Below are 55,057 nucleotides of genomic sequence, written 5' to 3'. Positions count from 1 at the left end.
TCGTCGACCGGGTCGCGGTGCACTTCGCGGAGGGCGAGGCCGCCGACAAGCTGAGGACCACCGAGAACCTGGCGAGCACCCCCGACGTGTCCATCAAGGGTTTCCCCTTCCTCACCCAGGTGGCGAGCGGCGAGCTGGACGACGTCGAGGTCGGCATCAAGAGCTACGAGGCGGCCACCGGCAAGGGCGGGCAGAAGATCCGTATCGACGACCTCAAGGCCGACATGAAGGGTGTCGCCTTCTCCGGCGACTACAGTTCCGCGACCGCCTCCGCCGCGACCGGCACGGCGACCATCGCCTACGACGAGCTGCTGAAGGCCGCCAAGTCCGAGCCCACCCAGCTCGGCTTCGGAGTCACGGCCCAGGTGGTCGGCCTGTCGGACGGGGGCAACGGCAAGATCAAGGTGGCCATCAAGGTCTCCGCGCTGCCCAGGCCGGTCCATGTGCTGAGTTCGGTCGCCGTACGGGACAACAAGGTGCGGGTCACGGCCGACGGTCTGCCCAGGCTCGGCGCCCTGGACCTCGCGGAGAACCGGATCCGGTCGATCACCGACTTCCAGCAGGCCGTCGACCAGCTGCCCGGCGGCATCCAGCTGGACTCGGTGCAGGCGGCGAAGGACGGCGTCGAGGTCACGGTGAAGGGTTCGAACGTCAAGCTGGCCGGGTAGGACGGCGGGCGTCGGGTGCCCGGCGCCGGGCGAGGGCGCAGGACGTCGGCGTGGGGCGAGGGCGCGGGGTGACGGGCGTCGGCGTCGGGCGAAGGCACAGGGCGCGGGGTGACGGGCGTCGGTGTCGCGGGTGTCCGACTGGCGAGACGCCCATGTCCGCTCCGCAGATGTGAGGGCGTGCGCGGGCGACCCGTCGCCGTGCCGGGAGGTCCGCGACGGCACATGGATCTCGTATCGCGGACGATCGCATCTCAGTATGCGACACGCCGGTGACATGTCCGCCCGTACCTCCCTACGATCGGGCACATGAAGCGACAGGCGGATCTCACGAAGCGGCGGGCAGTAGACCTGTGCCGCGTTGCCGCCATGCTCTGTCGCCCCTTCTGAGCGGGAGCTCCGACTCCCGTATCGCCCGGCCCCGCACCTCACCCGGGGCCGTCCGCGCGCCGCGTACGCCACCGCTGACCCGCGTATCCGCGCGCACCTCGCATTCGCACGCCCCGCCGCAACTGCCCCGGAGGAGATTGAGCATGAGCCGCAGCGACGTCCTGGTCGACGCCGACTGGGTCCAGGAGCACCTGGACGACCCGAGCATCGCCATCGTCGAGGTGGACGAGGACACGTCCGCGTACGACAAGAACCACATCAAGAACGCCATCCGGATCGACTGGACCGACGACCTCCAGGACCCGGTCCGCCGTGACTTCGTCGACCAGGCCGGCTTCGAGAAGCTGCTGTCGGAGAAGGGCATCTCCAACGACCACACCGTGGTCCTCTACGGCGGCAACAACAACTGGTTCGCCTCGTACGCCTACTGGTACTTCAAGCTCTACGGCCACGAGAACGTCAAGCTCCTCGACGGCGGCCGCAAGAAGTGGGAGCTGGACGCCCGCGAACTGGTCGACGGCACGGACGTGCCGGAGCGCGCGAAGACCGAGTACCAGGCCAAGCCGCAGGACAAGTCCATCCGCGCCTTCCGTGACGACGTGGTGGCGGCCATCGGCGTGCAGAACCTGGTCGACGTCCGCTCGCCCGACGAGTTCTCCGGCAAGCTGCTCGCCCCGGCCCACCTGCCGCAGGAGCAGTCCCAGCGCCCGGGGCACGTCCCCTCGGCCAGGAACATCCCGTGGTCGAAGAACGCCAACGACGACGGCACCTTCAAGTCGGACGAGGAGCTCAAGGAGCTCTACGCGGCGGAGGACGTCGACCTGGCCAGGGACACCATCGCCTACTGCCGCATCGGTGAGCGCTCCGCGCTGACCTGGTTCGTGCTGCACGAGCTGCTCGAGGTGCCCAACGTCAGGAACTACGACGGCTCCTGGACCGAGTACGGCTCCCTGGTGGGCGTGCCGATCGAGCTCGGCGCCGGCAAGTAGGAAACCCGACCGACCTTATCTGACCTCTGGAGAAGAACATGTGTGGAGCGAAGGCCGGCGGCCCCGACGCCTCGACGATCAAGCCCGGTGAGACGACGATCCAGGGCCAGGTGACCCGCGACGGAGAGCCGGTGACGGGCTACGTCCGGCTGCTGGACTCGACCGGCGAGTTCACCGCGGAGGTCCCCACCTCCGCCACGGGCCAGTTCCGCTTCTACGCGGCCGAGGGCACCTGGACCCTGCGCGCCCTCGTACCCGGCGCCACCGCCGACCGAACGGTCGTGGCCCAGAAGGGCGGCCTCGCCGAGGTCGCGATCGCGGTCTGAGGCTGCGAAGGGCCGCACCCCGCGGGTTGGACGCCTGGGGTGCGGCCCTTCGGCATGCCGCGCGACGGCGAGTGCGGCCCTACCCTGTATTCATGTACGCACGACGCCGTCACGTGTACTTCGCCATGATGGGCATCTGTATCGGGCTGTTCGTCCTGGCGTGGGGTGTCGTGCGCCTGTGGTCGGTGCCGGCGGCCGTCGGCATGTGCATCGTCGCCATGGTGATCCCGCCGGTGGCCGCGATGGTCGCCAACCGGCGCGGCCCCGACGACCGCTGGTGGGACGACCCCTCCGGCGACCCCCAGTCCGACGAGTGGTGGGACGAGCTGGACGGCAAGAAACGCCACTGACGCCGCCGGCGCGGCAGGGCTCAGCGGCCGGGCTCAGTAGACGAGCGCCTGCGTCTGCTCGCCCAGCGCCTCCTGCACGAACACCTGTGCTCCCGCGATCCGCACGCCCTCGATCACGTCCTTCTCCGTGATCTCCCGGCGGGCCGCGCACTGGGTGCACAGGGTGATCCGGCCGGCCGAGAGGATCGAGTCGATCAGATCGGGCAGCGGGGCCGCGTGCGGAAGCCGGAACTCGGCCGCGCGCCCCGGCAGCGCGAACCACGACGACTCCCCGGTCAGCCACAGCGACACGTCCACCCCGCTGGCCACGGCCACCGCCGCGACCGTGAACGCCTGCGAGCAGCGCTCCGGGGCGTCCGCCCCGGCCGTCACCTTGATCACGAGCTTCTTCGCCATGCCGGAAGCGTAGTCGCCGCCGTCGGCGCCACCTCACGGAGAGGGCCGGGTCCCGGCCGACTAAGCTTGGGTCCGGCCCTGTGTACGTACCGCATCCTGCTCAACCGAGGAGCACCCCGTGGAGATCTTCTTCGAAACCCTTCTGGTCCTGGTCTGCGTCGGCGTCCTCGCCTTCGCCTACCTGACCGTGAAGAAGCTGTACCAGGGCCAGCGCTGACGACGTCCAGGAGCCGCTGCTCATGATCGAGATCCCGTCCGACCTGCACAAGGACCTGGTCCCCCTCGCCTTCCTGCTCGGTGAGTGGGCCGGCGCCGGTGTGCACGACTTCCCCGGCGCGGAGAAGTGCAACTTCGGCCAGGAGGTCACCTTCGCCCACGACGGCCGGGACTTCCTGGAGTACCACTCCCGCACCTGGGTGCTGGACAACGACGGCAACAAGGTGCGGCCGCTGGAGACCGAGTCGGGCTTCTGGCGGATCGACGCCGGGCGCAGGGTCGAGGTCACCATGACCCGCGACGACGGCGTCGTCGAGATCTGGTACGGCGAGCTGGCCGACAAGAAGCCGCAGATCGACCTGGCCACGGACGCAGTGGCCCGCACCGCGGCCTCCGGCCCCTACAGCGGTGGCAAGCGGCTGTACGGGTACGTCAAGAGCGACCTGATGTGGGTCGGCGAGAAGCAGACCCCCGAGGTCGGGCTGCGCCCGTACATGTCCGCCCATCTGAAGAGGGTCGTCACCCCCGAGGAGGTCGAGCGCTGGGCCAAGGCCCTCCCCGACGACCTGCCGGACGACGGGATCGCCTTCTTCAAGTAGGCCGCTTCGGTGGGCCGCACGGCGACTGGTCCTAGACTTTCAGTGTGGTGAGCACCGACTGGAAGACTGACCTGCGGCAGCGCGGCTACCGGCTGACCCCGCAGCGGCAACTCGTGCTCGAAGCCGTGGACAGCCTGGAGCACGCCACGCCCGACGACATCCTCGGCGAGGTGAGGAAGACGGCGTCGGGGGTCAACATCTCCACGGTGTACCGGACCCTGGAGCTCCTGGAGGAGCTCGGGCTGGTCAGCCACGCCCATCTGGGACACGGCGCGCCGACGTACCACCTGGCGGACCGGCACCATCACATCCACCTGGTCTGCCGGGACTGCACGAACGTCATCGAGGCCGACCTGTCGGTGGCCGCCGAGTTCACGGCCAAGCTTCGCGAGGAGTTCGGCTTCGACACGGACATGAAGCACTTCGCGATCTTCGGGCGGTGCAAGGACTGCTCGCCGAAGGGCTCGACCGCCAAGAGTTCAAATACCGAGTCGTAGGCTTGTGTTCATGAAAAGCCCTCTGCTGTCCCTGCCCGGCGCCGTTCCCGCCGAGGGCGCGGACGAAGGCGTCGCCGCCCACTACGGCGACCTGTTCCGCGAGCAGCGCGCGCTCGCCGACGGCAACGGATTCGTCGACCTCTCGCACCGCGGTGTCGTCGCCGTCTCCGGCGCCGACCGGCTGAGCTGGCTGCATCTGCTGCTCACCCAGCACGTCAGCGAGCTGCCCGCCGGCCAGGCCACCGAGGCGCTGATCCTGTCCGCGCACGGCCACATCGAGCACGCGCTCTACCTGGTCGACGACGGTGAGACGGTCTGGGCCCACGTGGAGCCCGGCACCCAGGAGGCGCTGATCGCGTACCTGGAGTCGATGAAGTTCTTCTACCGGGTCGAGGTCGCCGACCGGACGGCGGACTTCGCCGTCGTGCACCTGCCCGCCGGCTCGATCACCGAGGTGCCCGAGGGAGTCGTCGTACGGGAGACGGCGTACGGCCGTGACCTGTTCCTGCCGCGCGCGGACCTGGAGTCGTACGCGGAGAAGGCCGGCCCGCCGGCCGGGATCCTCGCCCACGAGGCGCTGCGCGTCGAGCAGCACCGGCCGCGGCTGGGCTTCGAGACCGACCACCGCACCATCCCGCACGAGCTGGGCTGGATCGGCACCGCGGTCCATCTCCAGAAGGGCTGCTACCGCGGCCAGGAGACCGTGGCCCGGGTGCAGAACCTGGGCAAGCCCCCGCGCCGCCTGGTCTTCCTGCACCTCGACGGCAGCGAGGTGCACCTGCCGGTGCCCGGCACCGAGATCCGCCTCGCCGACGAGGGCCCGGACGGCCGCAAGGTCGGCTTCGTCACCACGTCCGCACGCCACTACGAGCTCGGCCCGGTCGCCCTCGCCCTGGTCAAGCGGAACGTCCCGGTGGACGCACGGCTGATGGCCGGCACGACGGCCGCGGCGCAGGAAACCGTCGTGGAACCCTAGGCCGCCGGCGCATTCGTTGCCCCGGGGTCGTCGGCGCAGGCCGTTGCCGCGGGTCGCTGTCCGCAGGTCGTCGCAGACCTGCGGCGGATCACATCTCCAGCAGGACGGTGAACGGTCCGTCGTTCGTCAGCGACACCCGCATCCGCGCGCCGAAGCGGCCCGTGGCCACCGGCGCGCCCAGGGAACGCAGCTGGGCGACCACCTCGTCGACGAGCGGCTCGGCGACCTCGCCGGGGGCGGCCGCGTTCCAGGTGGGGCGGCGGCCCTTGCGGGCATCGCCGTAGAGCGTGAACTGGCTGATGACCAGCAACGGGGCGCCGGTGTCGCTGCACGAGCGCTCGTCGTGCAGCATCCGGATCGACCAGAGCTTGCGGGCGAGCTGCGCCGCCTTCTCCTTGGTGTCCTCGTGGGTCACGCCGATGAGGACGCACAGCCCCTCGCCCTCGATCTCGCCCACGGTCTCGCCGTCCACGACGACGCTCGCGCCGTCCACCCTCTGCACCACTGCACGCATGCCGCCCATCATGCCGGGCGACCGCCGGCACACCGCGGCCGGGCGGCGAAGTCCATATCGTGCTTCTTTCTGCTTCGTAACCCCCCATCTGGGGCCGATCGGGGGCACTCGTTCACATACCGGCCACTCGGGGTGGCACGATGCTTCCGTACGCGCCGGTCGAGGGGACGGTAGAGACGCATGAGCACATCGAGTACCGAGCAGCAGCCCGGGGCGGTCTCGCCGATCCGTGCGGGAATTCCGGGTGTTCCGGAGACCCATCGGCCGCCCGTGCAGCGCACCGACAGCCCGGCGCTGACCGTGGACCCTTCCCCCGGCTCTTCGGGCAGGGGGTACCCCCAGCCGCCGGACCTGACCGTGCCGAGCCTGCCCGAGCTGCGCACCCTGCGCCGGCAGGCGCAGCGCGACGAGGCCGACCTGAGTTACGTACGGCGGCTGCTGCAGGGGCGGATCGACATCCTGCGCGCGGAGCTGGCCCGGCGCGGACCCTCCTCCGTCGTGGACAGCGGCCAGGCGCCGGCGGCGGACGGGCAGGCGTCCGTCGTCGAGCGGCTCGCGGAGATCCTCAAGGACGCGCCCGCCCGGCAGCGCTCCTCTGCCCGCCATGTGACGCTCGGCACACCGCACAGTGAGGAGTACCGGCGGCTGGCCGCGGAGATGCTCGCCGAGGTCGAGCTGTCGGACCTGGGCGCCCGCACAGACCTGGAGCTGGGCGTGGCGATGGGGCGGCTCGTGCGGTACGAGCGGCAGGTGTCCGGTCGGCGGCAGCATCTGCAGCGCACGGCCGACGACTGCAGCGCGGAGATCGCCCGCAGGTACCGCGAAGGCGAGGCGCAGGTGGACGACCTGCTCGTCTGACCCGGTGGCTCGTGCCGGCCCGCCACGACGCGGGCGGCGAGCCGATGGCGGCGGCCGGGACGGCAGCGGTGCGCCCCTGACGGACTGCCGCGGCGCGCCCCTGACGGCGATCAGCCCCACGATGCCCGGCCCTCGCTTCGGGGGCGGGAAAATGCCCGCGACACCCCGGACCCCGTCCCCCTACCGTCGACCCATGACTGCCGCCCGCCCCGACATCGACGTACGCCCCGTCACGGACGCCGAGATCCGCGACTGGGTCCGTGCCCTGAAGACCGGCTTCCTGCGCAGTCCCGGCGTCACCGAAGCCGAGATCGCCGACCGCGCCTCCCACATCGTCCCCTCCCGCACCCTCGGCGCCTTCGACTCCGGCCGGTGCGTGGCGACGTTCCGCTCCTTCGACCAGGAGCTCACGGCCGTCGGTGGCGGAGCCGTCCCGGCCGACGCCATCTCGAACGTCACCGTCACCGCCACCCACCGCCGCCGCGGCCTGCTCACCCGCATGATGACCCAGGACCTCGCGGCCGCGAAGGACCGCGGTGACGTCGTCGCCACCCTGATCGCCGCCGAATCGCGGTGACCCCGGCCGCCGAGCGCGCCCTGTGGCTGCACCTGTGCTCGATCGACTGGGTGGCGAGGGTCAGGAGCGGCTGGCGCGCCCCCGACGACCTGCTCCCCCTGTTCCTGCCGGATCCACGCGCGGCCACGGTCACCACACAGGCGGACTGGCTGTGGGTGCGCGTCCTCGACGTCGTACGGGCCCTTGAGACGCGGACGTACCAGGGTTCCGGGACGCTGGTGCTGGAAGTGGCCGACCGGGCCGGTCTGGCCGGTGGCCGCTGGCGGCTGGAGGCCGGGCCCGACGGGGCGGGCTGCACGCCGACGACGGCGCGGACCGATCTGGCCCTGGACGTGGCGGAGTTGGCGTCCCTGTGGCTCGGTGACGAGTCGGCGGTGCGGCTCGCGGCGCTCGGCCGGGTCCGGGAAGAACGAGCGGGCGCCGCCCGAGTGGCCGACGCCCTGCTGCGTACGTCCAGGCGACCTTGGTGCCCGGACATCTTCTGAGCGCTCCTTCCTGCCGGCGACAGTGACAGGGATGACGCATCCGTAGCTTGGCTGTTCAGTTGTGACTGTGCGTTGACGGTGTTCAGTTGTGGCTGTACCGGACGGACGATCTCGAGTTGTGGCTGTGCCTGCGGCTGTGACTGTGCCTGTGACTGTGACTGTGCGACGGCTGTTCAGTTGTGACTGCGCGGACTGTTCAGTTGTGGCTGTGCCGCGGTGCCGGGCGTCGGCTGCCGCTTGTGTTGGTGCCTTCCGACCGTGCTCCCGGCTCCCCTCCGGAAGGGAGCGCGGTCCGACGTTCCCCAACTGTCACCGTGGTGGCCAACACTTGGAAAGTTTGACCATGTCGTTCAAGTTGGCTACCAACTTCACTTCTCTTATCTCCGCTTGGGAGCGACTCATAACCACCTTCCTTGGAACTGCCTGAAGATGGCGGGAAGTTGTAGTGTTTGGCCGTGGACCCGGAACACGCCTCCGCCAATGGGCGGAAGAGGTCACAACGGCCACAGAGGTCACACCGCGAGGTGGCCGACGAACTGCGGCACCGGATCAGGACCGGCGTGCTGCGGCCGGGCCAGCGCATGCCCACACAGGCCAAGCTGGCCGACGAGTTCGGGGTGGAGCGCGGAGCCGTACGGCAGGCCCTGCGCATCCTGCAGTCGGAGCACCTGCTCACCAATGTGACCAAAGGCAGTCCGGCGACCGTCGCCCCCGGCCCGCACCGGGCCCTGACCGGCCCCGCCGCCCCGCCGCTGCCCACCACGGTCGCCCTCGCGCCCCGTATCGCCGCCGCCTTCGGCGCCCCGCACGTCGAGATCGACGCCCTGTGCCTGACCTCGATCTCGCTCACTCTCGCCATTGGTGAACCGTTGCGGCAGATCCACGCCGGGCGAATGAAACCGGCCAAGGTCGATGTCCGCGTGCTGCTGCCCAGCCGGGACATCGCCCTCGCCTTCCCGGCGCCGGTGGACGCCTCCGCGTCCGCGCCGCTGCGCCGGCGCTGGCTGGCCCAGCGCAACGCCCAGGGACAGGTGCTCAAGCACAATCTGCTGGCCCTGCGCGCCACCCACGGCATCGACGTGCACGTGAGCTTCCGCGCGCTGCCCTTCACCCCGCCGGTCAAGCTCTACCTGCTGGGTGGCACGGAGGCGCTCTTCGCGTACTACACGCTGCGGCGGCGCGAGGAGGAGATCGACCACGAGCATCTCCAGCTGTACGACGCCGAGGGCACCCAGTCGATGCTGTTCGCCTTCGAGCAGGGCGCCGGGCCGCGGGACACGTTGTTCGTCGAGCAGTCGCACCTGTGGTTCAACGCGCTGTGGGAGACGATCAGTTCGGAGCTGACGCTCAAGAGCTGATGCTCACGAGCCGAGCTCAGGAACTGACGTCTCCCACAAAATGGGTACGGCCTCGGGTCACAGGGCGGGTCCGGCGAGGAGCATCGCCAGCACGACGGCCCCCACGGAGCTGATGGCCGGGCTCTTGGCCTTGATGCCGATGGTGAGCAGGAGCAGGCCGATGAGTCCCATCGCGCCGTACTTCCACTGGACGAGCTGTTCGAAGCCGACGACGAGGACTGCGGAGAGAAGAGCGAGAGCAGGCACGGCGATTCCCCCTTCGGGCTTGCCTGGGCGGGCGGGAGTGGGGGGTGCATGGATACAGGAGGCAAAACTTCCGCCAACTCAACCAAGTTGGCAACCAACTCTGCTGTAGTTGTCCCCACTTGGCTGCTATCCATAAACAAGTTTCAAACAACTCCCTTTAGATGGACCAAAGTTGTAGCGTTTTGGTCGTGACCCAGGAGAACGTGGCCGTGAACGGCAGCAGAAGGAGCTCGCCCCAGGAGATCGCCGAGACCCTGCGGGAGCGGATCCGCGCCGGTGAGCTCAAGCCGGGCGACCGCCTGCCCACCCAGGCCGAACTCGCCGAGGAGTTCGGGGTGGAGCGCGGCACCGTGCGCCAGGCCCTCAGGGCACTCCAGGACGACGGCCTGCTCAGCAATGTGAGCAAGGGCAGTCCCCCGAGGATCGCCGCCCCGGCCACGGCCCGCGCCGAGCCCCAGCCGACCATGGTGGGCCTCACACCCCGGCTCGTAGAGGCGTTCTCGGCCCGGCAGGTCCGGATCGACGCCGCCTGCCTGACCGCCGAGACCCTGATGCTGGCCGTCGGGGAGCCCGTCCGCCTGATCCACGAGGGCCGGCTGCGCCCCGAGTCGATCGACGTCCGCATCCTGCTGCCGTCCAGGGACATCAATCTGGCCTTCCCCGTCTCGGTGGACCGGGACATCGAGGACGACCCGGTCCACCAGCGCTGGCTCGCCCAGCGCAACGCCCAGGGTCACGTCCTGCGGCACAACCTCAACGCCCTGCGCGCCACCCACGGCATCGACGTCCGCGTGACCTTCCGCGCGCTGCCCTTCACCCCGCCGGTCAAGCTGTACCTGCTCAACGGCGCGGAGGCGCTGATGGCGTACTACATGATCACCCGTCGTGAGGAGACCGCGGACGACGGGACGCTGGACATGTACGACGTCCTGGGCACCGAGTCCCTGCTGTTCTCCTTCGAGCGGGCGGCCGGACGGCGGGACGCGGCGTTCGTGGAGGAATCCCAGAAGTGGTTCGATGCCCTCTGGGAAACCATCACGACGGATCTGACACTCTCCTAGTGACTTCTGATACGACGCAGACCGAAGCGGTGACAGCCGGGACCGGAAAAGAGACCGGAGAAGAGACGGAGAAGCTGCGGAATCTGATCACCCGCGCCCATGTCGTGCTCTGGGACTTCGACGGGCCGATCTGCCGGCTGTTCGCCGGGCACTCCTCGGAGCGGGTGGCGACCGAACTGGTGCAGTGGCTGGAGGGCCGGGGCCTGCACGGCCTGCTCACGGAGACCGAACGCGAGTCGCTGGACCCGCACATGGTCCTGCGCGCCGTGGACCGCCGGCACCCCGGCAGCGACCTGGTCGCGGAACTGGAGGCCCGCCTCACCCACGAGGAACTGCGCGCCGCCTCCTCCGCCTGGCCCACCCCGTACGCCGACCCGCTGATCCGCACCTGGACGGCGCTGGGCTCCCGGCTGGCCATCGCCACGAACAACTCGCCCCTGGTGGTGCGCAAGTACCTGCAGGGCCGCGGCCTGGTCCCCTGCTTCGCCCCGCACATCTACGGCCGCACCGAGGACCTCCAGCACCTCAAACCCGACCCGCACTGCCTGAACCGGGCCCTGAGCGCCATGGGGGCGGCCCCGGCCGACTCCCTGATGATCGGCGACACCCCCTCCGACCACGAGGCCTCCCTCCGCGCCGGCGTCCCCTTCCTCGGCTACGCCCGCAACGCCCGCAAGGAGAAACGGCTGCGAGAGGCCGGTGCGACGCTGATCGTGGAGTCACTGGAGCCGGTGCTTCGAATGCTGCGGCCCGGACACTGACCTGCCACCCGTCGCCTGCGACGAGGGGAGGCGGCGCCCGCGGCCGCCGTGCCGCCCAAACCGAGTCCCTCTCAGGACGCCCGGCCCCTCGTGCCGTTCCCCGCTCGGCCTCGCTTGCACTCCTGTGGGAGGTGCGCCCGTGAACGGCCGCCCGGACCACCGCCCCGGCCACCGGCTGCGCGCCTTCCGCAGGCGCGGAGCCGGGCAGCGTCTTCGCCGGCAACGCCCGGACGTGGTCCGGCCGGAGTTGGACTCGGTCCGGCAACAGTTGGCCGAGTGGGCCGGGACCTTGCGCTAGCATTCCCGCACCGCGCCCGAGCGATCGCCTCCCGCCGTACGTATGGGTGTGGGACGGCGAGCACGCCGGCCCTGCGCGACCGACGCGGACGAGCGACAAGCCACCCCTTGTGCCGACTCAACCGCTTCTCGAGTCGTGCGGGAAGGACTCCAGGCTTAACGTTTGCCCTACCCGTCACCCCGCGCGACCGAAACCGGAGCGGCCAGTGGACGCACCCCCCGTCTCCCGGGCATTCCCCGGGAGACACGCCGCCGGCCGTCCCGGCCCGGCCCTGGCGGCGTTCGTCCGGACCGCCGCGTCCGGACAGGCCGGAAGCGGACACCACCACCACAACTACGTCCTGCCCCTGCCGGCGGATGTGGCGCCCCTGGTGGGCCGGGCGGCCGGCACCCCGGTGACCGTGCGGAAACGACGCGTGGACGCGCTGCCCGTGGTGATCAGGACCTGGCGCGAGGAGCCGCAGGTCCTGGATGCCGTCAAAGGCGTCCTGCCGGGTGTCCCCGAGTGCCTGGTGAGCGGGGACGGCTTCGCCCTCCACACCTATGTGGAAGGAGCGCCGCTCTCCAGTGTCTGCGGGAACGGCAAACCCGTGGACACCCTGCTGGTGAAGGCGCTGGCGGAGCTGCTCGCCCGGCTGACCCAGGTACGGCGCACCGCGCTGCCCGCCCTGCCGGCGGTCTGGCCCCGCAACCACACCGACAGCCAGGGCTTCCTGCGCACCCTGGCCCATCTCGCCGACGAGCAGATCCGGCGGCCCAACTGGCCTGCTTTCGGTGGGCTGTTCGCGGCGCTCGGGGTGCCGGAGGACGCGCTGGTCCGGTTGCGGGAGCGGGTGCCGGCCATGAGCCGGCGGCCCTTCAGCCTGCTCCACGCCGACCTGCACCGCGACAACCTGATCGTGTCCCGCGGCGGGGACCCGCCCCTGACGTGCGTCGACTGGGAGCTCGCCGGCTTCGGCGATCCCCTGCACGACCTCGCCGTCCACCTGGTGCGCATGCAGTACCCGTCCCACCAGCGGTCCGAGGTCGTCGACGCCTGGGCGGAGGCGATGGCCCGTACCAGGCCGGCCGCCGTCAACGGTCTGGCGCGCGATCTGCGGCACTACGTCGCCTTCGAGCGCGCGCAGTCGGTGTTCCCGGACGTGATGAGGGCCGCTCGCTCGCTGGAGGGCACCTTCGACCAGAAGGCGCTCACCGGGGCCACGGCGGCCGTGCAACGCGCCCTGCAGGCGGCGGCCGAGCCGCTCGGGCTGCGCCATGTCCCGGACGCGGGCGAGATCGAGCGGGTGCTCTTCCGGTGGCGGGCCTCCCGGCGGGTGGCGGGCGTCGGGGGGCGGGCCCCGGTGGTCCGGGCCTTCGACTGGGAGCCGGACCCCCGGCTGCCGGAGCATCCCCGCTTCCCGCACTCCGCGGTGAGCGAGGCCCTGCGCGAGGAGGGTGCGGCGGACGCCGGCCGGGTGTTCAAGGGCACGGGCCATCTCAACTCGGTGGTCCGGGTGCCGGGCACCGACTACGACGTCGTGGTGCGGCGCAAGGTGGCCAGCGCCTTCCGGCGCGAGCGCAGCTTCCTCAGCGAGCACGCCGTGCTCCGGGCCATCGAGCGGTCACAGGCCGCCGTGGCGGCGCCCAGAGTGCTCGTACTGGGGGAGAGCCATGGGGACCCCTTCGCGATCCACACCTACGAAGGGCCGCTCGACGCCGACCGGCCGCCGAGCCACCCGGTCCACGGTCTGCTGCCGCACGAGGCGGACCGGCTGGTGGACCAGCTGTGCGCCCTCACGCGGGTGGACTACCGCCAGATCGACCCGACGGCAGGGGAGGGCGGCTTCCACGCCTGGCTGACCAGCCAGCTCGTGATCCTCGTGGCGGCGCTGCCGAAGGAGTCGCAGCAGATGGCCCGCCTGCTCGGGCTGCCCGAGGCGCCCCGCCTCCGGGAGATCCTCTCCCGGCACCAGGTGACCCACCGCGAGCCGTCGCTGCTGCACGGCGACCTGAACCCGTGGAACCTGGTCCGCCGTGACGACCACCCCCTGGCGCTGACCATCATCGACTGGGAGATGGCGGTGGTGGGAGATCCCCTCTACGACCTGGTCCGGCACATGCACCTCACCCCCACCCGGCCCGAGATCCGGGACCGGATGTTCCGCCGCTGGGAGGAGCGCCTCCCCCAGCCGTACACCAGGAACTGGCGCCAGGACTGGCGCGTCTACCGCTGGCTGGAGATCGTCCGCTCCGCCTATGTGGACCTCGACCGCCTGGTGACCGGCGCCGGCCTGGACGCCCCGAACGTCCGCCGGGCGGTCGACTCCTACGCGATGACGCTGGCGGCGGCCACCAGTTCCCTCGGCCTGCCCGCCCGTTCGGCGGCCCTCGGCGAGGAGCCGCACCGGCGCCGGCGGACGATCCTCGGCTCGGCGGCGGGGGCCTGAGGGCCACCGGTGGATCGTAGGCTCGCCCCATGAGCGAGATCGGCCTGCGCGAACGCAAGCGGCGGCGGATGTACCAGGAGGTGTCGGACGTCGCCGTCCGGCTGTTCCTGGAGAAGGGGTTCGACGCGGTCTCGGTGGCCGAGGTCGCCGCGGCGGCCGAGATCTCCAAGCCGACCCTCTTCCGGTACTTCCCGGCCAAGGAGGACCTCGTCCTGCACCGGATCGCCGACCACGAGGACGAGGCCGCCCGCGTGGCCGCCGCCGAGCCCGCGGCACCGCTCGACGCGCTGCGGCGCCACTTCCTGGCCGGCCTCGAGCGGTGCGACCCGGTCACCGGCCTCAATGACGACCCGGAGGTGCTCGCCTTCCACACCCTTCTCTACGGCACCCCGTCCCTGGTCGCGCGTCTGCACACCCACCTGGAACGCTCCGAGGCCGCGCTGGCCGGCGCCCTCGGCGGCGGCCTGGACGCACGGCTGGCGGCCGGCCAGATCGTCGCCGTGCAGCGCGTCCTCGCCCAGGACAACTGGCGGCGGATCGCGGCCGGGGAGCCGCTGGAGAAGGTACGGGCGGGCGCGGTGGCGGCTGCCGAGCGGGCGTTCGAACGGCTGGCCGGCTGCCTGGCCGCCCCACCGATCGTTACTGAGTAAAAATCGTAACTCAGTTACGTCTTTCCGGTACGCTCGACGGAATGACGTCACCCCAGCCTGCCCTTCGCCACGCGCTCGACGCCGAACGCGCCCACCACGACACCTGCCGCGCCGCCCTCGCCGCCATGGTCGACGGGGCCCGGGAACAGGTCGTGACGGGTGAGGACGTCTCCGCGTCCGGGGCCGACGCAGAGGTCCTCGGCCGCGGGCTGCGCAGCCGGGCCGAGGCGTTGCGCGAACTGCCCGAAGGCCCGCTCTTCTTCGGCCGCCTGGACTTCGGCCCCGCCGCCGGGGACCATCGCGGGCAGCGCTATCACCTCGGGCGCCTGCGGATCACCGAGCACCCCGCCGCCCCGCCGCTCGTCGTCGACTGGCGCGCACCGGTCTCCCGCGCCTTCTACCAGGCCAGCGCCCGCGACCCGCAGGGCGTCGCCGTCCGCCGCCGGTTCGGCTGGGCGCCGGGCAGCCGCGGCGACCGGGCCGACCTGACCGGTCTGGAGGACGAGCACCTCGACCGGGGCGAGTCCCGGGCGAGCGACATCGTCGCCCGCGAGCTCGAACGCCCCCGCGTCGGGCCCATGCGGGACATCGCGGCCACCATCCAGCCCGAGCAGGACGACCTCGTACGGGCCGGCCTCCGCGCTTCGGTGTGTGTGCAGGGCGCCCCGGGCACCGGCAAGACCGCCGTGGGTCTGCACCGGGCCGCCTACCTGCTCTACACCCACCCGCAGCGCCTGCGGCGCGGCGGGCTGCTCATCCTCGGCCCCAACCGCTCCTTCCTCACCTACATCTCCGAGGTGCTGCCCGCCCTCGGCGAGAGCGGCGTACGGCAGTCGACCGTGGCCGACGAGATCGCCCGCGCCGCGGTGACCGGCGCGGACGACGAGGCGGCCGCCCGCCTCAAACACGACGTCCGGATGGCCGAGGTGCTGCGCCGGGCGCTGTACGCGCGGGTGTCGGCCGAGGAGATCGACTCCCTCGCCGTGCCGGACGGGTCCTGCCGCTGGCGCGCCGGCGCCGGCGAACTGGCGCGGATCGTCGCGGACGTACGCGCCGAGGAGCCGCCGTACGCGATCGGCCGCGAGCGCGTGCGCACCCGCGTGGTCCGCCTTCTGCGGCAGCAGGCCGAGAGGCGGTCCGGGCCGCGCCCCGCCTCCTGGGTGCGCGGGATCGAACGGTCGCGGGCGGTGAGCAGGTACGTCGACGCCGCCTGGCCCGGGGTGCGGCCCGAGGAGGTGGTCGCGGAACTCCTCACGGACCCGGATGCGCTGGCGCGGGCCGCGGACGGGCTGCTGGACGCCGGCGAGCAGAAGGCGGTGCTGTGGAAGAGGCCGCCGCGCTCGTACCGGTCCGCGCGCTGGTCGGCCGCCGACCTGGTCCTCCTCGACGAGGTGGCCGGACTGGTCGAACACCCGGAGGGCTACGGCCACATCGTCGTCGACGAGGCGCAGGACCTGTCACCCATGGAGTGCAGGGCGATCGCACGGCGGGCGTCGTTCGCCTCCGTGACGGTGCTCGGGGACCTGGCGCAGGGGACCACGGCGTGGGCCGCGCGGTCGTGGCCCGAGCTGCTCGGACATCTGGGCCGGCCGGACGCGGCCGTGGTGCCGCTGACGACCGGGTTCCGGGTGCCGCGCGAGGTCGTCGCGCTGACCAACCGGCTGCTGGTGGGGCTGGACGTGGCCGTACCGCCGGCCCGTTCGCTGCGCGGGGGCGGCGAGCTGCGGATGCGTGAGGCCGCGGGCGATCTGCTGGGAGCGGTCGTCGCGGCGGTGGGCGACGCGCTGACCCGGGAGGGTTCCGTCGGGGTCGTCGCGGCGGACGCCCAGGCGGGGCGGGTGCGGCAGGCGCTGGCCGCGGCCGGGATCGAGGCGGTGGGGCCGGAGGAGACGGGCGCGCGGGTGACGGTGCTGCCGGCCGGGCTCGCCAAGGGGCTGGAGTACGACCACGTCGTCGCCGTCGAACCGGCGGCGATCGCGGAGGCGGAGGAGCGCGGGCTCAACCGCCTGTACGTGGCGCTGACCCGGGCGGTGTCCCGGCTGGACGTGGTGCACGAACGGCCGCTCCCGTTCTGACGCCACCCCCGTTCCCCGTTCCGGCGCGGGGCGGCACCCGGGGTCGGGTGAGGGCCGGACGGCGACGGGTACCGCGATCCGCTCGTGCTCCTCGCGCAGCGGCACGTCCGGCAGTTGACACGCCGTCGTGCGCCGGGGATGCCGCCGCCGTCCGCGATGCCGCAGCACGCCGCCCACCCGTGCCGCCCACCGCGCCGCGGCATCCTCCGGAGTGGTGTGGCGCACTCTTGCAAGCAGGTTGCTTGCAATTGTTAGCGGGTTGGGTGCAAGGTGGGGACATGGCATCGCTCAACGTCGGCAATCTCGGTGAGTATCTGCGCGAGCAGCGGCGCAACGCGCAGCTGTCGCTGCGGCAGCTCGCCGATGCCGCCGGGGTGTCCAATCCGTATCTGAGTCAGATCGAGCGCGGGCTGCGCAAGCCGAGCGCGGAGGTGCTGCAGCAGGTCGCCAAGGCGCTGCGCATCTCCGCCGAGACGCTGTACGTGCGGGCCGGGATCCTCGACGCCGAGCGGGACCGGGACGACGTGGAGACACGCGCCGTCATCCTCGCCGACCCTTCGCTCAACGAGCGGCAGAAGCAGGTGCTGCTCCAGATCTACGAGTCCTTCCGCAAGGAGAACGGGTTCGGGATCACCAGGAAGGACGGTCGGGAGGAGGTCCGCGACGGCGATGGCGCCGGGGCGGACACATCGGACACATCGCACATACCGAACATGCTGGATATATCCAACGCCTCGCCCGCCCAGGACGGCGACAGCGGGGCCGGCGGTGAGAGCGGGGGCACCGTACGCCCCGCCGCCGTTCCCGAGGCGGACGGCGGCCGGCCCGCCTCCACCGGGCGACGCAGTACCCGCACGTCCCGCGGCAGCGACGCCGATCCGCACAAGACGGCCGGCTGACGCCACGGCCCCTGCGAAGAAGGGCCCGGCCGGCGGCCGATCCACCGCGGCACACCAAAACCCTCAAGCGAAATCGATCCGGGAGGACCATCACCATGGCCATCACCGACGACCTGCGCAAGACCCTCAGCGACCCGACGCCGCTCTACTTCGCCGCGGGCACCGCGGACCTGGCCCTGCAGCAGGCCAAGAAGGTGCCCGCCCTGGTGGAGCAGCTGCGTGCCGAGGCCCCCGCCCGCATCGACGCGGTGCGCAACACCGACCCCAAGGCCGTCCAGGAGCGGGCCGCCGCCCGTGCCAAGGAGGCCGGCGCCCGCGTCAAGGAGACGCAGGAGAGCTTCCAGACCAAGGTCACCGAGTTCTTCAACTCCCTCGACTCCGACCTGAAGAAGCTCGGCACCAACCTCGACTCCGACCTGAAGAAGTTCGGCGAGACCGCCCAGGATCTCGCCCTGCGCGGTGTCGGCGTCGCCGCCGAGTACGCCGTGAAGGCCCGTGAGACCTACGAGAAGGTCGCCGAACACGGTGAGCAGGCCGTGCGGACCTGGCGCGGCCAGGCCGCCGAGGGCATCGAGGACATCGCCGAGGAGGTCGAGGAGCTCGCCGTCGCCGTCGAGCCCAAGCCCGAGCCGGTCGAGGTGAGGGAGGACGGGCCCGCCGGGGCCAAGGCCCAGCCCGCGTCCGTTCCCACTCCGGCCGAGGCCGCGGCGAAGAAGCCCGTGGCGAAGAAGTCCCCGGCCGCCCGCAAGACCGCGCCCGCCACGAAGAAGACCACCCCGCCGGCCAAGTAGGCGGCGGCGCGTCTCGCCCGTACGGGCGACAGCCGTACGGGCCGGGCACCCCTGGGGTGCCCGGCCCGTTCTACGGGTACGGTGGCCGCGTAGGAGTCGGTGAGAACGGGCGGTGGACAGCATGCTGATGTTGGGCTTCGCGGGCTTTCTGGGGATCCTGAAGATCCTCCTCATGGCCCTGGCCGCGTTCGGGCTGTTCGACGCCGCCTTCCGGCGCGAGGACGCCTTCCGCGCGGCCGACAAGCAGAACAAGGTGTTCTGGCTGATCATCCTGGCCCTGGCGCTCGTCGTGAGCTACCTGTTCTCGATCTTCTCGTTCCTGCCGGTCATCGGTGTGATCGCGAGCATCGTCTACATCGTGGACGTACGGCCGGCGCTGAAGCAGGTGTCGGGTGGCAGCGGCGGGGGCCGCCGCGGCAGCAGCAGCGACGGACCGTACGGGCCGTACAACGGCGGACGGTGAACCGCCGGCCCCCGAGCGGCCGGCGGACCGGGGAACCCACGGCTCCCGGGCGGACCGGGGCGCCTACGGCTGCCGGTCCAGCAGGACCACCGCCACGTCGTCCGTGAGTTCGCCGCCGTTGAGCTCGCGCACCTCGCTCACGGCCGCCCGCAGCAGATCCTCGCCGCGCAGGCCCTGGGCCAGCTGGCGGCGGACCATCTGCAGCATGCCGTCCTGCCCGAGCCGTTCGCCGTCCTGGCCGACCCGGCCCTCGATCAGGCCGTCGGTGTAGAGCATCAGGCTCCACTCGGCGCCCAGCTCGACCTGCATCCGGGGCCAGCGGGCGCCCGGCAGCAGCCCGAGGGCGGGGCCGTTGTTGTCGGAGGGCAGCAGCTTGGCGGGCCGGCCGGGGTGGGCGATCAGCGGCGACGGGTGACCGGCCAGGCACAGGCCCGCGCGGCGCCCGTCGGGCGCGATGTCGACCGTGCACAGCGTCGCGAAGATCTCGTCGTCGGCACGCTCGTGCTCCAGTACCTGCTGCAGCGTGTTGAGCAGCTCGTCCCCGCACAGCCCGGCCAGCGTCAGCGCCCGCCAGGCGATGCGCAGCTCCACACCGAGCGCCGCCTCGTCGGGGCCGTGCCCGCAGACGTCGCCGATCATGGCGTGCACTGCGCCGTCGGGCGTGCGGACGGCGTCGTAGAAGTCGCCGCCGAGCAGCGCGCGCGAACGGCCGGGGCGGTAGCGGGCGGCGAAGCGCAGCGAGGACCCCTCCAGCAGGGGGGTCGGCAGCAGGCCGCGCTCGAGACGGCGGTTCTCCTGCGCGCGCAGCTTGCCCTCGGCGAGCCTGCGCTCGGCCGTGTCCGAGCGCTTGCGCTCCACCGCGTACCGGATCGCGCGGCTCAGCAGCCGCCCGTCCAGCTCGTCGCGGAACAGATAGTCCTGGGCGCCGACCCGCACCGCCTCCGCGCCGCGCTCGGCGTCGCCGGACGCGGTGAGCGCGAGGACGGCGTGCCGGGGCGCGAGCCGGAGCACGTGCTTGAGCACGGCCAGCTCGTCGGCGTCACCGCCGCCGGACCGGCCGGGCGCCGGCAGCGCGAGGTCCAGCAGGATGCAGTGGACGTCGTCGGTGAGCAGCCGCTCGGCCTCGGTGAGGTTGCGGGCCGTGCGGACACGGATCGGCTTGCCGGACGAGTCGGCCAGCTCGGGCACGATCGGCGAACCACCGGGATCGTCCTCGATCAGCAGCAGAGTGAGATGGGTGTTGTTGCTGTTGCCGGTGTTGCGGTTGTCCTTCTCGGCCGGGGCTTCCTGCTGCGGGGCCTGTGCTGTGGAGGGGCCGCCGTCGTGGGGCACGGTCTGCGCCTGACCGCTCTCCGCGGCCGGGATCGCTCTCTGCCGCGGTACGGGCACGGGCATGTCCTGGTTCCTTCCCTCCCCCCGAGGGCATGGTGGGTACGAGGGACCTCGCCCCACCGACGGGGACCATAGCGGTAGTCGGCGCCGCAGCGGAATGGTGTGAGGCGCCTCGCTCGCTCATCGGCCGGTGTCATATGCCGCGATCCATAGCGGAGTTGGACAGGACGCCTCCGGGACCGTCATGACGTAGGTCACGCCCGCCATGCGTTTACGGGTGAGTTGGGGTGCGATGGGTCACGTGGTCCAGGTCACCGCCGCCCGGATGATCCCGTGGGAGGTCAGCCCGCGTCCGGCCGTACGACCCCCAGGATCGGCATCGAACCCGCACCCGCGAGCGTCACCGTGCGCCCCGGCCGCGGGGCGTGGATGATCGCACCGTCGCCGACGTACATGGCCACATGACTGGCGTCGTCGAAGTAGATGATCAGGTCGCCGGGGCGCATGTCCTTGATGTCCACGTGCTCGAGCTGCTTCCACTGCTCCTGCGAGGTGCGCGGGATGGGTCGGCCCGCCGCCGCCCAGGCCTGCGAGGTCAGCCCGGAACAGTCGTACGTCTTCGGGCCCTCGGCGCCCCACTCGTACGGCTTGCCGATCTGGGCCGTGGCGAACTCCACCGCCTTCCTGTCCGCCGCGGAGGCCTTTGCCCGGATGTCCTTGAGGACTCCGGTGCCCAGCCAGGCCGTCTGCGCCTGGTCGGCGGCCTGCTGCTCCAGCTGTGCCAGGCGCTCCTGCTGCCGCTTCTCCAGCGTGGACTGGAGCTTCTCGGCCTCCTTGATCCGCTGCTGGATCTTCGTCTTGGCCGCGGCCTTGGCCTTGCGGTCGGCCTCCAGTTGCTGCCACCGGTCGGCGGCGTCGTCGGCGAGACTGTTCAAGTCCCCCTCGGTGCGGGCGGTTTCCGTGATCAGGTCCCTGGTCGCCCGCTCGCCCTGCAGCATCCGGCCCGCCCCGTCGAGGAACGTCTGCGGGTCGTCGCTGAGCATCAGCTGTGCCTCGGGCGGCAGTCCGCCGGAGCGGTACTGGGCGCGGGCCGCGGCGCCCGCCTGGTCCTTCAGCTCGTCGAGTCTGCGCTGCTCCTTGACGATCTTCTTGGCCAGGTCGACGATCTGGGCGGACTGCTTGTCCGCCGTCTCCTGGGCCGCGTTGTAGGCGTCCGTGGCGACGGCGGCGTCGTGGTAGAGCTTGTCCAGCCTGGTGCGGACGGCCTCGAGGTCCTTGTCCGGCGGGAGTGTCGCGGAGGGGGAGGGCGAGGAGGAGCCGGACGGCGAGGCCGCGGAGCCGGACGGCGCCGGTGTGGGGGCGGGCCGCGCGTTCGCGAACGCCGTCCCCGGTGCGCCCAGCACGGTGACCGCGCAGACCACGGTCACAGCCGCCGTGAGCACACTGCTCCTGCCCCGTCGCATACCCCAGCCCCCAACCTGATTTACCGTCAGTAACTTACGGACGTCTGGGGGATCGTGCCATGCTCCCGACCAAAACAACAGAGGCCGGCTTCTCTCCCGCCCCTGCACCGACGATCTCCCCGCCTGTGTGACGAACCACCTACGGAGATCGTTCCCCGCAGGTCGGAAGGGGTGCGACGACCTGTGTGCGCCGGCCCCGGGCGGTCTGCCGTCAGTCGCGCGGGGCCAACGCCTGCCAGTTCACCGTGACTTCACCCTGCCGCCACCGCAACGGCCCGTCCGTCAACGGCCAGTCGGCCGCGAGGTCGCGCACCGCGCGGATCCAGCGCTGCCGGGCCCCGTAGGAGGCGTAGGGCGCGGCGGCCGCCCAGGCGCGGTCGAAGTCGCACAGGAAGGCGTGCACGGGCTCGCCGGGAACGTTGCGGTGGATGAGCGCCTTCGGCAGGCGCTCGGCGAGGTCGGACGGGCGCTGAAGGGAGCCGAGCCGGGTGGCGAAGGTGACCGTGCGGGGGCCCTCCGGGCCGAGCGCCACCCACACGTGCCGCCGGCCGATCTCGTCGCAGGTGCCCTCCACGAGCAGCCCCCCGCGCGAGTGCCCGTCCGCCGGCGCGAGCCGTGCGCACAGCCGCTCCCAGACCGCGGCGACCTCGTCCTCGTCGTACTGCCGCAGCACGTTCGCCGCGCGGATGAGGTGCGGGCGCCGCGGGACGGGGACCTCGAAGCCGCCGTGCCGGAAGACGAGTCCGTCGCGCTCGTACGGCTTCGCGGCCGCGACCCGGGCCGGTTCGATCTCGACACCCACCACGCGCGCGCGTGGAGCGGCGGTACGCAGGCGGTGCAGCAGTTCGACCGCAGTCCAGGGAGCGGCGCCGTAGCCGAGGTCGACGGCGACCGGATCGGCGGCACGGCGCAGTTCGGCCCCGTGCGTGGCCGCGATCCAGCGGTCCATGCGGCGGAGCCGGTTGGGGTTGGTCGTCCCGCGCGTCACCGTTCCCACGGGGCGGGTCGCTGCGCGGGATGTCATGGATACGAGGGTATGGGGGCACTCGGTGCCGTACGCACCCGAGTAACGCAGAACACGCACCGCGACCCGTAGCCGCGCACGCCGCGCACGCCCGCCATCGAACGGTTGAGCGATGGCCGGTAATGATTGGGCAAAGGTCCCGCCGACGGAAATGGGGCCGCCCCTTCCGGCGTTGCCCCTTGAAGGGCACTCGGTGCCCCAGGTCCGGCATGCCGCAGCAAGGAGGAACGCCACGTGAGCCAGTACGCCGGCAGGCTCGGGCGTCGCTCCCCGGCGGCACCCCCGCGGCTGCGGCTGCACCGCCGGCCCCGCCGTGTCGCCATGCTCTCCGTGCACACCTCACCGCTCCACCAGCCCGGCACGGGCGACGCCGGCGGCATGAACGTCTACATCGTGGAGCTCGCACAGCGGCTCGCCGCCCAGGGCGTGGAGGTCGAGATCTTCACCCGGGCCACCGCGGGGGGCCTCCCGCCCACCGTCGAGCTCGCCCCCGGCGTCCTCGTCCGGCATGTCGACGCCGGGCCCTACGAGGGCCTGGCCAAGGAGGACCTCCCGGCCCAGCTGTGCGCCTTCACCCATGGCGTGATGCAGGCCTGGGCCGGTCACCGCCCCGGCTACTACGACCTCGTCCACTCGCACTACTGGCTCTCCGGCCACGTCGGCTGGCTCGCCGCCCAGCGCTGGGGCGTTCCCCTGGTGCACGCCATGCACACCATGGCCAAGGTCAAGAACGCCAACCTGGCCGACGGCGACACCCCCGAGCCCGCCGCCCGCGTCATCGGCGAGACCCAGATCGTCTCCGCCGCGGACCGGCTGATCGCCAACACCGACGAGGAGGCGGACGAACTCGTACGGCACTACTGCGCCGACCCCGCCAAGGTCGCCGTCGTGCACCCCGGCGTCAACCTCACCCGCTTCCGCCCCTTCCCCGGGGACCCCCTCTCCACGGACTCCGACGAGCTCCGCCCGGGTCGGGCCGCGGCCGCCCGCGCGGCCGCCCGTGCCCGCCTCGGCCTGCCCCCGGACGCGCTGATCCCTCTCTTCGCGGGCCGCATCCAGCCCCTGAAGGCCCCCGACGTACTGCTGAGGGCCGTGGGAGTCCTCCTCGACGAGCGGCCCGAACTGCGCTCGCGGATCGTCGTGCCGGTCGTCGGCGGCCCGAGCGGCAGTGGCCTCGCCAAGCCCGAGGGTCTGCAGAAGCTGGCGGCCCGGCTCGGCATCGCCGACGTCGTACGGTTCCGCCCACCGGTCGGGCAGGAACAGCTCGCCGACTGGTTCCGGGCCGCGTCCGTGCTGGTCATGCCCTCCTACAGCGAGTCCTTCGGCCTGGTGGCGATAGAGGCGCAGGCGGCCGGCACCCCGGTGCTGGCGGCCTCGGTCGGCGGCCTCCCGGTGGCCGTAAGGGACGGGGAGACCGGATTCCTGGTCCGGGGCCACGACCCGGCCGCCTACGCGCGCATGCTGCGCGCCTTCGCCGACGACCCGCACCTCGCCGACCGGATGGGCGCCGCCGCCGCCCGGCACGCACAGTCCTTCGGCTGGGACACCTCGGCGGCGGCCACGGCCGAGGTGTACACGGCCGCGCTGCAGGCGCACCGGCGTCGCGTACGCTCCCACCATGGGTAAGGCCATGGGTGAGGCGGAGCAGCAGCGCGCGGCGCAGGTCATCGAGGACGTCCTGAAGGACGCCGAACTGGACTGGGAGAGCCCGCAGTCCGGCACCTACGTCGTGAAGCTCCCCGGCACCCGCAAACTCTCCACCACCCTGCAGCTGATCGTCGGCCGCCACTCGCTCTCCCTGAACGCCTTCGTCATCCGCCACCCCGACGAGAACGAGGCCGGCGTGCACCGCTGGCTGCTGGAGCGCAACCTCAAGCTGTACGGCGTGAGTTACGCCGTCGACCGACTCGGCGACGTCTACGTCACCGGCCGGCTGTCGCTGGCCGCCGTGACCGCCGACGAGGTGGACCGGCTGCTCGGGCAGGTCCTCGAGGCCGCCGACGGCAGCTTCAACACCCTGCTGGAGCTCGGTTTCGCATCCGCGATCCGCCGGGAGTACGCGTGGCGCGTGTCGCGCGGCGAATCGACGCGGAATCTTGAGGCGTTCACACATCTGACTCAGCGTCCGTCCGACTGAGTCCGGGTCCACGCCAACACCACGTGCCGCACACCCTCTTCCCCCTCCCGGGGCTACGTGGCATGCTCGCAGTCTACGCGGATCTGAACATAGTTCATATACATGAAACGCGAAGGTGGTTGTGCATGCGCAACGCGGACATCAGCAGACGGCTTCTGCTCGGGAGCGCCATCGCCGTCGCGGCCACCACCGTGACCGGCGGCCCGGCGGCGGCCACCGGCCCCTGTCCGGACCGGGGACAGGTCCCGCCCCTCTGGCGGGAGTTCACCCGCACCCCCTTCACCCACCCGCAGATCCCCTACGTCGGCCGGGCCGGCCGGCGCGGCGGGGCGTCCCGCTTCCCCCGCCGCCCCGTCGTCGCCGACGTGACCCACTACGGCGCCGTGGCGGACGGCACCACCGACTGCGCCCCCGCGATCAACCGTGCCATCGCCGCGGCCGGCCGGGCCGGCGGTGGCACGGTCCTTCTCCCGCCCGGCACCTTCCGCATCGACGGCCTGATCCGCATCGGCCACTCGAACGTCGTCCTGCGCGGCGCCGGCAGCGACCGCACCACCCTGTACGCGACGAGGAACCTCACCGAGCTGATCGGCGTCTACGGCTCCCGCTACGGCGGTGACAAGTCGTCCTGGTCCTGGGCCGGCGGCCTCGTCTGGCTGGCCCCGGAGGTCCGCTGGAACTCCCTCGTCGCGGCCGTCCGGGCGAAGGCCTGGCCCTTCGAGGGCTGGACCGGCAACAACCGCGACGAGTGGACGACCCTGACGACGGTGGAACCGGCCCGGCAGGGCTCCTGGACGGTGGAGGTGGCGGACGCGTCCCGGCTGCGCCCCGGACGCCTGGTCCTCCTCCGTCTCGCCGACGACGCCGGCCACACGCTGCTGGAGCACATGGCGGGCGGCGGCCCGGGACCCGGGGCGTACTACTGGGACGACAAGACCAAACTGACGTCGTACGTCCCCTACGAATGGCCGGTCCGGATCGCACGCGTCCGCGGCCGCGAGGTCACCCTGGAACGTCCGCTCCCGCTCGACGTACGCCCCGAGTGGGACCCCCGGCTGACCACGCACGTCGAGGAGTTGACCGGCTCGGGGGTGGAGGGACTGACCCTGGAGGCGATGGAGACCCCGCAGTCGCCGCACCTGCTCGACAAGGGTTACAACGGGGTCGTCCTGCAGTGCGCCTACGACTGCTGGGTGGACGACGTGACCGTCCGCCACGTCGACAACGGCTTCGGCCTGGTCGCCGCCTCCTCCTGCACCCTGCGCCGCACCCGCGTGGCGGGCCGCGGCTCGCACCACCCGTACTTCTGCCGCGAGGGCTCGCACGACAACCTGATCGAGGACTTCACCATCGAGCAGCGCACGGTCCCGGCCCCGCCGGACACCCAGCTGCACGGCATCAACGTCGAGGGCCTGTCCTCCTGCAACGTCTGGTCGCGGGGCGAGATGCAGATGGGCACCTTCGACAGCCACCGCGGCCTGCCCTTCGCCAACGTCCGCACCGACATCACGGTGAACAACAACGGCCGCCACGGCGGCGACGCCGTCGCGGGTCCGTTGTTCGGCGCCCGCTTCACGCACTGGAACATCCGCGTCACCAACGGACGGGCGGGCCTGATGAGGATCGACGGCCTGGCCCCGTACTCCGCCACGGTCGGCATCGACGAGGTCACCGAGTTCGACCAGATCGACGTCCCCGACTTCACCGGCGACCTCCACTCCCGCCTGGAGCTGTACGGCGCGCCCGATGCCGTACGCCCGCGCAACCTCTACGAGGCTCAGCGCGCGCTGAGCCGGTAGCGCCCCGGAGTCACCCCGACCAGCCTCTTGAAGTGCCGGGTGAGGTGCGCCTGGTCGTAGAACCCGGTCACCGGGGCGACCTCGCCCGGCGGCCTCCCCTCCAGCAGAAGCCGGCGGGCGCGGCCCACGCGGCGGGACATCAGGTACTGGTGCGGGGCGATGCCGTAGGCGGTGCTGAACGCCCGTACCAGATGGGCGGGATGGGCGTGCAGCAGCCGCGCCGCCTCCTCCAGCGAGAGCCCTCGCGTGACACGCTCGTCGAGGAGTTCGCGCAGGCGGCGGGCGAGCCCGGGATCGCGGAGGGAGGGCCGCCCGGCGCCGGCCCGGTGGCGCAGATGGTCGCGCAGCCGCTCCCCGACCAGCGTCAGTCCGCTCTCGGCCTCCAGCTCGTCGCCGGGCCGTCCGAGCGCGCCGTGCAACCGGTCCACGCGCCGGCGCAGGACGGGGTCACGCAGCTCGGGCCCGTCCACGGCCGCCCCGATGAGGTCCTCGCCGAGGTGGGTGGCGTCGAGGTAGAGGACACGCTTGCGGAAGCCGTCCGGGGTCGCGGGGGAGCCGTTGTGCGGGACGTGCGGCGGCAGCAGGGTCACGCTGTCGTGCGGGGTGCCGTGCTCGTGCCGGTCCAGGTCGTACCGTACGGCGCCGTCGTCCACGATCAGCAGCGTCCACGCGTCGTGCACGTGCATCGGGTAGGCGTACTCGGTGAAGTGGGCGTGGAAGACCTCCACGACACCCGGGATGCGGGGGTGCCAGGCGGAGACGTTCTCCGGGGAGGCCATGCAAACAACGTACAAGACGGTGCCGTGCGTCGTTCGGGAGTCTCATGGCATGACTGAGCAGCCCGTCCAGCCCGTCCGCTTCGACACGAAGATCGCCGTCCTGCTGCGCGAGGACCTGGAGCCCTGGCAGTGCCTGAACGTCACCGCCTTCCTGGTCAGCGGCCTCGGCACGACGGTCCCGGAGGTGATCGGCGAGCCCTACGAGGACGCCGACGGGGTGCCGTACCTGCCGATGTTCCGCCAGCCGGTGCTGGTCTTCGAGGGCAGCAAGGAGACGCTGACCGCGGCGCACGGACGGATCCTGTCCCGGGCCCTCCCGCGCGCCCTGTTCACGTCCGACCTCTTCACCACGGGCAACGACCGAGACAACCGCGCAGCGGTACGGGCCGTACCGACCGGTGAACTGGACCTGGTGGGACTGGCGGTGCACGGCCCGAGGAACGCGGTGGACAAGGTGCTGAAGGGGGCGCGGATGCACCCCTAGGAGCCGGGACCGGCCGGGCCGCTCCGCCGGTTACGGGGTGCCGGGTGCCGGGTGCCGGGTCAGGCGGCGCTGACCTCGGGCTCGGCGTCGGTGCCGGTGTCGGCTCGGGTGCCGGCCGGAGCTTCTACGGCGCGCGCGTCCTTCGGCGGCAGGCGCCGCATCAGGACCCCGTAGCCGACGGCGGCCGCGGTGCCGACGGCCGCGCACATCCCCCACAGCCACTCGGCGCCGAAGCGGTCGATCACGGCACCGGACATCAGCGGCGCGACCAGCGCGGCGACCGACCACGACAGGGTGTACACACCCTGGTAGCGCCCTCGCCCGTGCACCGGGGACAGCTGGACGACCAGCCCGGTCTGCGTCGGCGCGTTGACCATCTCGCCCAGGGTCCAGACGATCACGGTGAGCGCGAAGACGCCGACCGACCCGGCGAAGGCGGTGAGCCCGAACCCGTACCCCGCGAGGAGGGACGAGACGACGAGCAGCCGCCGGGGATCGCGGTGCTCGATGAAGCGGGTGACCGGGATCTGCAGGGCGACGATGAGGATGCCGTTGACCGCGAGGGCCATGCCGTAGTCGGCGGGCGTGAACCCGGCCCGGCCCATGGCGACCGGCAGCCCGACCGAACCCTGCTGGAAGACCAGGGCGACGAGGAAGGACAGCCCGACGACGCCCATGAACCGCCGGTCGCCGAGAACGGTCCTCAGCCCGACGCCGTCACCCCCGGCCTCGTGGCCGGTGTGCTGGTCCTGCGGCCGGGACTCGGGCAGCTTCAGGAAGACGACCACCGCGCAGACCATGGTCATCCCGGCCTCGATCAGGAAGCCGGCGAGATAGCTGGACTCGGCGATGAAGCCGGCGGCCATGGAGGAGACGGCGAAGCCGAGATTGATGGCCCAGTAGTTCAGTGAAAAGGCACGGACCCGGTCCTCGGGCCGCACGATGTCGGCCATCATCGCCTGCACGGCGGGCCGGGAGGCGTTGCCGGCCATCCCGGCGAGGAAGGCGACGGCGGCGATGGCCACGGGGTCGTGCACGAACCCGAGCAGCGCTACGAAGACGGCGGTGGACGCCTGGGCCACGAGCAGGGTCGGCCGCCGCCCGAGCCGGTCGGCCATCACACCGCCGCCGAGGGACGAGAAGACCCCGCCGAGCCCGTGCAGCGACGCGACGAGACCGGCGTAGGAAGCGGAGTAGCCGCGGTCGAGCGTGAGGTACAGCGCCATGAACGTGGCGACGAAGGCGCCGAGCCGGTTCACGAGGGTGCTGGTCCACAGCCACCAGAACTCGCGGGGCAGCCCGGAGACGGTCTCGCGAGCGGCACGTCTGAGACTGGCGACGGACATGTGGGACGACCCCCCGGGGCAAGCGAATGCAAGCCGATGTAAGCGGCTGCTGCGGCGAGCACAACTTACGGGCCGGGGGTCGTGGGGGACCACTCAATTAACAGAAGCCGTCAACTGTCGGCCCCGCCCCGAGCAGGCCCCTCGCCGGCCCGCCCGCCTGCGTGTCCGCCTGCCGGGCGCTCCGGGCAGGCGCCCGAATGAGTGGATTACGCTCTGAGGCATGGCCGACGCACCGTACAAGCTGATCCTCCTCCGTCATGGCGAGAGCGAGTGGAACGCGAAGAACCTGTTCACCGGCTGGGTGGACGTCAATCTCAACGACAAGGGCGAGAAGGAGGCGGTCCGCGGCGGTGAGCTGCTGACGGAAGCCGGCCTGCTTCCCGACGTGGTCCACACGTCCGTCCAGAAGCGCGCGATCCGTACGGCCCAGCTCGCGCTGGAGGCCGCCGACCGCCACTGGATCCCCGTCCACCGCTCCTGGCGCCTGAACGAGCGCCACTACGGCGCCCTCCAGGGCAAGGACAAGGCACAGACCCTCGCCGAGTTCGGCGAGGAGCAGTTCATGCTGTGGCGCCGTTCCTACGACACCCCGCCGCCCCCGCTGGACCGCGAGGCCGAGTACTCCCAGTTCTCCGACCCGCGCTACGCGGCCCTCCCCCCGGAGCTGCGTCCGCAGACGGAGTGCCTGAAGGACGTCGTCGTCCGCATGCTCCCGTACTGGTTCGACGCCATCGTCCCCGACCTCCTCACCGGCCGCACGGTCCTGATCGCCGCCCACGGCAACAGCCTGCGCGCCCTGGTCAAGCACCTCGACCAGATCTCGGACGCCGACATCGCCGGCCTGAACATCCCCACCGGCATCCCGCTCTCCTACGAGCTCGACGCCGACTTCCGCCCCCTCACCCCCGGCGGCACCTACCTCGACCCGGAGGCGGCGGCAGCCGCGATCGAGGCGGTCAAGAACCAGGGCAAGAAGAAGTAACCGCCCACGAATAGGCCCCCTACCTGCGGGTTCTCCGCTGGGAGGGGGCTTTTCGCTGCCTCTGGGCCGTCTCTGGGCCGTCAGGTGCTGGACGGGACCGACCGGGCCGTGTCAAAGACGGCGGCCACGGCCTTGCGGGTGCGCTCCTGGCTGGACGGCATGAGGTGCGCGTAGACGCGGAGAGTCAGACCGGGGTCCGAGTGACCGAGGTACTCGGCGAGAGCCTTGATGTTCTCTCCCGCGTCGAGGAGCACCGAGGCGTAGAAGTGACGGAGGGCGTGCATGCCGTTCTCGCGGGACTCGACGTACGACCCGCCCGGCTTCCGCTCGGGGATCACGCCAGCCGAGGCGAGGGCACGCTTCCACACCTCCTCGTTGAGCGACGTACGCCAGACGTGCCCGCCGCGTGGTCCGGTGAAGATCAGCCGCTTGGTCACCGGAGGCCCGTCCGCCACCTTCCACGGCAAGGTGATCTCGACCGGCGGGAACCGCTTCATGTGGGCCCGGAGGGCGTCAGCGACTGGACCGGGGAGCGGTACGTCCCGGAGCTTGCCACCCTTCGGCGGGGCGAAGACCGGCTTGCTGCGGCTCAGCTTGAGCTGCTGGACCACGTGGAGGGTGTCCGACTCGAAGTCGATCGCGTCGACGGCCACGCCCAGGATCTCGCCTTGCCGAAGGCCGCAGCCGCCACCCAGGTCGACCATGGCTTGGTAGCGCTCGGGCATGCCGGCCCGGACGGCGAAGACCCGTTCCGGCGTCCAGGGCACGACGCGCTTGTTGTCCACAGTCGGTGGACGGACTGAGCGGGCGGCGCACGGGTTCCGGGGAAGGTGTCCGTCGTCGACAGCCGCGCTCAGGGCGGCGCGCACGTTGGAGTAGATCGTCCGGGCATACGAGCCGCGGACGCCGTTCTCCTGGAGCTGCCGCACCCAGTCGCGGATGTGAGCGGGCTGGAAGGAGCCGAGAGGGCGCGACCCCAGGTAGGGATAGGCGTGCAACCGGAGCTGCGACTCCATCGAGGCCTGGGTGTTCGGGTCCGGCGCGTGGGTCACCCACTTCTCGGCGTACTGCTGGAAGGTGATCCGGGCCGCGCGGGGGTCGATGTACTGGCCCCGCGTCATGTCCGCTTCGGTCTGCGCCAGCCACTGTTCGGCGAGCCGCTTCTGACGGTCGGGGAAGCTCTTGGACTTCTCGGTGCCGTCCGGGCCCACGTAGCGGGCGCGATAGCGCATGCCCGTGCCGTAGCGCTCGGCCTTGACCTTGCGAGGCTTGCCGTCCGGACCCTTCTCTTCCTTGTACCAGCGGTCTTGGATGTGTCCGGCCATCAGGCAGCGGCCCCCTTGATCTGGGACTCCACCCAGGCGCGTACGTCGTCCGGATCGAATCGCAGGTGCCGGCCGACCCGGAAGCCGCGAGGACCGGTGCGCTTACGACGCCACTGGTAGACCGTCTCGACACTGGGCAGCTCGAACATCTCCACCAGGTCGTCAGGAGTCAGGAACCGCGAGGGCAGGGCGCGCGGTTGGGCTTGAGCCACTGTGCTGCGTCGGTCAGCCACGGGTGGGTTCTCCTTCCGTTCCGGGGGCGGGTTCGAGGGATGCGGCGAGCCAGGCTTCGGCGCCGGAGAGGCCGGTTCCGGCGAAGACCCAGTGAGCGAGCACGAGGGTCGAATCCGACGCGGTCTCGGTCGCGGCAGCAGCTTGGGCCCGGCGCCAGTCCGCGCGGGCGTCGCGGAGGGCGCCGAGGGTGGTGGAGTAGCGGCGGGACTTGGTGGAGAAGTGGCCACGGAATCCGAGCATGTGGGCCCAGGCGCGCAGGCGGAGGTGTTCCAGGTCCTTGCGTGCGCCAAGGGTCCAGGCTGTTCGCACCAGTCGGCGGGCATGCTCGCTGATGTCGAGCTGGGCCAGTTCGGCGAGGAACTTCAGCGGGCGGTCGAGAGCTCCCGTGGCGGTCTCGGCACCCTTGGTCGCGTACTTGGCGATGTACGCAGCTACAGCGCGCTCGGTCAGCTCCTGGTCGCCGTTGAAGTCGGCGGACCGGATGGTGCGCACGTCGAGCTGGCGGCCGAAGGCGAATGTGTGGGAGCGACCGTCGATAACCGGGCTGTCAACGCGGACCTTGCCAGCGGCGGCGCCGATGGCATCGGTGAGCAGCTCGGCGGTGGCCCAGGCGGGCGGCGGGGTGTCGCCGCCGGTCGGGCCGTCGATGCGGATGACGGCATGGAAGTGGACGGCCCCGCGCTTTTGGTACTCGGCGACCTTGGCGAAGGAGACGCGGGCGTGTTCGCGGAAACGCCGCTGGGACAGGCCCGCTCGCTTGGCGACCTCGCGGCGCAGATAGGTGGAAAAGCGCCGCCACAGGACACCCGCGTGAGCGTTCCAGAGAACGGCAGCTTCGTAGTCGTAGGTGTCCGGGTCGAGCGGAGTGCCAAGGGTGTCGTCATCCTGATCGTGGTGGGCGCCGCAGCGGCAGGTACGGCCGCTGGAGGGGTGGTTGTGGACCGGGCCGAAGCTCGGTGCGGTGAACGTGGCGAAGACGCGCGGATGGGCTGCGACCTGTTCGGGGAGGCCTTTACCGCCACGCAGGCCCGAAGTGATCAGGTGGAAGGTGTCGCGGCGGTAGACCTCCGCGCAGGCCGGGCAACGTGTGGTGCGGCGGTTGTTGCAGCGGACGAGGAGCTGGCCGGCCGGAAGCTCTGACGAGTCGAGGTGCTGGAGGACGCGGCCGATCTCGCCGGTGGTGGTGTCGAGGTCGTATTCGGTGCGGTGGCCGTCGAGGCGGATGGGATGGGTGCAGCCGCCGAGCCCGGAGAGCTGACGGAGGATACCGGGCAGGGTGCCGCCCGAGGCCAGGTTCACGAGTTCCGGAAGCGGCGGCGGGGTGGTACGGGTGAAGATGGCGGTTCTCCTTCTGGCTGGCTCGGTCAGGAGTGATGGGGCCCGGGGCGGCGGATGCTTGGTCTGTCGTGCCGCCCCGGGTGCCGGGCGGAGGGCTCAGCGGCGGTGGTGGTCGCGGAGCATGGAGCGCAGGACCATGGCGGCGACGGCCACGGATATGGCCGTGACGGCGACGGCGGCCAGGAGCGCGGTGAGGACGACCCCACCGACGAGCAGGGCTATGACCGCCTTGTGATCGATGGACAGCGCCGGAAGCGAGCGGCGAGCGGGCGCCGGGTCGGCCGGGGTGTGGGTGTGCGCGGGCGGCGGTGTCGGGCTGTCCGGGTACTTGGGCAGGAACACGGGACGATCTCCTTATCTACTCGTCTAGGCATGTTGGCCGTTTACAACGTCGACTCCGGAGCGCGTGCCGGACTCGATGGCGGGGGCCAGGAAGGTGTGAGAGAGCCAGAAGCCGAAGAGGGCGATCAGGACGACGATCCAGGTGCGGACGCCGAGGAACTTGACCGCTCCCCAGGCGAAGAGGCCGAGGACGACGACGAGCGGCAGGCTGACGGTCACGGGGTTCGGGGTCCTTTCAGCGGACGGGGCAGCGGTGGGTGCGGGCGGCCAGTTCGGCGGCGGCGCGGCTGTCGTAGTCGGCGGAGAAGCCGCAGCGCGGGGCGGTGCAGGCGGCGGTGTGCTTCTCGCGGCCCCGGTTGTCGTAGGCGGTGCCGACCTGGACGGGGCCGATACGGGTGACGTCGCGGAAGCGGCGGTTTGCGGCCATGGGTTCAGTCCTCCTCTCGGTGGGTCGGGCCGGGAAAGCCGCCCAGGATGCGGGCGGCTTCGACGGGGTCCGGGGTGAGTTCGGCGGCGGCTTCGGCGAGGAGCCGGGCGAGTGCCGGTCGGCCGCTTGCGGCCATGTCGCGGGCCGCGTCGAGGTAGTCGGCGGCGGTGTTGAAGCTGAAAAGGGGCACGAGTCAGCTCCCTGTGGGGGTGAGTTGGGCGGCGATGGCTTCGGCCATGGGGGCCGGGACGCCGAGGCGGGCGCGGAGGGTCGGGGTGTCGATGGGTGTTCCGGTGCGGGTGTGGTGGTCGGCGGCGACCTTGCGGGCGTGCGCCACAAGGGCGGCCGGGACGGCCACGGCGGGTTGTGTGGGGCGTTCCGGTGGTGCCTCGATGGCCGGTTGGGCGGGTGGCTCGGGTGCGGATTCGGGATCTTCCGCCTTGTCCTCGATGACCGCAGCGTCGCTATCTGCCTGCTTGGGTGTGGTGTGGGCGAGGAGGGTGCCGCCGAGGAAGGCGACTGCGGGCCAGCCCGCGACGAGGATGCGCAGCCAGGCCGGCACCTGGTGCACGTTGAGCAGTCCGGCGGTGGCGACGTTGGCGCCTAGGGATGCGGTGAGCGCGATGACGAACCAGCACCACCCGGCGGCTTTCGCGTCGCTGGACCGGAGTCGACGCCAGGCGGCGACGAGCAGCAGGTCGACGCTGATCGGGTAGGCCCACGCTTTCCACCCGTCCTGTCCGGCGGCCGAGGCGATGTCGTGCAGGTGGGCGAAGGACAGCGCGGCGGCGATTACCGCTTGGACGAGCACCGCGTCGACGCGGGCCAGGTGGGCGCGCATGCTGCGGCTCCTTTTCGGATTCGGGCATGGGAGGGGTAGGGACGCGGCGAGAGACGGTCACGCCAACCGGATTGAGGGGGTGAGGGTCAGTCGGTCACCGGTCGCGGCTTGACGAGCGAGCCCGGAGCTGCAACCGGCTGTACGGGGACATCGGGCCGGAAGGGCTTGAGTGCGGGCAGGTCGGGCACCAGGTCCGCCGACTCCCGGCAGATCTCGGCGGCATCGCCGAGGGACAGATACGGCGTGCGGATGCGGGACCAGCCGCCGGAGGTGTCACCGGCCACGGCGAGGCCAGGCCGTTCGGGAGCGATGGCGCAGGCAGCCATGACGGCTTCGGGGGCGATGTCGCCGAGCGCCATCTTGGCGGAGGCTTCGTCGTTGACGCGGTGACAGACCCGGCCGGTCAGCTGCGCCCGGAGCATGGTGGCGCCCTTGCCGAGTTCGGCGCCGAAGCGCTGCCCGCAGACCTCCAGGTAGATGCCGGCGGCGCGGCCGAGCTGGGCGAGGCGGATGAGCTGGGTGACCATCTCATCCCGCCGTTCCTCGTCCTTCCTGGTCGCAACGAGGAAGAGTTCGGCCACCTCGTCGACGAACAGCACAACGGGCACCGGGCGTTCGTGCTCGGGCAGTCCCCAGATGTCGGAGGTGATCTCCTCATCCGGGGTGCCCGGCGCGATCCCCTGCCGGGCCTTGATCAGGTCGTAGCGGTCCTCCATTTCCTTCACGAGCACGGGCAGCAGTTCGGCCGCCTGCTCCGGGTCGGTGGCCAGCGCCGAGAGCCGGGCGGCGAAGGGCGCCAGCTCCACGCCCCGCTTGCAGTCGATACCGACCAGAGCGACCGGCTGAGGAGCGAGTCCGGCGATCAGGTGGCGCAGGTACATCGACTTACCCGACAACGTTGCGCCGAGGGTGAGCTGATGCGGAATGGTGCGGTAGTCGCGCACGAAGGGCATGGCGTCCTCCCGCAGCGCCACCGGCACCTTGAGAAACCCGCCGCCGGTCTTCCGGGGCATCCGCACCCGCCGCAGCACGTCGAACCCGACGAGCCGCAGCTCGACCACGCCCGGCTTGACAGTCGTGACGTACACGGCGTGAACGCCCCAGGCATGCCGCAGCCGCTCAGCCGAAGCGGCGACATCGGCGGGTTCCTGCCCCGGCGCGAGCCGGAGCCGAAGCCGCAGCCCGGTCGAGGTGGGCCGGATGATGCCCCGACGAGGCGGCACCGGCCGCACCTCCCGCCGAGTGGTCGCCTTCACGGCAAGGACCCGCAGCCGCGACGGAGCGACGGTCAGGCCGCACGCCTCCATGACCGAGCCGTACGAGCCGAGCAGCCGGACGGTGGATATCGGCAGGCCGACCGTGGACCAGTACACCCCCGGGTACTTGGCCCGGGTGTAGGCGGCCCCGCCGCCGAGCGAGGCGAGGGGACCACCCACCTCCAGCAGTGTCGTCAGGTCGGTCATCAGGCAGCGGCCCCGGTCGAGGCCGGGAAGGCAGCCGGGGTGACGGCAGCAGCGCGGAAGGCGATGCCGTGCCGCTGCTGGCCGTTGAACACCGACTCCCACGGCCGGGCCACCAGGCCCGGCAGCGAGACCGGCGCCCCGAGGGCCAGCCCCTCGGAAATGCCGCCCTCCGGAACGGTGACCTTGATCAGCGACGACTCGCCGTCCTCGATGTAGACGACGCCGAGCGTCATCAGCGCCTCACCGCTGGTCGCGTCCTTGGCGATCTCGCCGGTCTGCCGGTCGCGGACCTTCGGCTCCGGAGCCTCCGTGAGCAGGATCGTCGCGGCCGAGGTCTCAACACGGATGGTACGCAAGGAACTTCCCCTATCTACTCGTCTATACATGATGTGTCTTGCGAACCCGGCTTCCCGGGATCACGGGGACCACCTTGCCACACAACTTGCCCACTCGTCTATACGAGTAAGCGTGTTGGGGTGTACGAGTTCGGGAAGGCGTCCCCGCGCACCACCGCTGACCAGGCAATCAGGTCGCCGGAAGCTGATACGACAGCACGTAAGCGTCCGCCGCCATCACCGTGTCGCACACCTCCACGGGCCGCCCCTCGGTGTCGAAGGCGGTCCGGATCAGGTGGATGACCGGCACGCCGGAGGCCAGCCGGAGCGTCTTCACCTCGGTGGGCGAGGGCATCCGGGCCCGGATCTCCTCCTCGAAGTGGTCGAGTCGATGCCCCAGCTCCTCAAGGCGGGCGTAGATGCCGCCGGGCCCAGGGTTGGGCTCGGCGATCGGCGTCCCCCGCGCGATGTCGAGCGGCAGATAGGACGTGGCGAACTCCACCGGTCGCCCGTCCAGCAGATACCGGCGCCGCCGGGCGAGCACCCGCCGCACGGAGCCGAGCCGCGTGGAGACGTCCTGACTGGCCTTCTCCTCCTTGACCTCCAGGCTGTCGACCTGCGGGTGACTGCCGGCGGCGTTGGCCTCCACGATGAACGCGGACTTGCCCTGTTCGCGGTGGCGCCGGGCGAACCGGTCGGAGGCGAGGCGCCGCACGGGTGGCCGTGGTCGCACGAAGACGCCCTTGCCGTGCTCGGCGTGCACGAGCCCTTCGCCCTGGAGGATGGAGAAGGAGTTTCGGACGGTCATCCGGGAAACTCCGTAGTGCTCGACAAGGTCGGCTTCGGAGGGCAGTTTCTCGCCCTCCTTGAATCGCCCACGGTCGATGGCCTCGCGCAACTGGTCGGCGATCTGCCGGAAGACCGCACGATCGCTCGTGGGGTCGAGATCGCCGAGGAGGCCGGAAGGAAGAGGACTCACGAGTACTCCTTTAGGTATCTAGACGAGTGGGCGAGTGTTGTTGCTACGGTGGAGAGCCTAGCCAGCCGAGAGGGCCGAGGAACGTGAGCACAGAACGCCCGCACTCCGTGAGCGTCGCCGGAGTCGTCATCGATGGCCAGGGCCGGGCCCTGCTGATCCAGCGGCGCGACAACGGCAAGTGGGAACCCCCGGGCGGCGTCCTCGAACGCGAGGAGACCATCCCCGAGGCCCTGCAGCGCGAAGTCCTCGAAGAGACCGGTATCAAGATCGCACTTCCGGTGACCCTGACCGGCGTCTACAAGAACATGACGGGCTTGATCGTCTCGCTGGTCTTCCGCTGCGAGGCCGCGGACGGCATGCCCACCACCGGTGACGAGACCCGCGCGTTGTGCTGGGCGACTCGCGAAGAGGTCACCGAGCTGTGCGACGAGGCGTACGCGATCCGTGTCCTGGATGCACTCGACGCGGCGTTCCCGCCCGCCATCCGCGCCCACGACGGCGTGAAACTCGTCTAGCCCGAACCCGCTGCACATGGCGGCCTATCAGCACGAAGGAACTTGTATGCACGAGTATACGAGTACAGCTCGGGTCTGGGGACTCACTTGCCCAGGATTTCCCGAAGAGGTCAGCCGGGCCCGCCGCTGGACCCGCGACATCCTGCGCGGCTCCCCTTTAGCCGAAGACGCCGAACTGATCGTGAGCGAGCTCAGCGCGAACGCGATCCTCCACACCGCCAGCGGCCTGGAATCCGGCAGCTTCCACCTGGCCCTTGCCGTCTCCCCGCAGGTCATCGCCCTCTCGGTCAGCGACGACGGAGGCGCCACCACCGCCCCGAAGGCCGAGCATCAGGACCAGGACGCCGAACACGGCCGAGGCCTGGGCATGGTCAGCACCATCGCCCACCGAGTCGTAGTCCACGACAGCGACAGCGGCCGCACCGTCACCGCGGAACTCTTCACCGGCCACCGCGCAGGAGGCCACCCATGCTGATCGACAAGCCACAGCGCGGCTACTGGTGCGAGTGCTGGACCGAGAACCTCACGGAGGGCAGGCCGCCGGCACTCCGGGCATCCTTCGACGCCTACACCGCACCCCAGGCAGACCGATGGGTCGCCGTCGCACTTCGCACAATCTCCCCAGCACTCGACCCCGACGCATCCGAAGAGGCCTGGAGCTGGCTCTACAACGGCCGCATCGAGACCAGACGAGCTCTCCTGCGCTCGGAGCCCTGCACCGTGTCAGTCACCCAGGCCAGCACCCGTATCACCTGGACGATCCGCCCAGTGCTCTTCGTACCGCTCGCCCACCGACAGGGCACCGAACTCCCAGCCTGCGCATACGCCTTCACGCCCCAGCGGGCCGACTGAGTTACAACTTTCTCTACTGGTTCAAGGCGGCTCGCTCCGCTCACCGCGCGCGGCCCGGCCCCCGGCCGGGCCTGCGCTCCTGTCTCCGCCCCGCTCCAGCCCGGCCGGCGCCCGTGCCCCGCGTGCAGAAATCAGCCGCTTGCCGTAGAAGGGGGTACGTCGTGGCTGGGGCGGCAGGCTCCACGGCTTTACGGAGCCCCTTTGGCGCGAGCCTCAAGCCCCTGCCACAGTGACAGAGTCATCGAGGCGGCCAGGCAGGCGCAGGTAGCCGCTGGCGAGCGCCCAAGGCACCGTCGATCGCATTGACCGCAACGGCTGGCACTCTCACGTGCACGCGAGAGAGCAATCCGAGGCTATAGCCCACCTGAGTGGCATTTTTCGCGTCGGATGGCCGAGATGGTCGCTAGCTACTTAGCCTTAGGAGGTAAAAACAAGTCCCCTTAGGGAAGTACGCCATAGGGAGAAAAAGTGCCAGATGAACAGGATATTCAGCCAGGGGACATGGTCCTCTTTTCAAGACCTACTGGCGAACTTGCAGACCCGTACGAGTGGATTCATCACGAGGGGGACGCGGCAGGCGTAATCGTAAATCGCGCCGATCTGAGTCTGAGTGCACATGAGGTCGAGAGTGGTGAGTTCGATCCCGACTTCAAAGTATACCTGCCAAAGAGACGAGAGTTCATCGATCTCGCAGATCACCTCTTGGGAACTCCGGAGAGTGACGTTTACATCGCGCACCAATTGGAGGGAGATAGGTTCTCTGCAAGGATTTCAAATGAAATCGATAGGGCTCTCAGGACAACCCGGCACAGTGAAGCTCTTAAACATGTACAGCGCCTCCTTGAGGGAGCATCATTTCAAACCCCCGAGCTTGTGGGGCGGCACTGCAAGAGGTGTGGCAGAACACGTCCGTGCGAGATTCATAGTTGGGACTGCTAGTGACGATCTGGGGTCGACCGAGAGAACTTGCCTCCGGTTACGCTCTGGGGTCTGTCGGGGGAGCACCCATTTCCATCCTTGGCGGGTTTTCCCTTACTGCGGCCATCACTGCCGCCAAACAACCATGCCAGTCTCCCTGGCGAGACCTAGCCATCCTGATGCTTGGCGTGGCCGTTGCGAGCTTCATGCTAGGTATTTTCTTTATTGCGGCGGCTGCGCCGTTCATCGTTAAGCCTGACGAAAGACTCTCATGGGAGCCTGAAGCGAAGTATGACACGGAAGCACTTGAAGCCGTTCGGTATACCCAGCGGCAAGACGAATGGATGCTGGATCAATACGAAAAACGTAAAACACGAGCCATCGTATGCGGGGTTATTTCTACGCTTTTGGGACTGGCGTTCCTCCTCCTCACGACCGATCGAACCTGGGGTGTTTATGCCACCGTGGCCGCTTTGGTGATCGCCGCAGTCGGTGTGGTCTGCTTCTTTGTTTCGGCACCTGGATGGCTCTTCCCTGGACTGGCCAATTTCCCGGACCCACCGGAATCCTTGCCACCCCTTAGCACCGAAGAGCGCGCGATGATTGGCTTTGAGGAAGGGGAAACTAGGCCGAACCGACTGAGGCGACTATTCGGAAAGTGATCGCGGAAGCATATTTGCCCCAGTCGAGCAGCAAATGGATAAGCGTATTTCGCCGCGTCGTGGGTGTTGTTGGTTACGGAGCGGGCGGTGTTCCTGCCGTAGTCGCGTCACGCGCGGCGCGTCCGACGGCCCGCATGTCAGTGGAGTCGCTGCGCTGCGTGAGGAACAGTTTCGCCAGCGAGAGCAGGCTTGGGCCACACAAGGCTGTTGCCAGCCACGGTTGGTCTCGCGCCGTCCATACGCCAGCAGCGAGCATGGATAGCGAAAGCACCACGCTGGCAATGAGGCTGTATACGCGAAATGCATGCTTACGCCTGCGCTCCGCATCCCGCGCCTGACTCTCCGCAGCCGCTTTAGAGGCAGCCGCTTCACGTTCGGCTGCCTCTTTGAGAGTTGTCGCTTCTATCTCCGCCTGAGCTCGCTGATTCTCCAACTGCCGCAGTCGCATCTGATGCTCGCGCTTAAGTTGCGGCTCCAGAGCCCGCAAAGCAACTTCGAGCTTCTCGGGGCCTCCTAGAGCGGCACCCCATTTCATGGCAATCTCAAAACCTGCCGAGGCGACCGAATCAGGCTGTGTAACTGGTGCCGGCAGGTTCTCTTCCAAGCTCACTGCTCGACACCCCCGCCACCGCTTCCTACGGGTGTGTAATGTCGAACAGTTGGTTCAGGCGGTGGCCCGAGTCGGACGAAGAGTCGAGCCAGCGCATCGTCGATCGTCGTAGCGGCAGCCACACTATCGTCAGTCACGGGAATGTCTTGGCTAGGGCCTACGTGTTGCTCAAGGCCAGTGATGACTCCCGCGCTAGGTCGAGCTCCGAAGTGGTCGAGGAGTCGATTAAGACGCTCCAGATACTGTCGCGCCGAGGTCTGGTCGCGCAATAGCGGGGACTGCCGTAAGGCCCTTTCCCACACGTTCATCTCAATAGCGGCAACAGTCGAATTCCGCACGAGTGGCAAGTTTGCTGTTAGCCGATTACGCGTGTCTGCCAAGCGACGGATGACCGAATATACTTCAGAACCGGTGGATTGCTCAGTGAGTAGGACTTCAAAGAAGGCTTTCTTAAATTCATCCCACCAGTCAGACTGTGCGGCTCCAACTACTAGTTGGGCAGCCTGTGCCAACACATCGAACACGACATCTTTCCGCTGCTGTTCCGGTGGCATCCCCATCTGCGCCCCCTCGCTCCGCCAAGCCACTCCGACCGTAGCGGCCTTCGAGAGGAACTGGCCAGAGTGCAGCCGTCTCCTCTGGGCACCTTCGACCATGCGACTCACGGCGGACCTACTCTGCATGGCCCCACGGAGTGAGTGGTCGGCTACCTGCCGACCTGACCGTTGACGGGCAGGAACAGCGCAAACGGTGAAGGCAGCCAAGCCCGACAGGGACCGGCCACCTCCCTCGAGCGCTCCTAGCTTCCCAAGCTGAGGGAGCAGCACCGTTGTCACGGCCCGGCCGTCGTGACTTGCTCTAGTCGTACGCATGGCAGCGTGGCTGAGGCCGGTGGGGGTGCAGCGAGGCACACGCGTGCGTGGTCGGTCGGCGCACCCGCCGCCCTGGCTGACTGTCGTCGGCTGAGGTTCGTGCCACAACCGTGCCAGATACAGGGGTCAGCAACGGTCAACCTGGTTGCCCTGCAGCCGAGTTGTCAGTCGCCTCACCAGGTATCGAAAGCCCAGGTTAGCAGCGTGATCCCCCACCCTCTCTCCTAAAGCGGTGGTCAGTGGCAGACCCGTGAGGTTCGACGTACTGACCGGTGTGCGCCCCGATCGCCTTATGCCATCGGCCATGCGCCCTGCCCTAGATCTCCGGAAAGGGCCGCGCCGACCGCGGCGATAACCGCAGGCGGGCGTCGACGCGGCCCTGTACGGTCGCGACCATGAAGAAGTGGGTGGTCCCTGAGAACTCGAACAAGCGCGTCCAACGCGCGAGCCGGACGATCGGTAAGGGGACGGGCACGCCCGAGGAGATCCGGGAGGCGCGGGACGTCCTGAGCAACTACCGTCTCGCCCACGCATTTCCTCTGAACGCGGTGACCGTGACCGTGCGGCAGCGAGCGCTCGACGTGAACCCGAACGCCGTCGTGGCCGAGCGCCGGAAGCGCCTGCCCACGATCCTGGACAAGTTGAAGCGCCACCCCACGATGAGCGTGACCACCATGCAAGACTTGGGGGGCTGCCGGGTGGTCTTCGACACCGTCGCCGAGGCGGACGAGTTGGTCAGCGTCCTGGCGGACTTGCCACGGAGCAAGAACCGCGTCAAGAAGGTCTACGACTACCTACGTGATGACCCGGGGCCACGCGACTCTGGCTACCGGGGTGTTCACCTGGTGTACGAGTACGGAGCCTCGAAAAAGGAATACCACGGCCTGCGGATCGAGCTGCAGGTGCGCACGCGGCTCCAGCACGCCTGGGCGACCGCCGTCGAGACCATGGATTTGTTCTCGGGCAGCGAGCTGAAGTACGGGAAGGGCGACGCGGACGTGCTCAGGTTCTTCGTCCTGGTCGGCTCGCTCATGGCGTACGAGGAAGGCACCACCCCGGTACCCGGCGCCGAAGGGACGCGGGAGGAGTTGGCGGACGAGTTGGCGCGCCTGGAGGCGAACGTCGGCGTTCTGGAGCGGCTACGGGGCTACGCGGCGATCGTGGGCGAGCACGCCAAGACGGACCGCCGCAACACCCTGACCCTGGAGCTCTGGCGGACCGAGGGACAGCTCACAGTGACGGTACACGAGACGCTGGCCGCCGCGGAGGCCCGGATCACCGAGTTGGAGGCATTGGACGACGAGGACTTGGACGCGGTGCTCATCAACATCGCCCGGATCAGCCAGCTTCGCGACGCGTACCCGAACTACTTCGCAGACACCGGCCGTTTCACCGAGTTCGTCGTGGCGTGCCTAAAAGAAGAGGGCGAGCAGGCGCCGCAAGAAGTGAGCCGGAGTCGTGGGATGAGTGTCTAACTGCGTGACAACGCCGACGCACAACGGCGGACGAGCGCGAACGTCAGCGGACCATCGGGGCAGGTGAGAGCCGCACCAGCCCAAGGCAGCACCAGCGCCCAAGTTGCTTCGGGGCGAAGGGGTCGTGCGTGGGTCGAGCTGCCGAGTTGACTGCGTAGTTCACCACCGATGTACTCCCACACATGCCAGCAAGGGATGACGGTCAGTCACTCGAAGCTCACCCCGCTCTCGCTCAGCCTGTGGCCGCAGCGCAGGATTACGTGGACGGGAGGCTGTCGCAGTACCAGACGTGGTACGACAAGAAGGCCATCAAGACGAAGGCCATGCATCTCCGGATGAGGACGATATCCGTCGTCGGAGGAGCCTTGGTTCCCGTGTTAGTCAACCTTGACCTGTCGTTCGCGAAACTTACCGCTACGGTGCTGAGCTTGATCGTTGTCGGCTCCGTCTCCTTGGAGAGCGTGTACCGCTACCGCGAACAGTGGAAGAACTACAGGTCGACCGAACAACTCCTCGGGCATGAGCGGATCTACTTCGAAACCAAGGTGGGGCCCTACTCAGGTCTCTCGGAGAGTGACGCATTCACGACCTTGGTCGCCCGCGTAGAGCGCGCCATCGCCAACGAGAACTCTGCGACCCTCAACGTGATGACCCTGGGCGGCCAAGTAAGCACTGACGTTCAGACACCGCCCGGCGTCCCTGGTGGTCGGCGAGAGCTTCAGTAGACCGAGCGTGCCACTCGTGTGCCAGATACTGCGGGCAACCACGGGGAACACCGGGGAATGAAGCCCGAGGCCATAGGGCACCGACACTGTTCCGCCGCAGGTCAACAAGGTCCCCACCGCTGGAGCACCCTAGCTTCCCAAGCTGAGGTCTCAGGCACCGTCTTTACGGGGCGGCCGTCACGGCTTGCTGTGATCGACGGCACCGGCAGCGTGGCGGAGGCCGGTGGGGGTGCAGCGAGGCATACGCGTGCGTGATCGGTCGGCAGGCCCGCCGTCGTGGCTGACTGTCGTCGGCTGAGGCACAGACGAACCGGACCCAACTCTGAGGATTCGTCATCTGTCACCCACCTGCGGCTGGCGCGGCAGGGCTGTGCATCCTGGGCACCATGACGAACCCCGAAGGCCCGTATGTGAAGGTGCACTTCCGGCTTGAGACCCAGGACGACTGGCCCCCGGCGTCGGTGGAGAGTCTCTGGGCCGTCGACCAAGGTGACGGCACCGTGCGGCTCGACAACATCCCCTGGTTCGTCCGAGGTATTGCCTGCGGGGACATCGTCGCCACCGAGCCAGATGAGGAAGGCGTGCGATGGGCCGGCGAGGTGGTCCGGCGTTCGGAGAACTGCACTATCCGCCTCATCGTGTTCCGTGACGGCGGCTCGGGAGCTGCACGACAGAGCGTGATCAACGCGTTTGAGAGACTCGGCGTCGACGGCGAGGGCATAGAGCGGTTCGGCATGGTTGCCCTGGACGTCCCGCCCACCGCCGATCTCGCCAAGGTGCAGAGGCTGCTAAAGCACGGCGTAGCGAAGGAGTGGTGGGACATGGAAGAGGGATGCATCACCGAGCAGTGGCGGGCCGCCTCCGCCGTTTGACGCCGTCCATGTGCCCCATGGCTGGGCCGTCCCTGGGCCGTCCGAGGCCGCTCAACAGTGCCCAGGGATGACCAACAACGACCACCAGCCGCACGAGCCCACCACCCCTGACCAGCAAAAACCCAGCTCACCAAGATCCCCGACAAGACCCAGGGCAAGAAGAAGTAAGCGGCACCGATCAAGCCCCCTACCAGCGGTTTTTCTCCTGGTAGGGGCCTCATCCCGTTCCTCGGGGCGTCTTTGGGCCGTCGGACTACGAGGCGGGGCCTCGTACGTACCGAACCGTGCAACGGCATGCCATCAGCGCTGCGATCGTCAGGGCCGCGCCAGCATGTCCCGCAGCTCGGGCGCTTGGACCTCGATCCTCAGCCGTGGACGTGAGACCACGGCAGCCTCCCTCTGTGTCGATAAAGAGTGGATCGCGGAACTACCTATTCGTTCAACGCGCCGGTGAGATGAAGGGCGCCCAATAGGGTCGGTATTGGTCCAGGAGGCTGTGAATGCATTATTTTCATTGCCCCCTGTTCCGACCTGCGCGGTGACGTCGCCGCGTCGCCCGTCCGAATCAAACAGGCACGGCCATCCAGCCCATTAATCATTTTCTGAGTATTTACGATCGACTCGTCAGGGTGGGCGAAACCAGTCGAATGAATCGTAACCCGGTCCATGCTGCTGAGTAATATGCCGGCGACAGAAACGGGCGATTCTGCGCGACTGAGAACCGCCAAGTACACGTCACCATCCCCTCACAGGATCTGGCCCCTCCATGACGCTGAACATCCCTGTCGCGCCGCTACGGCGCACATTGTCAGTTTGGACCGCGGCGGTACTTGCCGTGGTGATCGCCGCTTTCGTAGTCGCTGTGACGCCGACACGGGCAAGTGCCATCGCCACACCTGTACCTCTGGGTACGGCGGACAGCTTCGCGGTACTGGCCGGTTCCGCTGTCACCAACACCGGCCCCTCGGTGGTCACCGGAGACCTCGGAGTGAGTCCGGGGACGGCTATCAGCGGATTCCCGCCCGGCCTGGTGCTCGGGGCCCAGCACTCTGCGGACGCTGTGGCCGCTCAGGCCCAGAGCGACCTGGTCGCGGCGTACAACAACGCCGCCGGACAGGCCACCAACGGGGCCCTTCCCGCGGACGCCGGTGGCCTGACGCTGGTTCCGGGCGTCTACACCGCCTCATCCACCCTCGGACTGACCGGCACCCTCACCCTGGACGCCCAGGGGGACCCCAACGCCGTCTGGGTGTTCCAGGTCGGTTCGGGTCTGACGACGGCGTCCGCCAGCCGGGTGCTCCTCATCAACGGCGCCTCGCCGTGCAATGTGTTCTGGCAGGTCGGCAGTTCGGCCACCCTCGGCACCAACTCCACCTTCGTGGGCAACATCCTGGCCCTGACCTCGATCACTGCCACGACGGGCGCGACCATCGACGGGCGGGCGCTGGCCCGTAACGGTGCCGTGACGCTGGATACCAACAAGATCACCCGGCCGCGGTGCGCGGCCGGCACCACCGGTGGGACCACGGGAGGTACCACGACGGCCGGCACCACGGGCGGGACGACGGGTACCACGACGGCCGGCACCACGGGCGGGACGACGGGTACCACGACCGCCGGCACCACGGGCGGGACGACGGGTACCACGACCGCCGGCACCACCGGTGGAACTACGGGTACCACGACGGCCGGCACCACAGGTGGGAACACGACCGGTGGCACCACCGGTGGGACCGGCCATGACCACGGCTGCAAGCCGGACGAGCACAACGGGCCTGGCGACAGGCCGGACGAGCACGACGGGCACGGCGGCAAGCCCGATGAGCACGACGGGCACGGCGGCAAGCCCGATGAGCACGACGGGCACGGCGGCAAGCCCGATGAGCACGACGGGCACGGCGGCAAGCCCGAAAAGCCCGGCAAGAACGATGGCTACGACTGTGATCCCGCCCAGCATGCACGGCCCACTCCGGCGGGGTGAGTGTTCGGAGGTAGCCGCCCACGTGCGCGAGTAGGACGGGCGGCGTGCGGCGCGGATCGTCATCGATTCCGCCGCACGCCGTCGGCGAAAGCTCAGGAGAACCAGGTGAGAGAAGTCGGGACGGAAAGACCGGATGGGGCCGTGCGGGGTGGCGTTGCATCAGCGGATGCCGACGAATCGGACCAGGCTGGCGCCGGGCCGACTGCACAGAAGGGGGGCGGGAGACCTCTTACGTTCCAAGCGTCTTCGGAGCCGCACGTCGCCTTGGGGGCCGGCGTACAAGTCGCTGTGGTCCTGTGCCTGGCGGTGGCCCTGGTACACGTACTCCTGGTATTCCTGCAGGTGGCACCGCCCAATCCCATCTCCCGGCAGTACAGCCGGCAGGTCAACACCTGGGTCTTCCCGTTGTTCGAACAGAACTGGCGACTCTTCGCCCCGGACCCGGAGTCGGTCAACCGGCAGATTTGGGCGAGGACCATGCACACCGCCCCGGACGGCACCTCCCAGGTCAGCGGATGGTTCGACCTGACCGCTGTCGACACATCCGCAGTGAAACACGACCCCTTCCCGAGCCACACAGCGCAGAACATGCTGCGCCGGGCCTGGGCTTCCTATCTCGAAACGCACAGCGGCGACGATCATCCGCACTCGCAGCGCGCGTTGATGATCCAGCACTACCTGCGCAACATCGCCGCGGATCGCGTCGCCGCCCATCGCCACGGCGCATTCGAGTCCATCCAACTGCGGGTGATCACCCTGCCCATCGCCGCGCCGCCCGCGGCGGGCGGCCCCCGTCCCGGCGTGGCCCCACCGAGGCCCGCGGACACCCGATACCTGCCCTGGTGGAAGGTGGCCCCCCATGCAACAGGCTGAGCAGACATCGATCGCGGCGGCCCCGCCGTCGCGGCCCGGACACGGCACCGGGCGGGTGAGCGCACACGCGCCGCTGCACATGCCAGCCCGTATCGCTACGCTCCTCACCCTTCTGCTGGAGCAGCCGATCTCCCTGTACGCCGCGGCGGTTCTGCGCATCGGGTACGGGTTCCTCTACTTCGCCTTCCTGCTGCGCGAGTTTCCCCACCGCGACGAGATCTGGGGTCCCGGCTCACCGTGGACGCCGGCACTGGCCAGGCAACTCTTCGACCAGACCGGGTGGGCCAGCATCCTCACGCTGTCCGACAGCCGGGCCTACTTCGAGGTCTGCTACACAGCAGCCCTCGTCACCTCCGCACTGTTCATGCTGGGCTGGCGGACCAGAGCGGTGTCCGTGCTGTTCACGGTCGTAGTGGCGTCGTTCCACGCCAGGGCCATCTTCATGACGGACGGAGGGGACAACCTCATCCTCCTCATGGCCCTCTACCTCGTGTTCACCGCATGCGGCCGGCGCTGGTCCCTCGACGCGCGCAGGACCCGGCTTCGAGCATCCACCGACAAGACTGCCCGGCTTCCGCTGGACCAGACATCCGGCGAGCTGCGACGCCACCTACGCGACGCGCGCCTGACGGTGATCACCGTGCTGCACAACTGCGGCATGCTCGTCATCGCCGCCCAGGTCTGCTTCCTCTACGGATCCGCGGGCCTGTACAAGGTGCAGGGCACCTCCTGGGGCAACGGCACCGCCCTCCATTACGCCCTGAATCTCGACCTGTTCCAGCCCTGGCCCGAGCTCTCCCTCATGGCGGACGAACACGACGTACTGATCGCCATCGCCTGCTATCTGACGGTGCTGTTGCAGGTGGCCTTCCCGTTCGTCCTGTTCGGCAGGCTCAAGTACCCCGTCCTGACGATGCTGTTGGGCATGCACCTGGGGATCGCACTGTTCCTGGGCCTGCCACTCTTCTCCGGCGCGATGATCGTCGCGGACGCCGTGTTCCTTCCGGACCGCTTCTACCGGTATCTCGGACAGCTGTGGCAGGGCACCACCCAGCGGACGGACTTCCGGGAGGCGGGGACTGCGCCCCCCGGAGAAGCTGCACTGGTGCCTCCGCAGTCGGGACCGGTCGGCTGAGACCCGATACTTCTGCGCGACGGCCGGAGTTCCGCCCTCGCAAACTGGGTGGCGATCCCATCGCGCACTGAGTGGTCGCCGTCGTCCGGCACTGCCTCGCCGGTCGGCCGCATCCCGCATATGGTCACGCGTCGGGGGCGACTCGCTGATGGACGACATGAACGGTGCCGGGAACAGGGGGACTGTGAGCAGGAGACGCTACGTTGCCAGGGGCATGCCGGGTGGTTACCGGATCTGGGACAACCCAGGACGTCGATGGCGGGGCGATCTACGCGTTGTGTCCTGACGATCTCCTGGGCCGAACTTGCGGACATGCGTGAACGCCTGCGGACCATCAGCACAGGTGAGAGCCACACGAGCCCAAGGCAGAGCCCCCGCCCAAGCGCGAACTCCGCGCCGGCCGCAGCCGGGCCCCGCTGGAAACCGGCGTTCGGTGATCCCGGGCGGGTTCAGGCGTGCGGGTCGGCCGGGAGGTGAAGGCGGGGCCTGGTGGTCGGTTCTGTGGCGGGGGTCGCCGTGCGGTGGCGGTCGCCCCCGGTACTGCCGGGGTCAGGTGTTCCTGGTCCTCCGGCGGCGCACGGCGGTGTATCCGACGGCGGCGAGGACTGTCGCGCTGCCGCCGGCGACTGCGGCAACGGTGCCGGTGCGGCTGAAGGTACCGGCCGCCTGCTCGCAGTACTGGTCGCTGTCGTCCTTGACCGCGATGGTCAGGTGACCCCGGTTGCCGATCGCTTCGGACTTCTCGTGCTGCCCGGCGATGTCGACCGGGTAGCTTCCCGGCCCGATGTCGCAGCTGATGGTGCCGTTGCCCTCCCCGAAGCCGTTCTTCCGCATCCCCACGGTCACGTCCTTGGCAAGCACCGGAGACTTCACGGTGAAGCTGCCGTTGGCGTCCGCGGCCAGGGAGGTCAGGTCGGCGTCGGACGTGACCACGACGGGCGCACCCTGCTGAAGGGGGCCGCCTGCGGTGCTGTTGCTGTCGTTTCCACGGATGCTGATGCTCAGGCCCGGACCGTCCGCCGCCGAGGCTGTCTGAGAGCCCGTGAGGCCGATGATGGTCGCGGTGAGAGCGGTCGCTGCAGTGCGCAGGTACATCGCGCGTACCTCGCCTTCCTGAGCAGATCACTGCCGACCTTGATCCAGACCTGCCTCTCATGTGCGTCTCTCACCTAGTGGGACGAGGCCGGACTGGGCGTGCCATTGGCGTGCCGGATCCTGCGGGGAACCACGGTGAAAAGCGGGGGCCGGCCACCAGTGTGGCCAAGGCTCCAACACCACTCCACCGCAGGTCAACGCGACGACCGCCGCCAGAAGGCCCAAGCATTCCAAGCTGAGAGCGCGAGTTCGATTCTCGTCACCCGCTCCATGCGAAACCCGGCCCGGGCCCCAGATGCCGAACGGCGGAGGTTGCCGCTCCGGCGTGTCCCACCACACTGCCGTTGAAGCTGATGGTACGTCAGGTAACAGGCTCAGTGGCTGATCGGTTCGTGGGAGGACCAGAAGGGGTCGGTCACGTTGGGGCGCGGCACGTCCTTGCCGTAGTAGCTGTGTCCGCGTGTCTGGGTCGCCGGCGCCCTGACCCCGGACGTGCGGACGCAGGCGGTCTGCACGTCGAGGAAGAACTGCCCTTCCCCGCCGACGACGAGGCCGGTGCGCAGCAGGCCGTCACCGGTCTCGGCGTATATCTCGGGCAACTCCTTGTCGGAAACGACCTTGGTGATCTTCAGCCCCGTCTTCTTCCAGTACCGCTCGATGACGCCGAGGAGAGCCCCGCGCCGCTCCGCGGACACCTTCGTCATGACGACCGCGCGGCGGGTGACGTCCCCGTATTCGTCCGAGCCGCCGCAACTGCCGTGGTCCGAGGCGTCATGCGTCCAGTCGAGCGGGGGCCGGACCGTGCTGAAGGTCCGGTACACCAACGCGTCGGCCTTCTCCGCCGCCTCCTGCATGTCCACCTTCGCGTTCCCCTTCACACCCCCATCGCTCCCGCCGCAGCCGGTTACGGCCACGATGCCCAGTGCGATACCGGCCAGGTGAGCGGTGAGCCTTTTCATCGGGGGTCTTCCGTCGTGACGATGTCTGACCTGCCGGCGACGATCTTGGCGATATTGTTCGCCGCGGAGTGATTTCTGTCGGGATCGAAATATCCGGAGTGGGCAGGCGTCGGCCCCTCACCCGAGAGATAGAGCGGCAGCGGCCCGTCCCCGGATTCTATACGGACGGCACCGAACTCCTTGCTGACCGGGTCCCGGCCGAACCAGCGCTGGTCGTCCATATAGCTGTCCACCGCCTGCACCGGGCCCAGGAGGCTTTCCTTCCCGGGCAACCAGGAAACCGGATCGTTCCCAGCCGAAGCAGAAAAAACATGGCCCTTGCCGACATTCAGTTCGTCGGCCCGCTGAGCCCCGGTTCCTGGGCTGCCCAGCAGGACGATGTCGTCGGCGCCGGGAATGCCGCCGTGCTGACGTGTCGCCGTGCCGACCACGAGGGAACCGTAGGAGTGCCCGATTGCAGTGACATGGGGGTCCTTGTGCACATTGGTCGCCTCTATGCCCTCCATGAAACTGCGGTACTCCGGGGCACCTTTTTCCGCGTTCGCGGTGGACGCCACCTCGTGAGCCCTGGCGCGTCGTATCCGAGCCAAACGATGGAGGCCGTTGAGTGGTCGTACTTGCGCGCGCCCTTGGCGGTCTGGAACGCCCTGCGGACCGTGTCGTCCGCGAAATCCCCGTCCAGTGCGGTGCCGAGGCCGGGGACGTATGCGGAGACGTTCTTGGCGGTGTCGGGGTTTCCGTAGCTGACGATTGCCCGCCCGTTCCCCTCGTCCCCAATGCCCAGAAGGAACATGGGCGGGTTGCTGACCGTGTCGAGTTTGGCCTGGATTCCCTTCATGCCGTCGAGCTGGGCCTTGGACAGATCGTCGTGCCGTCCTTCGAGCTTCGCCATGAGGAACTTCAGGTTCTCCCGGTTGGCGTCGTCGCGGGCCGTTGCCGGTATGCCGTCGAGGCTGCCGATCAGTCCGGGGAAAGCCGTCAGGTATTCGTCGCGCTCATCTGCCGTCAGGTGGTCCCACCAGTCCTTGCGTTCCGCCGGTGCCTTGTACAGCGGAAGCTTGTCCTTGATGTAGGGGAGTGCTGAGGCGCCGACCGAGTCGACGTCGGACGCGATGTCCGCCCACGTCTTGGTGTCCACGGTCAGGCCGGGAGCGGCCCTCAGTTTCGCCAGAGCTCCGGAATACCGGTCATCGGCACCCCGGGCGCGCAGCACGGCGAACGAGATGCGGTTGGCTATCTCCCGAGCTTTGGCGTAGTGCGGGTTCGGGACTTTGACCTTCCCGTCGGCATCGCCCGGGCCGGGCTGGTACAGCCGGTGTTTTCCCGGGGACGGAGCCGCGCTCCCCGGCGTGAAGTGTCCGTCCTCGCCGTAGACCGTGCCGCCCGGATACTCCTCCCCGGTCTGCTCGTTCCTGCCGTCGGCCGGGTAGGTGACACCGCCGTTGCCGTCGACCGCGTAGCCGAGTGCCGCGGCGTCGTCCAGCGCTTGGGTCAGGGCCTTGCGCTGGGCGGTCAGCTCCGCCGCCAGACCGTCGAGCGTGCCTCGGACGAGACCGCACTCGGCGTGGATGTAGTGGTAGTTGTCCTCCAGCCGCTTGAGGCGCTTGACCGCGGCCTGCGCGGCTTCGCTCTCCTGGGTCTTGCCGAGGGGGCCGCTCATCCGGCCCTCGATCCGTTCGCGAGCGGAGTCCGCGTGCCGAGAGGCGGCACCCCACCCGTCGGCCGCGTGGCCGAGTGTTTCCGGCTTGAGGTCCTTGAGCTGCTGCCAGGTCAGCGTCGACGCCACGGTCAGTCCCTCCCTGAACCGGACACGTGCACGGCGCCGACCTTGGTGCTCACCGCTTGGTCCACTTCACCCATGTCCACGGCCACCTGGCGCAGTTTGGGCCCCAGGGTGCTGCACTCGTCGCGGACCGCGCCCAGTCGCTTCTCCCACGAGGCGAGAACTGCCTTGATCGTGGCCAGACTTGCCAGGCCCCCGAGGGCCATGTCGTCATGGGCGAGGCGCAGGTCCGCCTTGGACTTGACCGTGCTGGTGTGCAGATCGTCGGCCACGGTCGCGGCCCGCGTCCAGGGGCCGTGCGTGTGCCGAAGCCGCCCGGTGCCGCTTCCCCCGCCGGCTCCGCTGCCGGAACCACCGATGTCGGCCGGAACCTGATTGAGCTGCATGCGTGTTCCATGCCGCTCGGCAGCCGCCGTCTTGAGCTGCTCCCACTCCTCCCACGCCACGCGTGGCCCCCCTTCTGCCGGTCGTTGTGGCCCGGAGGATGGTAGACGCCCGTTGTGCAGGTCCCATCCGTGATCCACCCCAGCCGTCCTGGGTACGCGTACTCAGGACACGGGGGTGCGCGGCGGCCGAGAGAGCTGAGAGAGCTGACCGAACCGGTCCTCACCGTCCCTCGAACCCCGGCCCCCTGCGCTCCACGAACGCCCGCAGGCCCTCCCGGGCGTCCTCGGCCGGCATGTTGATCTCCTGTTGCCGCCTCCGCCTCCGCCTCCGCCTCCGCCTCCGCCGCCTCCTCCGCCGCCTCCTCCTCCGCCTCCGCCGCGAAGGCGGTCGTGTGATCGCTGTCTACGGACGCGTTCAGCAGTTGCTTGGTCAGGGCGAGGGCCGGGTGGGGCCGGAGGCCAGCCGGGTCGCCCACCGTACGGGGCCTGGCGGGCGACCAGTAAGCAGAGCTGATCAAGCCTCCTGCCTGCGGGTTCTCCGCTGGTGGGGGCTTTTTCGTGGGCTGGGCTGCGGGGGTGGTGATCTCGGCGGGTGTGCGGGCCCGGTTCCGGAGCGGGCGGGGCGGCAGGGCGACCGGGTGAACCTCTGCACCCGGCCCGACGTGGCGGGTGCTCAGCGGGTACCTCGCATCACGCAATCACCGCACATTCGCATGGAACCAGGAAAGGACCGCACACGTGCGCAAGACAGTCGTCTGGGCCGCCGCGCTGGCGGCAGCCGTCACCTCTCTCGCCTCCCCGGCGGTTGCCGCCCAACGCCCCCCGGACCGTGATCGCCCCTGCGAGATCTCCGGCAGGTCGAATGAGCAGGACTGCCTCCTGCAGTTCGAACTCCGGCCCGTACAGGAGGACTCCATTCCCGGGACGACGGGCAGGGTGACGATCCAGAGTCTGGACGCGTTTCAGGGTGGGCGCGCCATCGGATTCGTGACCGGCATGATGTCGAGATTCGACTCAGGAGCCGGCGAAGGCGTCTACACCCTGCGGCTGTCCAGCGGCCAGGGGCAGGTGGGCGTTCAGTTCGCTCAGCCGGGTGACTCCCAGCAGACCACCCCCCTCATGGTCACGGGTGGCAGCGGGGTCTTCGAGTGCGCCACGGGCTCCGGGACCGCGGAGGGGGGTGGCAACAACTCCCCCATCCTCGTCAGCCTGCACCTCAGGTTCTTGTGCGGTTCTCACTGAAGTGCGCGTCACGCCTCGGCGGCCCCGGGCGGTAGCGAGCCCTGGGGCTGCCGAAGTGCCCGCAAGGGCTCCGGGAGGCTGCCTGGCCGGCTCCCGGCGCCATCTCGATCACTCGGCCGGCGATGTCGTGCCACACCGATGACGGCACCCGTGACGGTGCCGATGACCGACACCACCTCCACCGCTACAGGCTGGGGAACCCACGGCCACAGGGGCAGGCCGAGTATTCACTCGGCCTGCCCCTGTGGCGCCCGGCTGCCGGGGCCCGGTGGATGGCGCCGGGCCTTTTGCGGGCTCCGCGTCAGGTGCCGGCGGGGACCAGTGTGTTCTCGGTGCCGAGGGCGTCGGAGGTGGTGTCGGTGTACATGGTGGTCTCGCCGTCGGACCAGCGAACGACCAGGTCGTCGTTGAGGTTGCTGGAGGTGTAGTTGCCGGCCGTCAGGACCGAGGCGTGTGTCCACAGGCCGTTGGGGCCGCGTATACGGGTCTTGGCGCCGAGCCCCGCTGACGAGGTGGCGACGTAGGTGTCGAGTTCGCCGTCCGGCTGGCGTGCGAGGACGTCCCAGTTGGTGTGGTGGCTGAAGTCGCCGGTGGTCAGCAGGGT

General features: G+C 69.7%; 59 protein-coding genes and 2 pseudogenes (2 of these 61 only partly in view). 36 read left to right on the top strand and 25 right to left on the bottom strand.

The genetic code is table 11. The annotated features are described in order from the left end of the window. The 5 genes from ACH4UM_RS21045 to ACH4UM_RS21025 form a co-directional block, all read left to right on the top strand. Window positions 1-668: the 3' portion of a DUF2993 domain-containing protein gene (locus ACH4UM_RS21045; protein ID WP_398181266.1), read on the top strand. 58 nt of this gene lie to the left of the window's left edge; the window shows 668 of its 726 coding nt (coding positions 59-726); its start codon lies beyond the left edge, outside the window; the stop codon is at window positions 666-668. A 306-nt stretch (window positions 669-974) separates the two neighbouring features. Next, window positions 975-1,055, top strand: a complete 81-nt coding sequence (locus ACH4UM_RS21040) for an Ms5788A family Cys-rich leader peptide (protein ID WP_350751515.1) — start codon at window positions 975-977, stop codon at window positions 1,053-1,055. 143 nt (window positions 1,056-1,198) lie between these two features. Next, complete coding sequence (locus ACH4UM_RS21035) at window positions 1,199-2,044, top strand: sulfurtransferase (RefSeq protein WP_398181263.1); 846 nt, start codon at window positions 1,199-1,201, stop codon at window positions 2,042-2,044. A 38-nt stretch (window positions 2,045-2,082) separates the two neighbouring features. Next, entirely contained in the window at window positions 2,083-2,370 is a 288-nt protein-coding gene (locus ACH4UM_RS21030; RefSeq protein ID WP_145875861.1) for a DUF1416 domain-containing protein, read from the top strand. A 92-nt stretch (window positions 2,371-2,462) separates the two neighbouring features. Continuing rightward, window positions 2,463-2,720, top strand: coding sequence for a DUF3099 domain-containing protein (locus ACH4UM_RS21025; protein WP_398181260.1), 258 nt, complete (start codon window positions 2,463-2,465; stop codon window positions 2,718-2,720). A 33-nt stretch (window positions 2,721-2,753) separates the two neighbouring features. On the opposite strand, the gene ACH4UM_RS21020 is transcribed toward ACH4UM_RS21025, so the two are convergent. Further along, entirely contained in the window at window positions 2,754-3,116 is a 363-nt protein-coding gene (locus ACH4UM_RS21020; RefSeq protein ID WP_398181257.1) for a DsrE family protein, read from the bottom strand. Window positions 3,117-3,355: 239 nt separating this feature from the next. Between ACH4UM_RS21020 and ACH4UM_RS21015 the strand changes: the two genes are divergently transcribed. Genes ACH4UM_RS21015 through ACH4UM_RS21005 form a run of 3 tightly spaced genes read left to right on the top strand, consistent with a single transcriptional unit; the run spans window position 3,356 to window position 5,404 of the window. Further along, window positions 3,356-3,931, top strand: coding sequence for an FABP family protein (locus ACH4UM_RS21015; protein ID WP_398181254.1), 576 nt, complete (start codon window positions 3,356-3,358; stop codon window positions 3,929-3,931). Between the two features lie 44 nt (window positions 3,932-3,975). Continuing rightward, complete coding sequence (locus ACH4UM_RS21010; protein ID WP_398181252.1) at window positions 3,976-4,428, top strand: Fur family transcriptional regulator; 453 nt, start codon at window positions 3,976-3,978, stop codon at window positions 4,426-4,428. 10 nt (window positions 4,429-4,438) lie between these two features. Then, a complete protein-coding gene (locus tag ACH4UM_RS21005) occupies window positions 4,439-5,404 on the top strand; it encodes a YgfZ/GcvT domain-containing protein (RefSeq protein ID WP_398181249.1) in 966 nt (321 codons plus the stop codon). An 88-nt stretch (window positions 5,405-5,492) separates the two neighbouring features. Here ACH4UM_RS21005 and dtd read toward each other — a convergent pair whose 3' ends face one another. After that, window positions 5,493-5,918, bottom strand: a complete 426-nt coding sequence (dtd, locus tag ACH4UM_RS21000; RefSeq protein ID WP_398181247.1) for a D-aminoacyl-tRNA deacylase — start codon at window positions 5,916-5,918, stop codon at window positions 5,493-5,495. Between the two features lie 180 nt (window positions 5,919-6,098). Here dtd and ACH4UM_RS20995 point away from each other — a divergent pair, with 180 nt between their 5' ends. The 3 genes and pseudogenes from ACH4UM_RS20995 (at window position 6,099) to ACH4UM_RS20985 (ending at window position 9,196) form a co-directional block, all read left to right on the top strand. Further along, window positions 6,099-6,776: a hypothetical protein gene (locus ACH4UM_RS20995; RefSeq protein WP_398181244.1), complete on the top strand. Its 678-nt coding sequence runs from the start codon at window positions 6,099-6,101 to the stop codon at window positions 6,774-6,776. A gap of 193 nt (window positions 6,777-6,969) precedes the next feature. Next, window positions 6,970-7,838 (top strand): annotated as a pseudogene (locus ACH4UM_RS20990) (GNAT family N-acetyltransferase). Between the two features lie 449 nt (window positions 7,839-8,287). Continuing rightward, entirely contained in the window at window positions 8,288-9,196 is a 909-nt protein-coding gene (locus tag ACH4UM_RS20985; RefSeq protein ID WP_398181241.1) for a winged helix-turn-helix domain-containing protein, read from the top strand. Between the two features lie 57 nt (window positions 9,197-9,253). Here the strand turns inward: ACH4UM_RS20985 and ACH4UM_RS20980 are convergent, their stop codons facing one another. After that, window positions 9,254-9,442 carry a hypothetical protein gene (locus tag ACH4UM_RS20980; protein WP_398181238.1) on the bottom strand — a complete coding sequence of 63 codons (189 nt, stop codon included), beginning with the start codon at window positions 9,440-9,442 and terminating at the stop codon, window positions 9,254-9,256. Between the two features lie 182 nt (window positions 9,443-9,624). Between ACH4UM_RS20980 and ACH4UM_RS20975 the strand changes: the two genes are divergently transcribed. From ACH4UM_RS20975 to ACH4UM_RS20940, 8 genes are all read left to right on the top strand, one after another. Further along, window positions 9,625-10,503, top strand: coding sequence for a GntR family transcriptional regulator (locus ACH4UM_RS20975; protein ID WP_398181235.1), 879 nt, complete (start codon window positions 9,625-9,627; stop codon window positions 10,501-10,503). Further along, a complete protein-coding gene (locus ACH4UM_RS20970; RefSeq protein ID WP_398181232.1) occupies window positions 10,503-11,264 on the top strand; it encodes an HAD family hydrolase in 762 nt (253 codons plus the stop codon). Before ACH4UM_RS20975 ends, ACH4UM_RS20970 begins: the two co-directional genes overlap by 1 nt. Window positions 11,265-11,767: 503 nt before the next feature. Beyond that, window positions 11,768-13,990, top strand: a complete 2,223-nt coding sequence (locus ACH4UM_RS20965; RefSeq protein ID WP_398181230.1) for a phosphotransferase family protein — start codon at window positions 11,768-11,770, stop codon at window positions 13,988-13,990. 29 nt (window positions 13,991-14,019) lie between these two features. After that, window positions 14,020-14,640 carry a helix-turn-helix domain-containing protein gene (locus ACH4UM_RS20960; protein ID WP_398181227.1) on the top strand — a complete coding sequence of 207 codons (621 nt, stop codon included), beginning with the start codon at window positions 14,020-14,022 and terminating at the stop codon, window positions 14,638-14,640. Window positions 14,641-14,681: 41 nt separating this feature from the next. After that, on the top strand, window positions 14,682-16,715 hold the full coding sequence (locus tag ACH4UM_RS20955) for a HelD family protein (RefSeq protein WP_398181224.1): 2,034 nt from the start codon (window positions 14,682-14,684) through the stop codon (window positions 16,713-16,715). A 278-nt stretch (window positions 16,716-16,993) separates the two neighbouring features. Then, on the top strand, window positions 16,994-17,614 hold the full coding sequence (locus ACH4UM_RS20950; RefSeq protein WP_398181221.1) for a helix-turn-helix domain-containing protein: 621 nt from the start codon (window positions 16,994-16,996) through the stop codon (window positions 17,612-17,614). A 95-nt stretch (window positions 17,615-17,709) separates the two neighbouring features. Then, window positions 17,710-18,405: a hypothetical protein gene (locus ACH4UM_RS20945; protein WP_398181218.1), complete on the top strand. Its 696-nt coding sequence runs from the start codon at window positions 17,710-17,712 to the stop codon at window positions 18,403-18,405. A 121-nt stretch (window positions 18,406-18,526) separates the two neighbouring features. Next, window positions 18,527-18,868 (top strand): DUF2516 family protein, encoded by a 342-nt coding sequence (locus ACH4UM_RS20940; RefSeq protein WP_398181215.1) that lies wholly within the window; start codon window positions 18,527-18,529, stop codon window positions 18,866-18,868. Between the two features lie 63 nt (window positions 18,869-18,931). Here the strand turns inward: ACH4UM_RS20940 and ACH4UM_RS20935 are convergent, their stop codons facing one another. The 3 genes from ACH4UM_RS20935 to ACH4UM_RS20925 all read right to left on the bottom strand — a co-directional run bounded on the left by ACH4UM_RS20935 (window position 18,932) and on the right by ACH4UM_RS20925 (window position 22,687). Next, window positions 18,932-20,263, bottom strand: coding sequence for a PP2C family protein-serine/threonine phosphatase (locus tag ACH4UM_RS20935; protein ID WP_398181212.1), 1,332 nt, complete (start codon window positions 20,261-20,263; stop codon window positions 18,932-18,934). A 278-nt stretch (window positions 20,264-20,541) separates the two neighbouring features. Beyond that, window positions 20,542-21,663 (bottom strand): NlpC/P60 family protein, encoded by a 1,122-nt coding sequence (locus ACH4UM_RS20930; protein ID WP_398181209.1) that lies wholly within the window; start codon window positions 21,661-21,663, stop codon window positions 20,542-20,544. A gap of 211 nt (window positions 21,664-21,874) precedes the next feature. After that, window positions 21,875-22,687: a class I SAM-dependent methyltransferase gene (locus tag ACH4UM_RS20925; RefSeq protein ID WP_398181206.1), complete on the bottom strand. Its 813-nt coding sequence runs from the start codon at window positions 22,685-22,687 to the stop codon at window positions 21,875-21,877. A 234-nt stretch (window positions 22,688-22,921) separates the two neighbouring features. Here ACH4UM_RS20925 and mshA point away from each other — a divergent pair, with 234 nt between their 5' ends. The 3 genes from mshA (at window position 22,922) to ACH4UM_RS20910 (ending at window position 26,623) form a co-directional block, all read left to right on the top strand. Then, window positions 22,922-24,313: a D-inositol-3-phosphate glycosyltransferase gene (gene mshA / locus ACH4UM_RS20920; RefSeq protein WP_398181203.1), complete on the top strand. Its 1,392-nt coding sequence runs from the start codon at window positions 22,922-22,924 to the stop codon at window positions 24,311-24,313. A 4-nt stretch (window positions 24,314-24,317) separates the two neighbouring features. Continuing rightward, entirely contained in the window at window positions 24,318-24,824 is a 507-nt protein-coding gene (locus ACH4UM_RS20915; RefSeq protein ID WP_398181436.1) for a YbjN domain-containing protein, read from the top strand. A 125-nt stretch (window positions 24,825-24,949) separates the two neighbouring features. Beyond that, window positions 24,950-26,623, top strand: coding sequence for a glycosyl hydrolase family 28-related protein (locus tag ACH4UM_RS20910; protein ID WP_398181200.1), 1,674 nt, complete (start codon window positions 24,950-24,952; stop codon window positions 26,621-26,623). Here ACH4UM_RS20910 and ACH4UM_RS20905 read toward each other — a convergent pair. Next, window positions 26,602-27,402 carry an AraC family transcriptional regulator gene (locus ACH4UM_RS20905; protein ID WP_398181197.1) on the bottom strand — a complete coding sequence of 267 codons (801 nt, stop codon included), beginning with the start codon at window positions 27,400-27,402 and terminating at the stop codon, window positions 26,602-26,604. The genes ACH4UM_RS20910 and ACH4UM_RS20905 overlap by 22 nt on opposite strands. On the opposite strand from ACH4UM_RS20905, the gene ACH4UM_RS20900 reads away from it, so the two are divergent. Further along, a complete protein-coding gene (locus ACH4UM_RS20900; protein ID WP_398181194.1) occupies window positions 27,401-27,886 on the top strand; it encodes a DUF2000 family protein in 486 nt (161 codons plus the stop codon). The genes ACH4UM_RS20905 and ACH4UM_RS20900 overlap by 2 nt on opposite strands. A gap of 59 nt (window positions 27,887-27,945) precedes the next feature. On the opposite strand, the gene ACH4UM_RS20895 is transcribed toward ACH4UM_RS20900, so the two are convergent. After that, window positions 27,946-29,232, bottom strand: coding sequence for an MDR family MFS transporter (locus ACH4UM_RS20895; protein ID WP_398181192.1), 1,287 nt, complete (start codon window positions 29,230-29,232; stop codon window positions 27,946-27,948). A gap of 220 nt (window positions 29,233-29,452) precedes the next feature. Between ACH4UM_RS20895 and ACH4UM_RS20890 the strand changes: the two genes are divergently transcribed. Then, window positions 29,453-30,214 carry a phosphoglyceromutase gene (locus tag ACH4UM_RS20890; protein WP_398181189.1) on the top strand — a complete coding sequence of 254 codons (762 nt, stop codon included), beginning with the start codon at window positions 29,453-29,455 and terminating at the stop codon, window positions 30,212-30,214. An 80-nt stretch (window positions 30,215-30,294) separates the two neighbouring features. Here ACH4UM_RS20890 and ACH4UM_RS20885 read toward each other — a convergent pair whose 3' ends face one another. The 11 genes from ACH4UM_RS20885 to ACH4UM_RS20835 form a co-directional block, all read right to left on the bottom strand. Beyond that, window positions 30,295-31,539 carry a tyrosine-type recombinase/integrase gene (locus ACH4UM_RS20885; protein ID WP_398181186.1) on the bottom strand — a complete coding sequence of 415 codons (1,245 nt, stop codon included), beginning with the start codon at window positions 31,537-31,539 and terminating at the stop codon, window positions 30,295-30,297. Beyond that, the gene (locus ACH4UM_RS20880; RefSeq protein ID WP_398181183.1) at window positions 31,539-31,772 is read right to left on the bottom strand and encodes a helix-turn-helix transcriptional regulator; all 234 of its coding nucleotides are present in this window, start codon (window positions 31,770-31,772) and stop codon (window positions 31,539-31,541) included. Before ACH4UM_RS20880 ends, ACH4UM_RS20885 begins: the two co-directional genes overlap by 1 nt. Then, window positions 31,765-33,066: a replication initiator gene (locus ACH4UM_RS20875; protein ID WP_398181433.1), complete on the bottom strand. Its 1,302-nt coding sequence runs from the start codon at window positions 33,064-33,066 to the stop codon at window positions 31,765-31,767. The genes ACH4UM_RS20880 and ACH4UM_RS20875 overlap by 8 nt, the downstream gene beginning before the upstream one ends. Window positions 33,067-33,207: 141 nt before the next feature. Then, entirely contained in the window at window positions 33,208-33,453 is a 246-nt protein-coding gene (locus ACH4UM_RS20870) for a SpdD protein (RefSeq protein ID WP_398181180.1), read from the bottom strand. 24 nt (window positions 33,454-33,477) lie between these two features. Then, window positions 33,478-33,672 (bottom strand): hypothetical protein, encoded by a 195-nt coding sequence (locus ACH4UM_RS20865; RefSeq protein WP_398181178.1) that lies wholly within the window; start codon window positions 33,670-33,672, stop codon window positions 33,478-33,480. A gap of 16 nt (window positions 33,673-33,688) precedes the next feature. Then, window positions 33,689-33,880 (bottom strand): mobile element transfer protein, encoded by a 192-nt coding sequence (locus ACH4UM_RS20860; RefSeq protein WP_366027395.1) that lies wholly within the window; start codon window positions 33,878-33,880, stop codon window positions 33,689-33,691. 4 nt (window positions 33,881-33,884) lie between these two features. Then, window positions 33,885-34,070 carry a hypothetical protein gene (locus tag ACH4UM_RS20855; RefSeq protein WP_398181175.1) on the bottom strand — a complete coding sequence of 62 codons (186 nt, stop codon included), beginning with the start codon at window positions 34,068-34,070 and terminating at the stop codon, window positions 33,885-33,887. A gap of 3 nt (window positions 34,071-34,073) precedes the next feature. Next, window positions 34,074-34,721 (bottom strand): DUF2637 domain-containing protein, encoded by a 648-nt coding sequence (locus ACH4UM_RS20850; RefSeq protein ID WP_398181172.1) that lies wholly within the window; start codon window positions 34,719-34,721, stop codon window positions 34,074-34,076. An 86-nt stretch (window positions 34,722-34,807) separates the two neighbouring features. Beyond that, on the bottom strand, window positions 34,808-36,184 hold the full coding sequence (locus ACH4UM_RS20845; RefSeq protein WP_398181169.1) for an FtsK/SpoIIIE domain-containing protein: 1,377 nt from the start codon (window positions 36,182-36,184) through the stop codon (window positions 34,808-34,810). Then, window positions 36,184-36,540, bottom strand: a complete 357-nt coding sequence (locus ACH4UM_RS20840) for a hypothetical protein (protein WP_398181166.1) — start codon at window positions 36,538-36,540, stop codon at window positions 36,184-36,186. The genes ACH4UM_RS20845 and ACH4UM_RS20840 overlap by 1 nt, the downstream gene beginning before the upstream one ends. A 169-nt stretch (window positions 36,541-36,709) precedes the next feature. Next, window positions 36,710-37,498 carry a GntR family transcriptional regulator gene (locus ACH4UM_RS20835; RefSeq protein ID WP_398181163.1) on the bottom strand — a complete coding sequence of 263 codons (789 nt, stop codon included), beginning with the start codon at window positions 37,496-37,498 and terminating at the stop codon, window positions 36,710-36,712. 107 nt (window positions 37,499-37,605) lie between these two features. Here ACH4UM_RS20835 and ACH4UM_RS20830 point away from each other — a divergent pair, with 107 nt between their 5' ends. The 5 genes from ACH4UM_RS20830 (at window position 37,606) to ACH4UM_RS20810 (ending at window position 40,445) form a co-directional block, all read left to right on the top strand. Continuing rightward, window positions 37,606-38,013, top strand: coding sequence for an NUDIX hydrolase (locus ACH4UM_RS20830; protein ID WP_398181431.1), 408 nt, complete (start codon window positions 37,606-37,608; stop codon window positions 38,011-38,013). 46 nt (window positions 38,014-38,059) lie between these two features. After that, window positions 38,060-38,488, top strand: a complete 429-nt coding sequence (locus ACH4UM_RS20825) for an ATP-binding protein (protein WP_398181161.1) — start codon at window positions 38,060-38,062, stop codon at window positions 38,486-38,488. Then, window positions 38,482-38,865, top strand: coding sequence for a hypothetical protein (locus ACH4UM_RS20820; protein ID WP_398181158.1), 384 nt, complete (start codon window positions 38,482-38,484; stop codon window positions 38,863-38,865). Before ACH4UM_RS20825 ends, ACH4UM_RS20820 begins: the two co-directional genes overlap by 7 nt. Before the next feature lie 468 nt (window positions 38,866-39,333). Then, a complete protein-coding gene (locus tag ACH4UM_RS20815; RefSeq protein WP_398181155.1) occupies window positions 39,334-39,804 on the top strand; it encodes a hypothetical protein in 471 nt (156 codons plus the stop codon). A gap of 167 nt (window positions 39,805-39,971) precedes the next feature. Further along, on the top strand, window positions 39,972-40,445 hold the full coding sequence (locus ACH4UM_RS20810; protein ID WP_398181153.1) for a hypothetical protein: 474 nt from the start codon (window positions 39,972-39,974) through the stop codon (window positions 40,443-40,445). A gap of 73 nt (window positions 40,446-40,518) precedes the next feature. Here ACH4UM_RS20810 and ACH4UM_RS20805 read toward each other — a convergent pair whose 3' ends face one another. Then, window positions 40,519-41,055 (bottom strand): hypothetical protein, encoded by a 537-nt coding sequence (locus ACH4UM_RS20805; RefSeq protein WP_398181150.1) that lies wholly within the window; start codon window positions 41,053-41,055, stop codon window positions 40,519-40,521. A gap of 1,267 nt (window positions 41,056-42,322) precedes the next feature. On the opposite strand from ACH4UM_RS20805, the gene ACH4UM_RS20800 reads away from it, so the two are divergent. The 6 genes from ACH4UM_RS20800 to ACH4UM_RS20775 all read left to right on the top strand — a co-directional run bounded on the left by ACH4UM_RS20800 (window position 42,323) and on the right by ACH4UM_RS20775 (window position 48,988). Further along, window positions 42,323-43,402 carry a RelA/SpoT domain-containing protein gene (locus ACH4UM_RS20800; RefSeq protein WP_398181149.1) on the top strand — a complete coding sequence of 360 codons (1,080 nt, stop codon included), beginning with the start codon at window positions 42,323-42,325 and terminating at the stop codon, window positions 43,400-43,402. Between the two features lie 239 nt (window positions 43,403-43,641). Next, a complete protein-coding gene (locus ACH4UM_RS20795) occupies window positions 43,642-44,127 on the top strand; it encodes a DUF4231 domain-containing protein (protein WP_398181146.1) in 486 nt (161 codons plus the stop codon). A 386-nt stretch (window positions 44,128-44,513) separates the two neighbouring features. After that, complete coding sequence (locus ACH4UM_RS20790) at window positions 44,514-44,999, top strand: DUF4265 domain-containing protein (RefSeq protein ID WP_398181145.1); 486 nt, start codon at window positions 44,514-44,516, stop codon at window positions 44,997-44,999. A gap of 862 nt (window positions 45,000-45,861) precedes the next feature. Next, entirely contained in the window at window positions 45,862-46,980 is a 1,119-nt protein-coding gene (locus ACH4UM_RS20785; RefSeq protein ID WP_398181142.1) for an ice-binding family protein, read from the top strand. Between the two features lie 288 nt (window positions 46,981-47,268). Continuing rightward, a complete protein-coding gene (locus ACH4UM_RS20780) occupies window positions 47,269-47,853 on the top strand; it encodes a DUF5819 family protein (protein WP_398181139.1) in 585 nt (194 codons plus the stop codon). Between the two features lie 79 nt (window positions 47,854-47,932). Further along, the gene (locus ACH4UM_RS20775; RefSeq protein ID WP_398181429.1) at window positions 47,933-48,988 is read left to right on the top strand and encodes an HTTM domain-containing protein; all 1,056 of its coding nucleotides are present in this window, start codon (window positions 47,933-47,935) and stop codon (window positions 48,986-48,988) included. A 549-nt stretch (window positions 48,989-49,537) separates the two neighbouring features. Here ACH4UM_RS20775 and ACH4UM_RS20770 read toward each other — a convergent pair. From ACH4UM_RS20770 to ACH4UM_RS20755, 4 genes and pseudogenes are all read right to left on the bottom strand, one after another. Beyond that, a complete protein-coding gene (locus ACH4UM_RS20770) occupies window positions 49,538-50,083 on the bottom strand; it encodes a hypothetical protein (RefSeq protein ID WP_398181136.1) in 546 nt (181 codons plus the stop codon). 374 nt (window positions 50,084-50,457) lie between these two features. Next, a complete protein-coding gene (locus ACH4UM_RS20765) occupies window positions 50,458-51,042 on the bottom strand; it encodes a hypothetical protein (RefSeq protein WP_398181133.1) in 585 nt (194 codons plus the stop codon). Continuing rightward, a pseudogene (locus ACH4UM_RS20760) lies at window positions 51,039-51,835 on the bottom strand (alpha/beta hydrolase). The gene ACH4UM_RS20765 and the pseudogene ACH4UM_RS20760 overlap by 4 nt, the downstream one beginning before the upstream one ends. 995 nt (window positions 51,836-52,830) lie before the next feature. Then, window positions 52,831-53,271 (bottom strand): amino acid ABC transporter permease, encoded by a 441-nt coding sequence (locus ACH4UM_RS20755; RefSeq protein ID WP_398181131.1) that lies wholly within the window; start codon window positions 53,269-53,271, stop codon window positions 52,831-52,833. A gap of 678 nt (window positions 53,272-53,949) precedes the next feature. Between ACH4UM_RS20755 and ACH4UM_RS20750 the strand changes: the two genes are divergently transcribed. Then, window positions 53,950-54,453 (top strand): hypothetical protein, encoded by a 504-nt coding sequence (locus ACH4UM_RS20750; RefSeq protein ID WP_398181129.1) that lies wholly within the window; start codon window positions 53,950-53,952, stop codon window positions 54,451-54,453. A 301-nt stretch (window positions 54,454-54,754) separates the two neighbouring features. Here the strand turns inward: ACH4UM_RS20750 and ACH4UM_RS20745 are convergent, their stop codons facing one another. Continuing rightward, window positions 54,755-55,057: the final stretch of a trypsin-like serine peptidase gene (locus ACH4UM_RS20745; protein WP_398181127.1), read on the bottom strand. 1,542 nt of this gene lie beyond the right edge of the window; 303 of the gene's 1,845 nt are visible here — the last part of the coding sequence; its start codon lies beyond the right edge, outside the window; it ends in the stop codon at window positions 54,755-54,757.

This window comes from Streptomyces sp. NPDC020801, assembly GCF_044334385.1.
In the GTDB taxonomy this organism is placed as follows: domain Bacteria; phylum Actinomycetota; class Actinomycetes; order Streptomycetales; family Streptomycetaceae; genus Streptomyces.
Note: the sequence above shows the minus strand (reverse complement) of the source record. Positions and strands in the feature narration are given on the sequence as shown.

What these genes read in the sequence shown, in the direction of transcription:
- ACH4UM_RS21030 (WP_145875861.1), top strand. Translation starts at nt 2,083, where the DNA reads ATGTGTGGAGCGAAGGCCGGCGGCCCCGACGCCTCGACGATCAAGCCC.
- ACH4UM_RS21005 (WP_398181249.1), top strand. Translation starts at nt 4,439, where the DNA reads ATGAAAAGCCCTCTGCTGTCCCTGCCCGGCGCCGTTCCCGCCGAGGGC.
- ACH4UM_RS20860 (WP_366027395.1), bottom strand. Translation starts at nt 33,880, where the DNA reads ATGGCCGCAAACCGCCGCTTCCGCGACGTCACCCGTATCGGCCCCGTC.
- ACH4UM_RS21040 (WP_350751515.1), top strand. Translation starts at nt 975, where the DNA reads ATGAAGCGACAGGCGGATCTCACGAAGCGGCGGGCAGTAGACCTGTGC.
- ACH4UM_RS20935 (WP_398181212.1), bottom strand. Translation starts at nt 20,263, where the DNA reads ATGCCCGTGCCCGTACCGCGGCAGAGAGCGATCCCGGCCGCGGAGAGC.
- ACH4UM_RS20800 (WP_398181149.1), top strand. Translation starts at nt 42,323, where the DNA reads ATGAAGAAGTGGGTGGTCCCTGAGAACTCGAACAAGCGCGTCCAACGC.
- ACH4UM_RS20845 (WP_398181169.1), bottom strand. Translation starts at nt 36,184, where the DNA reads ATGACCGACCTGACGACACTGCTGGAGGTGGGTGGTCCCCTCGCCTCG.
- ACH4UM_RS21025 (WP_398181260.1), top strand. Translation starts at nt 2,463, where the DNA reads ATGTACGCACGACGCCGTCACGTGTACTTCGCCATGATGGGCATCTGT.
- ACH4UM_RS21015 (WP_398181254.1), top strand. Translation starts at nt 3,356, where the DNA reads ATGATCGAGATCCCGTCCGACCTGCACAAGGACCTGGTCCCCCTCGCC.
- ACH4UM_RS20925 (WP_398181206.1), bottom strand. Translation starts at nt 22,687, where the DNA reads ATGACATCCCGCGCAGCGACCCGCCCCGTGGGAACGGTGACGCGCGGG.
- ACH4UM_RS20790 (WP_398181145.1), top strand. Translation starts at nt 44,514, where the DNA reads ATGACGAACCCCGAAGGCCCGTATGTGAAGGTGCACTTCCGGCTTGAG.
- ACH4UM_RS20955 (WP_398181224.1), top strand. Translation starts at nt 14,682, where the DNA reads ATGACGTCACCCCAGCCTGCCCTTCGCCACGCGCTCGACGCCGAACGC.
- ACH4UM_RS20850 (WP_398181172.1), bottom strand. Translation starts at nt 34,721, where the DNA reads ATGCGCGCCCACCTGGCCCGCGTCGACGCGGTGCTCGTCCAAGCGGTA.
- ACH4UM_RS20770 (WP_398181136.1), bottom strand. Translation starts at nt 50,083, where the DNA reads ATGTACCTGCGCACTGCAGCGACCGCTCTCACCGCGACCATCATCGGC.
- ACH4UM_RS21035 (WP_398181263.1), top strand. Translation starts at nt 1,199, where the DNA reads ATGAGCCGCAGCGACGTCCTGGTCGACGCCGACTGGGTCCAGGAGCAC.
- ACH4UM_RS20950 (WP_398181221.1), top strand. Translation starts at nt 16,994, where the DNA reads ATGGCATCGCTCAACGTCGGCAATCTCGGTGAGTATCTGCGCGAGCAG.
- ACH4UM_RS20765 (WP_398181133.1), bottom strand. Translation starts at nt 51,042, where the DNA reads ATGAAAAGGCTCACCGCTCACCTGGCCGGTATCGCACTGGGCATCGTG.
- ACH4UM_RS20915 (WP_398181436.1), top strand. Translation starts at nt 24,318, where the DNA reads ATGGGTGAGGCGGAGCAGCAGCGCGCGGCGCAGGTCATCGAGGACGTC.
- ACH4UM_RS20910 (WP_398181200.1), top strand. Translation starts at nt 24,950, where the DNA reads ATGCGCAACGCGGACATCAGCAGACGGCTTCTGCTCGGGAGCGCCATC.
- ACH4UM_RS20775 (WP_398181429.1), top strand. Translation starts at nt 47,933, where the DNA reads ATGCCAGCCCGTATCGCTACGCTCCTCACCCTTCTGCTGGAGCAGCCG.
- ACH4UM_RS20960 (WP_398181227.1), top strand. Translation starts at nt 14,020, where the DNA reads ATGAGCGAGATCGGCCTGCGCGAACGCAAGCGGCGGCGGATGTACCAG.
- ACH4UM_RS20995 (WP_398181244.1), top strand. Translation starts at nt 6,099, where the DNA reads ATGAGCACATCGAGTACCGAGCAGCAGCCCGGGGCGGTCTCGCCGATC.
- ACH4UM_RS20820 (WP_398181158.1), top strand. Translation starts at nt 38,482, where the DNA reads ATGCTGATCGACAAGCCACAGCGCGGCTACTGGTGCGAGTGCTGGACC.
- ACH4UM_RS20825 (WP_398181161.1), top strand. Translation starts at nt 38,060, where the DNA reads ATGCACGAGTATACGAGTACAGCTCGGGTCTGGGGACTCACTTGCCCA.
- ACH4UM_RS20885 (WP_398181186.1), bottom strand. Translation starts at nt 31,539, where the DNA reads ATGGCCGGACACATCCAAGACCGCTGGTACAAGGAAGAGAAGGGTCCG.
- ACH4UM_RS20890 (WP_398181189.1), top strand. Translation starts at nt 29,453, where the DNA reads ATGGCCGACGCACCGTACAAGCTGATCCTCCTCCGTCATGGCGAGAGC.
- ACH4UM_RS20905 (WP_398181197.1), bottom strand. Translation starts at nt 27,402, where the DNA reads ATGGCCTCCCCGGAGAACGTCTCCGCCTGGCACCCCCGCATCCCGGGT.
- ACH4UM_RS21020 (WP_398181257.1), bottom strand. Translation starts at nt 3,116, where the DNA reads ATGGCGAAGAAGCTCGTGATCAAGGTGACGGCCGGGGCGGACGCCCCG.
- ACH4UM_RS20895 (WP_398181192.1), bottom strand. Translation starts at nt 29,232, where the DNA reads ATGTCCGTCGCCAGTCTCAGACGTGCCGCTCGCGAGACCGTCTCCGGG.
- ACH4UM_RS20900 (WP_398181194.1), top strand. Translation starts at nt 27,401, where the DNA reads ATGCAAACAACGTACAAGACGGTGCCGTGCGTCGTTCGGGAGTCTCAT.
- dtd (WP_398181247.1), bottom strand. Translation starts at nt 5,918, where the DNA reads ATGCGTGCAGTGGTGCAGAGGGTGGACGGCGCGAGCGTCGTCGTGGAC.
- ACH4UM_RS20940 (WP_398181215.1), top strand. Translation starts at nt 18,527, where the DNA reads ATGCTGATGTTGGGCTTCGCGGGCTTTCTGGGGATCCTGAAGATCCTC.
- ACH4UM_RS20945 (WP_398181218.1), top strand. Translation starts at nt 17,710, where the DNA reads ATGGCCATCACCGACGACCTGCGCAAGACCCTCAGCGACCCGACGCCG.
- ACH4UM_RS20930 (WP_398181209.1), bottom strand. Translation starts at nt 21,663, where the DNA reads ATGCGACGGGGCAGGAGCAGTGTGCTCACGGCGGCTGTGACCGTGGTC.